A 57,671-nucleotide genomic window follows, 5' to 3' on the forward strand; every position below is an offset into this window, starting at 1 on the left:
GAATATTTTACCGATGCAGGTCAAGCCAATGAATTAGGTTTACTCGCAGCGGGGTTAGGCTTAGAACATTATTTAGATCTTCGTGCCGATGAAGCCGATGCCAAAGCAGGCATTACAGGTGGTACGCCACGTACCATTGAAGGTCCACTCTATGTTGCAGGTGCACCTGAATCGACAGGTTTTGCCCGCATGGATGATGGTTCTGAAACTGACAAAATTCCAACTTTGTTTATTGAAGGTACAGTAACTGATACTGATGGCAACATTATTGAAGGTGCCAAAGTTGAAGTTTGGCATGCCAACAGCTTAGGCAACTACTCATTCTTCGATAAATCACAATCTGACTTTAACTTACGTCGTAGTATTTTAACGGATGCTGATGGCAAATATGTGGCACAGACCACCATGCCTGTAGGCTACGGTTGCCCACCTGATGGCACGACTCAAGCGGTGTTAAATAAGCTAGGTCGTCATGGTAACCGCCCTTCACACGTACATTACTTTGTCTCTGCTCCTGGTTATCGCAAGCTCACTACTCAGTTCAACATTGAAGGTGATCAATACCTTTGGGATGACTTTGCCTTTGCAACCCGTGATGGTTTAGTTGCCACTGCTGTAGATGTGACCGATGAAGCTGAAATTGCTCGTCGCGGTTTAAATCAACCGTTCAAGCACATCACATTCAATATTGAGTTAGTAAAAGAACAGCAAGGCGCTCCTTCAACTGAAGTAGATCGTCGTCGCGCTAGCGCTTAACCCATATTTTAGGAACCGAAATGACATCTAAATCAACTGTCATTTCGGAGTGTTCCCCACATTTGGAACCTCGGAGAACGGACATGCCTCGTATTCCTGTAATTAACACCAGTCACCTCGATCGTATTGATGAATTGCTTGTTGACGATTTTGAAACTGGCGAATTTAAACTGCATCGCTCAGTATTTACTGATCAAGCCTTATTTGACCTTGAAATGAAATACATTTTTGAAGGCAACTGGGTGTACTTGGCACATGAAAGCCAAATTCCAAATAATAATGACTTCTACACCACGTATATGGGGCGCCAGCCAATCATTATTGCGCGTAACCGTAATGGTGAATTGAATGCCATGATCAATGCCTGTTCACATCGTGGTGCACAACTTTGCCGCCATAAACGTGGCAACAAGGCAACTTACACCTGCCCATTCCACGGTTGGACTTTTAATAACTCAGGTAAACTCCTGAAAGTAAAAGATCCAAGTGAAGCTGGTTATTCAGATTGCTTTAATCAAGAAGGTTCACATGACCTGAAAAAAGTAGCACGTTTTGAAAACTACAAAGGCTTCTTGTTTGGTAGCTTGAATCCTGATGTTCCTTCACTGGAAGAATTTTTAGGTGAAACCACCAAAATCATTGACATGATTGTCGACCAGTCTGAGCAAGGTCTGGAAGTTTTACGTGGTTCATCAACCTACACTTACGAAGGCAACTGGAAACTGACGGCTGAAAATGGTGCCGATGGTTATCACGTGTCTGCCGTACATTGGAACTATGCAGCCACAACCCAACAGCGTAAAGAGAAAGAAGCCGGTGACAACATCCGTGCCATGAGCGCAGGTTCATGGGGTAAACAAGGCGGTGGCTCTTACGGTTTTGACAATGGTCACATGTTGCTCTGGACACAATGGGCAAACCCAGAAGATCGTCCGAACTACCCTAAAGCAGAGGAATATACCGAGAAATTCGGTGCGCCAATGTCGAAATGGATGATTGAGCGCTCGCGTAATCTTTGCTTATATCCAAATGTATATTTGATGGATCAGTTTGGTTCTCAAATTCGTGTCTTACGCCCACTGGCAGTCAACAAAACTGAAGTGACCATTTACTGTATCGCCCCGAAAGGTGAAGCACCAGAAGCACGTACTCGCCGTATTCGTCAATATGAAGATTTCTTTAATGCTTCAGGCATGGCAACACCCGATGATCTTGAAGAATTCCGTGCTTGCCAAGCAGGTTATGCAGGGATTGAACTGGAATGGAATGACATGTGCCGTGGTTCGAAACACTGGATTCAAGGCCCAGATGATGCTGCCAATGAAATTGGGTTAAAACCAAAACTCAGCGGCATTAAAACCGAAGATGAAGGCTTGTACCTCGCTCAACATCAATATTGGCTAGAAACGATGAAACATGCCATTGCCTCAGAAAAAGCACTCGTGAATGAACAAGGAGAGATCGCATGAATGCCACTGCCACTTTAGAACGCAGCTCTCTCGAACAGATTGCACAGTTTCTTTATCAAGAAGCACGTTTTCTAGATGATGAACAATGGGATGACTGGTTAAATTGTTATGCTCCATCTGCTTCTTTCTGGATGCCTGCTTGGGATGATGATGACCGTTTAACTGAAGATCCTCAGTCTGAAATTTCGCTGATTTATTACCCAGACCGTCAAGGTCTTGAAGACCGTGTGTTCCGTATTAAAACTGAACGCTCTTCTGCAACCATGCCCGATACCCGCACCAGCCACAACATTAGCAATATTGAAGTGATCGCACGTGACGGTGACAAAGTAACAGTGCGTTTTAACTGGAACACCTTAAGTTTCCGTTACAAAACCAACTATAGCTATTTCGGCATGTCACGTTATGAAATCGATTTTTCAGGCGCGCAACCACAGATTTTAAGCAAATACGTGGTACTAAAAAATGACTATATCAATCAAGTCATTGATATTTACCACCTCTGATTTAAGCGTCATCCCTTCAGTCAAATGGAATGTTGACTGAAGGTCAAGTTTCAAAGTTTTTAGTAGGATTCTAGCCATGTCAAACCACAATATTGCACTTCAATTTGAAGATGGTGTTACCCGTTTTATTAGCGTCGCTCAGGGCGAAACTTTGTCTGATGCGGCTTACCGTCAAAAAATTAATATTCCTTTAGATTGTCGCGATGGTGCCTGTGGAACATGCCGAGCTTTCTGTGAATCGGGAAGTTATGACATGCCTGAAGAAACCTACATTGAAGATGCACTCACCCCTGAAGAAGCTGAGCAAGGCTATATTCTAGCTTGCCAATGCCGCCCAACATCCGATGCTGTATTCCAAATTCAAGCATCATCTGAAGTATGTAAAACCGAGATTCACCAATACCAAGGCACTTTAGTTGCTGTGGAAAACTTATCAGACTCAACCATCACTTTTGATATTCAACTTGATGAAGGTCAACCTGATATTCACTTCCTTGCTGGTCAATATGTCAATGTTGGCATTCCAGATACCACAGAAACACGTTCATATTCATTTAGTTCTAAACCAGGCAACCGTTTAACAGGTTTTGTGGTGCGCAACGTACCTAATGGAAAAATGAGTAGCTTTTTAAGTAATAGCGCCAAAGCAGGCGATAAAATGACCTTTACAGGTCCATTTGGCAGTTTCTACTTACGTAATGTAGTTCGCCCTGTCGTCATGCTTGCTGGCGGAACGGGAATTGCGCCATTTATGTCCATGCTTCAAGTGTTAGAAGAAAAAGGCTCAGAGCACCCTGTACGTTTAGTGTTTGGTGTAACCAATGATTTTGATTTAGTTGCTTTAGAACAACTTGATGCACTTCAAGCCAAACTTCCATGGTTTGAATATCGTACCGTGGTTGCAAGCCCAGACTCAGCACATGAGCGCAAAGGCTATGTGACTGGACACATTGAAAATGAATGGCTCAATGGCGGTGATGTCGATGTCTACCTATGTGGCCCTGTTCCTATGGTCGATGCTGTTCGCAGTTGGTTAGATAGTGAAGGTGTAAAACCTGCAAACTTCCTATTTGAAAAATTCTCCGCAAACTAATACATCACCCAATATTTAAGTTATAGAAAAGATGGTACGCGAAAATGTCATTTGCAATTGTTCGAGGCCAGACTACTTGGTAAAAATGCTTTTTTGGCGAGGAGGATATCAAGTCATAGGTTTCGACGAGTTCTACAAATGACAATGGTTCTGCTTACTTTTCCCAAAAGAAAAGTAAATCTAACCAAAGGTTAATCCAGTAACGGATGTCCAGCTATTAGGATGTAGGCGTGCCAAATTGTATAAATTTAAAAATTCATCTTTATATTGGATGATAAGTGAGTTCAAAAAATGGCGTCAAATCAAAGATTCTTAAACAAAGTCGTGATTGTGACTGGTGCCGCTCAAGGCATTGGTCGTGGGGTTGCACTCCAAGTGGCTGAAGAAGGTGCACAAGTTGTCTTAGCTGATTTATCTGACTATGTAGATGAAACATTAGCAGAGATTGAAGCACATCAAGGTGATGCTATAACAGTCAAAGCCAATCTTGAAACTTTCGCAGGCGCACAAGCCATTGTAGCAAAAGCACTTGAAATCTATGGCCGTGTTGATGTACTCATCAATAATGTCGGTGGTGCAATTTGGATGAAACCCTTTGAAGAATTTTCTGAAGAAGAAATCATTAAAGAAGTCAATCGTTCATTATTTCCAACGCTATGGTGTTGTCGCGCTGTTTTACCTGAAATGATTAAAAATCAGAAAGGTACGATTGTAAATGTATCCTCTATAGCAACTCGCGGAATTAACCGCGTGCCCTATTCAGCATCCAAAGGCGGTGTCAATGCCCTCACCGCATCACTGGCATTTGAACATGCCAAAGATGGCATCCGAGTAAATGCAATTGCTACAGGTGGAACAGAAGCACCGCCACGTAAAGTACCACGCAATGCAAACCCTCTTTCCGAAAATGAAAAAGCGTGGATGCAACAAGTGGTCGATCAGACCATTGATCGTAGTTTTATGAACCGTTATGGCACGATTCAGGAACAAGTAAATGCAATTGTATTCCTTGCTTCAGATGATTCGTCATATATGACAGGTACAGTTGTTCCCGTCGGCGGTGGTGATCAAGGCTAATTGATCACTAAACAACTTTATATACAGGATCGTGTCTGCATGGAGGCAAATAAATGGCTACCCTGTTTAAAACCTTGAAAGAAGATTGGTCTATTTCAGCCACTGTCGCAGGATTTTTGGCAGTGCTGATTTCCTATTCAGGCCCACTTATTATCTTCTTTCAGGCTGCGCAACAAGCTCAGGTTTCCCCAACCATGATGATTTCATGGATTTGGGGTATTTCGATTGGGGCAGCTGTGGCAGGGATCTTCCTTTCCATTAAATTTAAAGTCCCTGTGATTACGGCATGGTCTGCACCGGGTACGGCTTTATTGGTCACCCTGTTCCCGAATATTAGCCTGAATGAAGCAGTTGCTGCCTACATCACCTCGGCTGTGGTAATTTTCCTTATTGGTATAAGTGGTTATTTCGATAAATTGTTGAAATGGATTCCTCAATCCGTTGCCGCAGGCATGATGGCAGGAATCTTATTTCAGTTTGGTTTAGGGTTATTTAGCGCAACTAATAGCATGCCAATTATTGTATTTAGCATGTTGTTTGTATTTTTAGTCGCAAAACGAATTTCCCCACGTTATAGCATGCTTTGGGTACTTCTTTCTGGTGTTTCATTGAGCTTTGGGCTTGGTGAAATGAATGCGGTGAGTTTAGATTTCCAACTTGCTATTCCTCAGTTGATCACTCCAGAATGGACTTGGCATTCCACCTTAAACCTTGCCCTGCCTTTGATTTTAGTCAGTCTGACGGGACAGTTTTTACCGGGCATGGCCATCATGAAACTCAGTGGTTATGACATACCTGCCAAGCCAATTATCACGACCACCAGTATTGCGTCATTGGCTGTCGCTTGTGTAGGTGGCATTACCATCGTTTTGGCATCGATTACCGCTGCGCTTTGTATGGGTAAAGATGCGCATGAGTTAAAGGAAAAACGCTACATCGCAGGGGTTGCCAACGGCATTTTTTATATTTTAGGTGGGCTGTTTGCAGGCAGTATCGTTCTGCTCTTCAGCTTACTGCCAAAAGAGCTTGTTGCAGCACTGGCTGGATTGGCCTTATTGGGCGCCATTTCAACCAATATCGCTGTTGCTATGAGGAATGAGCCTCAACGGGATTCCGCACTCATTACCTTTTTAGCTACGGCTTCAGGAATGCATTTTTTAGGCCTAAGTTCCGTTTTTTGGGGCATTGTGATTGGTTTATTCGCACATGTCATTTTAACCAAACGCCCTACTGAACCTACCACTATTTCATCCACTCAATCGAGTAAAAGTTAGTCCGACCTATATAGGGTCTAGGAAATATTATGATAGATAAAAGTGCAGCGACCTTAACGGAAGCGCTCTCCCAGATACAAGACGGCTCAACCATCATGATTGGTGGTTTTGGTACAGCAGGACAACCTGCTGAACTCATTGACGGGCTGATCAAACTTGGACGTAAAGACCTTACCATCGTCAGCAACAACGCAGGCAATGGCGACTATGGTCTGGCGAAACTGCTGAAAGCCGGTGCCGTCAAAAAAGTCATCTGCTCATTCCCGCGTCAGTCCGACTCTTGGGTCTTCGATGAACTCTATCGTGCAGGCAAAATCGAATTGGAATTAGTACCACAAGGTAACCTCGCTTGCCGTATTCAAGCCGCAGGCATGGGACTCGGTGCAGTCTTCACCCCTACAGGCTTTGGTACCTTATTGGCTGAAGGTAAAGAAACCCGTCACATCGATGGTAAAGATTATGTACTCGAATACCCGATCAAAGCTGACTTCGCTTTGATTAAAGCCCAACAAGGCGACCGTTGGGGCAATCTGGTCTACCGTAAGTCAGCACGTAACTTTGGTCCAATCATGGCCATGGCAGCCAATGTGACCATTGCCCAAGTGTCTGAAGTGGTGGAACTCGGTGCTTTAGACCCTGAACACATCATCACCCCAGGCATCTTCGTTCAACATGTGGTGCAGGTTCAGCCTGAACCTGTGGCTGTGTAATCGGGAGAACATCATGAGCTATCAAAAACTCAACCGCAACCAGATTGCCGAACGTGTGGCCCAAGATATTCCGGATGGGGCTTATGTCAATTTAGGTATTGGCTTACCCACCAAGATTGCCAGCTACTTACCGAATGACAAAGAGATCTTCCTGCATTCTGAAAATGGCTTATTGGCTTTTGGTCCACCACCAGCCGCAGGTGAAGAAGATCCTGAGCTGATCAATGCAGGTAAAGAATATGTAACCATGTTACAAGGCGGCGCCTTTTTCCATCATGGGGATTCTTTTGCCATGATGCGTGGTGGGCATTTGGATATTGCGGTTCTCGGGGCGTTTCAAGTCGCAGCCAATGGTGACTTAGCCAACTGGCATACTGGCGCACCCGATGCAATTCCATCGGTAGGTGGAGCGATGGATTTGGCCGTCGGCGCTAAAAAAGTGTTTATCACCACCGATCATGTCACCAAGAACGGTGAACCAAAAATTGTGGCTGAGTTGACTTACCCCGCCACAGGACAAAAGTGTGTTGACCGTATTTATACCGACCTGTGTGTGATTGATGTCACTGCGGAAGGCTTAAAAGTGATTGAGAAAGTCGACGGTCTAAGCTTTGCAGAATTGCAAGCGATGACGGGTGCTCCGTTGGTGGATGCGACACATTAACTGATTAGTTTGAAAATTTAATTGTTTTAATAAGGTCATTGCCTCGAATACTGGTTTAAGCAAACACGTTCCGTGTAGGCGATACCCTTACTTTTCAGAGATGAAAAGTAACAAAAATCTTTGTTGGGCTGATGGTATATCCATATACCACAGTCCAACGGGCGGCATCCATGCCGCCATCGAGAAATACTGAATGGGACGCTTTGAATACGGTTCTTGCTTATTAAGATTTGGATTTTCACCGTAATTCATTATCGTGACAGGCGACATGGATGTCGCTAAGTTGAACAGGAAGGCAAGGAAGCCGCCTCTGTTCAACAAAGGTTTTTGGTCACTTTTTTAAAAAAGTGACAAGAACGAGCTACTGGCATTTAACTGAACACGGTAAGACTCCGTCGTGACTAGATACAGTTTATCTATCAGCAGAGTCCCGTTTCAAAGGACAAGATTAAACATGAAAGACGCTTATATCATCGATGCCATCCGTACCCCATTCGGCCGTTATGCTGGGGGTTTAGCCCCAGTCCGTGCCGATGACTTGGGTGCTGTGCCGATTCAAGCCTTAATGCAACGTAATCCAAGCGTGGACTGGAAACAAGTCGATGATGTGATTTACGGCTGTGCCAACCAAGCGGGTGAAGACAACCGTAATGTCGGGCGTATGTCTGCATTGTTGGCAGGTTTACCGGTTGAAGTTCCAGCCACCACCATCAACCGTCTATGTGGTTCATCGTTGGATGCGATTGCTATGGCAGCCCGTGCCATTAAAGCGGGTGAAGCGAACCTGATCATTGCAGGCGGTGTGGAAAGCATGTCACGTGCTCCGTTTGTGATGGGCAAATCGGAAACGGCTTATAGTCGTAGTCAGAAGATTGAAGACACCACCATGGGATGGCGTTTTATCAATCCGAAGCTAAAAGCCATGTATGGTGTAGAGACCATGCCACAGACTGCAGAGAATGTGGCACAACAATTTAAGATTGATCGTGCAGATCAAGACCAGTTTGCCTTGACGAGTCAACAGCGCACAGCAACCGCGCAAGCTCAAGGCTTTTTTAAACATGAGATCATCCCAGTGAGCATTCCTCAGCGTAAGGGTGATCCGATTGTGGTGGATACCGATGAACATCCTCGTGCATCGACCACACTCGAAGGTTTGGCGAAACTGAAGCCAGTCGTCACAGCAGAAGGCACCGTCACAGCGGGAAACGCGTCAGGCATCAATGACGGTGCGGCTGCTGTACTGATTGCTTCGGAACAAGCCGTTGAACAGTATCAACTAAAACCACGTGCCAAGATTATTGCATCTACGGCAGTGGGGGTTGAACCGCGCATTATGGGCTTTGCCCCAGCACCAGCGATTAAGAAGCTGCTGAAACAAGCTAATCTCACAATCGAGCAGATGGATGTGATTGAGTTGAATGAAGCCTTTGCGGCACAGGCACTGGCGGTTACTCGTGATTTAGGTCTGGCAGACGATACGACTCAAGTGAATCCCAATGGTGGGGCGATTGCGATTGGTCATCCGTTGGGTGCATCAGGTGCGCGTTTAGTCACCACGGCTTTAAACCAATTGGAACAAACGGGTGGAAGCTATGCGCTATGTTCGATGTGTATTGGTGTCGGTCAAGGTATTGCAATGATTATTCAGCGCGTTTAACAAATCATAACTATTTAAGATATTTCCCCTCCTTTTTTTAAAGGGAGGTCGGGAGGGATTTTATGCCAACATTTATTTCAAATGATGCAACCATCAATTACGCAACTTTTGGTGATGCCGCCAATCCTGCTTTGGTATTTTCCAATTCTTTGGGTACCAATTATGGCATGTGGCAGCAGCAGTTTAATGCTTTAAAAGAGCAGTTCTTTGTGGTGTGTTATGATTCGCGTGGTCATGGTACTTCATCTACCCCGCAAGGTCCTTATAGCTTGCAACAGTTGGGTGAAGATGTAATTCATTTACTGGATCATTTACAAATTTCAAAAGCTGCATTTTGTGGGATTTCGATGGGGGGCTTAACCGGTCAATGGTTGGCCATTTATTATCCTGAGCGTTTTAGCCATGTGGTGGTGTGTAATACGGCAGCTAAAATTGGTCAGGAGCAAGCTTGGCTGGATCGGGCGGCTTTGGTCAGATCTCAAGGTTTACAATCTATCGCGGACAGCGCAGCTTCGCGATGGTTTACAGTTCCCTTTATCCAAAGCAACGCGGCAACGGTTGCAACGCTTTCAAACGACTTAGGTGCTGGCAGCCCTGAAGGTTATGCGAGTTGTTGTGAAGCTTTGGCTAAAGCGGATGTTCGGGAACAATTAAAGACGATTACGGTGCCTGTGTTGATTGTTGCAGGACGGCAAGATCCTGTGACAACGGTGGCGGATGCTGAGTTTATGCAGAGTCAGATTCCAAACAGTCAGTTGGTCGAAATTGATGCATCTCATATTTCGAATGTGGAACAGCCAACGGCGTTTAATGAAGCTTTAAAACAGTTTCTTGTATAAGAATACCGTCCTCAAAGGCCTCACATTGTTGAGGCTTTTCTTTGTCTAAAATGTTTGTTTAAATACCGTCCACTAACTTCATAACCCCTAGAATTTATAAAAATGAAAAAATATTTTTTCAACTGTATTCTTATGCTTTCAAGTATGTCTGCTTTTGCAAATTCACAATTCGAAACCTACACCATTATTTATGGGGGTGGCGTAGATGATCTCGGACTTGGTTTAAAAGATCAGCAAGGAAAAGAATATCACGCCTATTGTAGCCAGCAATGTGGTGATTGGTTTGAGTTTGATCAAGACTCACTGGGTGAGAAACTCAAAAACCAATTCAAAGGTCGCCAAGCTGTAGTTGATTTGTCTTATGAAATTAATGCTGGACGCATTGTCGGGCCTGGTGATGAGGATGAACTTTATTTTATAAAGAGCATCAAACTCATCGATTCAAATCAAAGAAAGCCTTGGTTAAACTTTTTTGATCTCAAACAAAATTAAATGCCCTTCTAGGTAATATTTTTAATAATTCATCTGCTTAGGCTATTTTACCATCAATTACACCCATTCCTTTTAACAGCTGTAATTCATGTTCCGCTTTAAATTGAGACAAGACAGACATGGTATGTTCTCCCAATTGTGGCGGTGCATGATGATATTCAACAGGTGTCTCAGACAATTTTATAGGCGAACCAATCATCTGGAACTCTGGATTAAGTGGATGTTGTATATTCACCACCATTTCACGATGTTGAATTTGGGGTTCTTGCAGAGCTTCGGCAACAGAATTAATAAGCCCAACAGGGACTTTAAATGCATGAATTGCACTCACCCACGACTCTGCATTTTGCTGTACAAAATGAGCAGATAATAATTCAATAAGTACTTCACGGTGGCGTACTCGATCCTGATTTCGATTAAAACGCCCATCTTCCAATAGCGAGGTATAACCAATCGCAATACAGAAATCTTTAAACTGCTTATCGTTACCACAAGCGACAATAAATTCTTTATCTTTCGCGCTAAAAGTTTGATATGGAACAATATTCGGATGACTATTTCCCATACGCTTTGGAGATACACCCGTAGTGAGATAATTCATACCTTGATTGGCTAAACCTGCCACCTGAACATCCAGTAATGACAAATCAATATGTTGCCCTCGTCCAATCTGATGACGAGCCAATAGTGCAGCCTGAATGGCAATCGTGGCATATAGTCCTGTTTGAATATCGACCACAGCGACACCTACTTTCTGTGCACTACACCCTGAATCTTCCTCTTCACCCGTAATACTCATCAGTCCAGACATACCCTGAATGATAAAGTCATAGCCTGGTTCAGCCGCACGTGGTCCTGTTTGTCCAAAACCTGTGATCGAGCAATAAACCAGATTCGGATTAATATCACTTAGAGTTTCATAATCCAGACCATATTTCTGTAATGAACCCGCTTTATAGTTTTCGATCACGACATCTGCCGTTTTGATCATTTCATGCAGAATAGCCTGTCCCTCTGAGCGTGTAATATCAATCGCGACTGAATATTTATTTCTATTGGCCGACTGGTAATAACCTGACTCACAAGTCTGTTCGCCGTGAGCATCAAGCATCCACGGCGGCCCCCACATGCGAGTATCATCACCACATTGTGGACGCTCAATTTTAATGACTTCGGCACCGAGATCTGCCAAAATTTGCCCACACCATGGGCCCGCCAATACTCGGCTCAGATCCAAAACCCGAATTCCCTTTAACGCACCCATTATTTGCTCCTCAATCTTGCATTTTCGTTTTACTTTTGATTTTCAAAGATGCATTTGCCCTCAAGATGCTCTTTCGAGCACCCTGATTTTGATCAAAATGATTTTTTTAAATTAGAATGCAGCAATACCCGTCTGCGCACGACCAAGAATTAGTGCATGTACGTCATGGGTGCCTTCATAGGTGTTCACCACTTCTAAATTGACCAAATGTCGTGCGACACCAAACTCATCACTAATCCCATTTCCCCCCATCATGTCACGGGCTAAACGGGCAATATCTAAAGCTTTACCACAGTTGTTACGTTTGATTAGAGAGGTTCCTTCAACCGATGCAATGCCTTCATCTTTCATACGTCCAAAACGCAAAGCAACTTGTAACCCTAAAGCAATTTCAGTTTGCATATCAGCAAGTTTTTTCTGAATAAGTTGGTTTGCTGCTAAAGGGCGACCAAACTGTTTACGATCCATTGTATATTGATGCGCAGTATGCCAACAAAATTCTGCTGCACCCATCGCGCCCCAAGCAATACCATAGCGTGCACTATTTAGGCAGGTAAATGGACCTTTCAAACCACGAATTTCAGGAAACGCATTTTCTTCTGGAACAAAAACGTTATCCATCACAATTTCACCTGTGATTGATGCGCGTAAACCCACTTTGCCATGAATCGCAGGTGCCGAAAGCCCTTCCCAGCCTTTTTCCAAAATAAAGCCACGAATGTCACCCACATGTCCTTCTTCAGATACTTCTTTTGCCCACACCACAAATACATCTGCAATTGGGCTATTGGTAATCCACATTTTCGCACCAGATAAGCGATAACCACCTGCTACTTTTTTAGCACGTGTAATCATGCTTCCTGGGTCTGAACCGTGGTCTGGCTCAGTTAAACCGAAGCAACCAATGTACTCACCTGATGCGAGTTTTGGTAAATATTGTTGTTTTTGCTGCTCTGTACCAAATTCGTGAATTGGCACCATCACCAAAGAACTTTGTACACTCGCCATAGAACGGTAGCCTGAATCTACACGTTCAATTTCACGTGCAATTAAGCCATAACTCACATAATTTAAACCTGCACCGCCATATTGTTCAGAAATCGTTGGCCCCAATAAGCCCAGTTCTCCCATTTCACGAAAAATACCCGCATCAGTTCGTTCATAACGGAACTGCTCCAATACACGTGGCATTAATTGTTCCTGACAATAGGCATATGCCGTATCACGAATCATGCGCTCTTCTTCTGTGAGTTGCTGCTCAATTAAAAATGGATCTTTCCAATCAAATTGCACACGTGCCGCTTTTGTATTCACCATTTGGTTCATTACGCATCCTCTGCTAGGTCTTGTTATCTATAATGATGCTATGCCTGCACACAAAATAATTCAAACGATTAATTCGCATGCAGATATGCTTTAAACGCATATCTTGTTTATTTTTATCACATTAAAAAAACAATAAGTTGGTAAAAATGACATTTCTAAAGTATGTTCTTATGATTCAATCCAGATGCTTTATGCACTTTTGAAATATCCTAATGACTGAATGACAAGGCTAATGAGAAGAAAAATTCCCTCTATGCAGAGCTTACTCTGCTTTGAATCGGCTGCTAAACATGCCAGTTACACGCATGCAGCTTTAGAACTATCCATGACCCAAAGTGCAGTATCGCGTCAAATTCAGCAATTGGAAGAATTTTTAGATATTCAATTATTTACCCGAACACGACATGGTATGGAACTGACCATTGCGGGTACACAATATTATGCGGCGATAAAACCCTATTTACTCGGTTTAGAAAAATCCACACAAGAAGTCATGGCACATAAAGGTTTAGGAGGGACACTAAAACTCGGTGTTGTGCCGACCTTTGCTACTCGTTGGTTATTACCGAAACTCCATGTTTTTAATATGCGTTATCCTGAAATTACCATTCATTTGGAAACCAGTACGAAACCTTTTCTATTTAATGAGCATATGTTCGATGCAGCCATTTATGCAGGTACAGAGCAACAGATTGAACACTGGCCAAGCATCCAAGCCCATTTTTTAATGCATGAAGATGTTATCGCTGTTTGCTCACCTTCACTTATTTTGAAACATTTCCCAAACGCCGAAAAACTCACCCCATATAGCTATCATTTAAACCCAGAGCAAATTACGCAACTTCCTTTATTACAGCAAACCACACGACCTACTATTTGGCAGGAATGGTTTCAAGCCCATCAAATCGACCACCCTAAAGCCGACGAAGGACAACGACATGAGCTGTTTTCCATGCTCGCTGTAGCGGCATCACATTCGATGGGCGTTGCTTTAATTCCGCAAATGCTGATTGAACAAGAACTAAAAAATCAAACCTTGGTGATTGCTAGTAGCAGTCCATTACCGAGTAATCGTGCATATTATTTGGTGCATTCTAGTCAAGCGCCATCAACTATTTTGAGCAAGTTTGTCGACTGGATTCAACATGAAGTAAAGACAATTTCAAACTTCACTTCAGTTGATACTCAAGCCCAAGAATAAGTAAACAATGAGGAAATCATGCAAAACTTAGTGATATTTTCAGGTGCAGGTATGAGTGCCGAAAGTGGCATTCAAACCTTTCGTGATCACGACGGACTCTGGGAAAATTACAACATTGAAGAGGTTGCCACACCTGAAGCTTGGGCCAGAAATCCACAATTGGTTCAAGATTTTTATAACCAACGACGTAAACATATTTTACACGCTCAGCCGAATCGTGCTCATCAACTGATTGCCCAATTACAACAGTACTATCATCTCAATGTCATTACACAAAATATTGATGATCTGCATGAACGTGCAGGTAATGACAATGTATTACATTTACATGGCAATATCCGCTTCGCCAAGAGTTCTGGACCTCATGCCGAATATGCTACTGAGTTTTACCCTATAGAAGGCTGGGAACTGAACTTAGAAACAGATCGTTGCCCTTTAGGCTACGCATTGCGACCGCATGTGGTCTGGTTTGGTGAGGCTGTACCTGCTTATGACGAAGCACAAAAAATTGTACAACACGCAGATATTTTTATTGTGATCGGTTCAAGTTTAGAGGTATATCCTGTTGCAGGATTAATCCATGAAATTCCACAACACTGTAAAGCATATTATATTGACCCTAAAGCGCATCAACAAACCATGCCTCCGCAGTATCAGCTTATTGCACAAACCGCAACCGAAGGCATGCAACAATTATTCAAGCTATTGATCACTTAAACCTAACACTCAGATTAAACTATTCTCCATTATCTAATCCGAGTTCAAGTTTTTATACACCAGATTCTAAGCACCATATTGCTTTTTAAGGTAGTTGACGATTTTTGCCGATTCAAACATCTTTACTTGTGTATTTGGGTCAACTAAATATGGCACTTGAATATCACGTCCCATCAACAGCATTACCTTTTCACGTTTACCCTCTTTAATTGGGATATACTTTCCTGGCTTTAAACGTAATACAGCAGGTCCCATATCTTGCCAGCGCTCTTTTGCCACATTATGAAATATAAATGGCAGCTCTAATTCCGTTAACACACCTCGAACGACACGGGTAAATGGGCTCGCCTCAAATCCCCATAATTCAAGCAACTGCTGCGGTGCTTCACGGTTGACAATACGTTGATCCACCCAAACACCACGCGCGCCATTGATAATAGTTCCAGCAAGTGCCATAACAGGAATTTTGGGATAATGCGCAAATTTTTTCGGTGTTTTCCCTGTTCGCCCATAATGTTCAAATAGATGATGAATAATGTCTTGGGACTCATACATCTGCGTTGAAGTATTTTCATCGATGAAGAAAGGAAATTGTTTTTTTCCACCTAATTGCTTTACGATTTTACGATATTTTGTTCCACCTTTTGGACATGGATAAACTTCATAATCCAAATTTAACAAAGTTAAAACTTCACGCACGCGGCGACAAAATGGAGAACCTTCAAATTCATAGAGTTTCAATGATTTCTCTGGTTGCTTTGGAAATGCTGTACCAGAGACTCCTCGACCACCTTCCACAAATGATGAAGCCAAAGCTTGAACAACTTTTATTTGATGATTCACCATATTTTGTCCTTATTTTTAATGGTCTTATAGTTCGACCAATGGTTCTTTAGCCACCACAATGCCATTATTATCGGCATAAATGTAATCGCCAGATTGAATACTTACCCCACCAAAATAGAGTGGAATATCCGTTTCGCCTATGCCTTTACGATTACTTTTTTGTGGAATTGCAGCCAATGCATGTACACCTAAATCCAATTCTGCAATGGCATCCACATCACGGACACATCCATAAATAATCACGCCATTCCAATGATTTTTAACTGCTGACTCAGCAATCAGATCTCCCATCAAGGCGCAGCGCATTGAAGCTCCCCCATCTACAACGAGCACCTTACCAGCACCTTCAGTTGCTAAAAGCTCTTTGACTCGCGAATTATCTTCAAAACATTTGACCGTCACCACCTGACCACCAAAGGTTTTGCGCGCCCCATAGCTTTTAAAAAATTTCTCTGTACACGACAAATTTCATAGGGCCCTTGTCCTATCAGGCTTTTTCTTTCTTAAAATTGCTAGCACTTTCTTAAATTCTTCTTTTTTTCCAAAACCAATCAAACGTAGAATAGCCATCTGAACATAGTCCAAACCGTAGCGAAATAAACTTACTGAAAGTCGTCCATGCTTCTTTAGTTTTATCGCTTTTTTTCGATCATGTTGCCATTCACCTGTTAAATAGCACCAACAGAAACCGATCGCTAGCACTGCTATCAATTTCTTGACTCGTCTAGGGTCTGTTAAACGAGTATTTTCAAGATTGAATCCACGTCCTTTGAGACAACTAAATAAGGTTTCGATTTCCCAGCGTAATGCATAATCACCAATAGCAGAAGCATTAAACATAGGAGAAACAACAAGTAAAAGTTCTCCATCTTCTAATCGTAGCGCACTAATATACAGTTTCACTCGACCAACCCAAATACGTCGTTTACGACATTCTGTTTGACCAACTTGAAGATGACGAAATAAATCACTAATTTTATGATTCTTGGCTAAGTGATTGGTCACAATAAAGTTTTTTTAACACGTATACAGAAGTTAATGTCATTTTCAATTAACCATGTAAACCATTTCTCACCGATAAATTCTCTGTCTGCGAACACATTCACAATACGATCTTTACCAAAAATGGAGATAAAGCGTTGAATCAAAGCAATACGCTCTTTTGTATCTGAATTTCCACGTTTATTGAGCAATGTCCAAACAATAGGTATCGCTATTCCACGATAGACGATGGCTAACATCAAGATATTGATATCTCGTTTTCCCCATTTCCAGTTGGTTCTATCCAAAGTTAATTGGACTTTATCGAATGAAAATATATTGAAAATTAACTGAGAAATTTGACGATAATCGAAATACTGATCTGCAAAGAAGCGTTGTATACGTCGATAAAATGATTGTGGTAAGCACGTGATGGGTAAGGCTTTAGATGCAGAAGAAAGATTACATGTCTGTTTTACAATTAATGCCAGCATAATCAGTGTAAAACATTTTACACGTGACTTGTTCCACTTTAGATATTTGTTTAAGATGAGATGTAACTCATTGAAATGTGTCATCATATTCGTCGTCAGAAAACAAGTATTATGCCATTATTTCAATGAGTTGTCTTTTTTTGTCGTGTACAAAGAAAAAATTTACCATCCATCGATGGGGTAACCACCTGAAGTTCTTTTTCAGGGTTATCATCTAATAAATCACAAGTTACAAAAGGAACTGTTGTCACATCATTCTCCATTTATTTGGCTTTTTGTATGCGTAAATTATCATAAATTTCAAACTTTTCAGTTTGATATTGAGCTGCCACGACCATAGTATGAGCCACTTGTTCCGCAGTCACTGGCTTATATTTAAAAGAATCTGGAACCAAATGCGACATCTTTTGATATAAGCGCTGAGTAGCGCCTTCTAGCAACCGTTGTTCTGATCGCTCACCCAACAATAAAGAAGGTTGTAGTATTGAAGTCTTCGCTAAACCCAATTCACGAATATGCTGTTCTAGCTCACCTTTAACGCGATTATAAAAAATTGGTGACTTCGGATTGGCACCAAGTGCACTCACCAACAAGTAATGTACTTCTAATCCATCAAATAAATCTGCAAAATGTGCATTTATTTCATAATCAATATTATAAAACTGCGCTTTTGAGCCTGCTTTTTTTAAAGTTGATCCTAAACAACTAAATGCATGAGTATGACCATGCACATCCTCATCATTCAGTAACAAGAAATCTTCCAGTACAAATTGATGGACTTTTTCCAACTGACTTAACTCAACATCGTAATGTCGTACCACTGCCGTAATTTGTTCACAACTGCTTAATTCATTTAATTGTTTTATTAAGGCCCGACCTACAAGACCTGTTGCACCAATCACAATTGCATTTTGAATCGAATTTATCATTTTTTGACCGTTCTCCATGTTTTATGAGTAATCTAACGTTTTCTTTAACATTTTTCTGCATCTAAAATGTTGTCAAAGCATGTCAAGACTTGACTTCGTAGTCGTGTTTAATCAAAATATGGCACTTGTTTACGGGCTGGTGATAGTTCTGCTGATGTTGGTTTTCAGTATGAATTTCAGCCCGCCCAGACCAATCTAATTCAAGGAGTGCACGAGTGGCAAACTCTGCTCAAGCAAAAAAACGTGCTCGTCAAAACGTTAAAGCACGTAAACACAACGCAAGCTTGCGTTCTATGGTTCGTACCTACATCAAACGCACAGTAGCTGCTATCGCTGCTGGTGACCATGCAGTTGCTACAGAAGCTTACAAAAAAGCTGTTCCTGTAATTGACCGTATGGCTGATAAAGGTATCATCCATAAAAACAAAGCAGCTCGTCATAAGAGCCGCTTAAATGCACAAGTTAAAGCGTTAGCTAACTAATTTGTTGTATTAAAAAAAGCCCATCTGGGCTTTTTTTTACATCTATAGCTTTATAATTCAACCTATAAATTCTAACAAGATATCAAATACACTCCCCCACATCAGTGAAGGAGCGCAAACTTTAATTTACCAGCACAGCTAAGTTTTTAGGCTTTAAATACGATAAAATTAAATTATTATTCGGAGTTAACATACTCCACTTTTGATTCGCGCCATTTGTACAAGAATAACGGATTAAATCAGCACGATTATCAACCAAATATCCACGATTCAAATCAAAACACTGATTGCCTTGACGAATAGACTGAGTATCTGCTGCCATGATCCAGACTTGGCTGCTTAATTGCGTTGAGCACGTAGTAAGTGTAATTTTTCCACCACTTCCATTACTGGTTAAACATTGATCCACAGCCCATTTACTATGAATACGCCCCAAAGCATCTAAAATCCATTTCTCCGAGTCATCCCCCGTACACCCCGTTGGACCACTAATATAAGGATTATATTGCCCCGAAGTTGTTTTCTCCACTTTCAAGCAATTGGTTCTATTCAGTAAAGTACTTTGTTGATTCAGTAAAGAGTCCGTTTCTAAACCTAACTGCTGAATAAATAAAGCCAAAGCAGATTTAGCTGCTCCATTATTTGCAGCTAAATCCTGTGCATACACATTCATCCAACGGTTTAAACGGTAGATTTTTTGCTGTTGGTCTGAATATTGTGCAAGTACTTGCTGAGCAGTGGCAGATAACCCTTCTTGGTTGGTTCGATAAGAATCGTACAGTAATTTAGTTTGGGCTGATAAAGCTACGATTGGTTTGCCATTTTGAGCCAGTAATTCTTGCTCTAAATTTGGTAATTCAATTTTACGTAAAGCATCATAGCCATTTTCACGACCAATTTTCACCACAGGCTTCATCGCTTCAGCATAGGTCGGAATATCAATACTAGAAAGCAATTTTTCAGCCTGATTGGCTTTTTTACAATACAAATCGACGTGCTGGGGCTGATCAGAAATCGCCAGATTCACGTGTAATTTATTTGCAGGACTATTCGTCGAATCCATGCGATTCGGCGCCAATGCAACAGTCTTATTACCACTTACCGAACGAATATTGAGCCAACATGCTGCTTGAGTTACTGCCGTATTTGCTTCAGGCAAATCAAATACATTACCCCAGTTACTTCGTGCCGCTGGATACAATAAACCCACCTGATTTTCAGGGTCATATCCACCTAAAATTGTATATACAGGAACACCGAATAAACGAGGTTTCAGATAATTACCATCTGTTCGGTTATACCAAACTTTTGATGAGCTAGGAACACGGGGTTGCACAACTTCCATTTTACGGGTTGTTGCATTCCACTTTGTATAGCCTGTTGGTGAGCTCGGATCCCACATCTCTCGATTAAAATGAGGCTGAATTTTAATAGAAGTACTGTAGCCTGTATAATGCGTAAACTGCGAAATTGAACTTGCAGTGTACCCACCCGCCATCGCATCCCAACTATATGGATAAAGCTTTAAGAAATTAGGAACACCATTACTACCATCACCTAAAGTGGTCGATTTCCAATTAAGATTACCGCGCATTTTATTGCGGAAAGAAATATACCCCCATCCACTGTCTGCATGGTGTGCAGACCAGAAGTAATTGGTTGGCTGATCTTTTGTCTCAACAGCGCCGGGATAATGTCCCAAACCATAATGATGTCCGATTTCATGGCTAAACTCATTACCAATCGAATCAATTAGCGTCAACATACCATTACCGCCACTCAAACCGTGGTTTTGAATACCATTGGTATATTGACCACGTGCATGATGCACAATCACACTTTCAGTGAGTTGAGGTTGTTCCTGACTTGCCATTGAAGCACTCGTCACGCCCCAGTTAGCCAAATTAATACCAACACTAAAAGTCGATTTCGCAACATTTTCGCGCATATCACCAGAATATACACCCCCCTCTACCGCGCTACTAATGTCATAAATGGTTCCATTCGCGACCATGACTCGATTTAGCTTCATGTCATCATATTTTGCGACAATCATTTCTGAGGCAGGATTGGTTTGAAAATAATCCGTGCCCGCCTTTTCAGGTTCAAGCAACATATAATGCCCTGTAGAAACAGGTGGATCTGTAAGCAGACCTAAACGGATATTATTCAATACCAATACACCGGGTGCAGCAAAGTCAATTTGAGTTTCCAGCAACTCTCCCACACGACCTGACCCATCAACAAATTTGAGTTTCAGGCCAGGTTTTACTTCATTCCAATTTAACTTAGCTGACCAAGCTCGCTTACTGTAAAGTACCTGTGGTCGTTGATCTTGATTACTCTGATCTGAAAGTGGTATTTGTGATGGATCATCCAGCTTAACTTTTCGTACAAATAAACCATCCTGATATATTTCAAGCTCTAAGCTCTGTATATCACCCATTGCACCAGTAGGGGTAAGCAACAATAATGCCTCACGTTCAGAGGTAAGTCGGGGCATTTTTTTAGCTTCATTACCACTCGGATCAACTACATGCGCTTGCGCAAATTGAACCATACCCTGAAATGAACCTGTCAAATCAGAACGAATTACTCGCGTTGCAAAAGTTGCGTCATAATCATAAAAGCCCAACGTTTCCTCATCCAATACATCTTTTGTTGGCTCCGGATATACAGGCTCACTCGGTGCAGTATCAACAGATGAATCTGGATTTTTAGAGCCTCCTCCAGTGGAGTCTCCTCCTCCACCGCCACATGCTGACAATAATATACAGGCAATACACACACTCAGAACATGCGAATGGTAATTCATCACATTTTTCACAAAAATCCCCAATTGTTATAAATTCTAAAAACCAAATGTAAATTAAATCATTTAAAAACATGATTTTATTTTAAATAATATATTATACTTTTATAAAATACAAAAAATGAGAGTAATGAAAGACATATCTGATCTAGCAGATATTTTAAAATTTAGGTTAATTTGGTTCTTTTAATGATGCTGATTGAACTGTCGAATATTCAACTCATGTAATTCACCACGCCAAATCCATTTTAGTTTTGAATCTAAAAATTCATCTCCCTCAAACCAAACAAATAAGCCTTCCATCATTTGTGGCCAGTCTTCTTGAGTAATAACATTTCGACCTGAAATTACAGCAATAATTGCTGCAATGATGGTATCGTGGCTCACAGCTAGGCTAAGCCCATTATGATGTTGGGGATGCGTGTTATAAATTAATTCAAGTACATCAACCACACCTCGTATCGGGTGTTTCATTCCCGGTAAAGCATTATTTACAAAGCTGTTGATAAAACCTAAAGCACCCTGTTCCCGAAAATAAGGACCCGCCTGTTTAATATCAAGTACAAAACTTCCTGGTTCAACCAAAAGTCCTTGCTGCACTATTTCAATATGATGTGTATTATTTTGTAGGCTGATAGAATCTGCCCCTTGAATCATTAAAGCAGCCGTATCCACACAACGTTGAATAGGACTCGATATACAATGTTGAATAATTCGACCTGTTTGAGCAATTAAATGTCCGCCCCATGCTAGCGCCAAATCACGCCCTTGCGGTGTTAGCTGCAAATCATAACCAGCCAAGCCTTGCCCGCTCACCATTTCGCGAATGGAATGCCGTGTAAATAATGTGACTGGAGTATGTGTATCTGGCAATAAATCGATTGCTTTTAGCATACTATGTGGGAGTCGTTCTAATGCCATAAGACCATCATTCTTCCGTCGAGCTTACACTATAACATTTTAATTTTTTTGCTCAATGCTTACTCTGCATTGCCGAAAGTGCTTGTAATGCGAGTTCTTTCATCTCTGCATTCCGATAAGCAATAAAACCACCATTCAATAGAGTCTCTCGTTGGTTATAGACAAATGGTCGCCCTTTAAAATCAACCAATCCACCACCAATTCGCTCAATTAAACATTGTCCCGCACTAGTATCCCATTCGCTGGTTGGATGAAAGCGTGGGTAAATATCCACCTTATGTTCCAATATCATACAAAACTTATAGGCACTACCTGCTTTAAATACATCATAGGCAGCCAGATCTTTCAGTACATCTAAATATGCCGTGTATTCAGACTTATGCTGTGTACTTTGACTTAAACCTATATGCACAGGTGTAGTTATTGCCTGTTCCAATTCATATACAGACCACCGCTGACTGTTGAGATTTAACTTCAATGGCATCCCTTGCCTAGGACAAAAGTACATCACCTGCTCAGCAGGAATTGCCAATACTGCAAAAACCGTATGCACACCTTCAACCAGACTTAAATTGATCGTGAACTCAGGACGTTTATGCAAAAACTCTTTAGTACCATCTAAGGGATCGAGCAACCAAAACTGATGCCATTGCTGGCGTTGATCATACTCACCTTCTTCTGATAGCAAAGGGATATCTGAATATTGCTGTGCCAAAGCTTCTGTAATATATTGATTCACTCTGAAATCTGCCTGAGTGACAGGTGAATCATCATGCTTTTGGGTGATATCAAACTGCTCACCAGCACAATAGCGTTGATATTCTTCTCGCAAAATTTCGCACGCTTGTGTCACAATGGGCACAAGCTGCAAGATCATTGCGTCTTGCGGTGCTGTTGTTGTGTTAAACATAGATCACCTTATATATGTCGAACTTTTCTCAAAAACCTCCAGTCATTTTTGACATGGATGGAACCTTACTCGATCTTGCTTATGATGACCTGATTTGGAATCAGCTTGTGCCCATTCAGTATGCTGAAGTGCATCAATGTTCGATCGAACAAAGTAAAGAAGTCCTATTCCAATTCTATCAAGAACATAGCCACACTTTAAACTGGTATTCTTCACATTTTTGGTCGACTAAAGTCGGCTTTGATGTGCTTGCATTACAAAAAAAGCAGCAACATAAAGTAAGCCGCCGTGAAGGCTGTATTGAATTATTAGAATATCTAAAGGCCAATCATTATCCATGTTGGTTAGCCACTAATGCAGACTGTGCCAGTCTAGAGTTTAAACTTAAGCAAACAGGTATTGAGCAATATTTCGATGTGATTGTGAGCAGTGAAACTCTAGGGCACGCCAAAGAATTTACTGCATTCTGGGAAAAGTTACACCAATTGCATCCTTTTGATGCGCAGCAAACTTATTTTATTGATGACACTGAAAAAGTTTTATTGGGTGCACAAAAATTTGGACTACAGCATTTGATTACGATCCAACAGCCCTCATCTACAGGGTTAGTACGTGAGAATTCCAATTTCCCAATGATTGATAGACTCACAGACCTAATCCCTTTACTTGAACAAGCTGAGGAACAAAAGCAATATGCCTAAAGCAGAGCAAAATCTTCCTGTCGAAACTGTACGTATCGACAAATGGCTATGGGCTGCACGTTTTTTTAAAACTCGAAGCATTGCTAAGTCTGCAATTGAAGGCGGCAAAGTCCATTTCGATGGAGAACGCGTCAAAGTTTCTAAAGAAGTCCGTGTAGGCATGGAACTTACCATCCAACAAGGTTTCGAGAAAAAAACTGTGATTATTAAAGCTATTTCTAATATGCGTGGCCCTGCTCCTATTGCTCAGCAATTATATGAAGAAACTGAAGTCAGTTTAGCAAAAAGAGAATTGCTTGCATCGCAAAGAAAATTGCATAATCTTGCTCGACCTGATCATCGACCTTCGAAAAAAGATCGTCGACAAATCAGTAGATTTAAACAAGAAAATGATCAGCAATTTGACCAGCATTGGTCATATAATGATGATTAAATTAGTCGCGTCATGTTGTGTCGCACAAGATACAACAGGCATAGAATAACAGAAATAATTCTGTCACTATACTGAAGTGGAAAACGCTTGTAATGTAAGACATCCACTTTAGGTTAAAAGTAAAGTGACAAAGTTTTGAGGTTGTAAGATGGATGAGAATAAAAGTAAGGCACTCAATGCTGCCCTAAGCCAAATTGAAAAACAGTTTGGTAAAAATACAGTTATGCGCCTTGGTGATAATACAGTGCAAGCTGTTGAAGCCGTTTCAACAGGATCATTGACACTCGATATCGCACTAGGTATTGGTGGCTTACCAAAGGGTCGTATTGTTGAAATTTACGGTCCAGAATCTTCAGGTAAAACCACCATGACATTGCAAGCAATTGCACAATGTCAAAAAGCAGGTGGTACATGTGCTTTTATCGATGCTGAACATGCACTTGATCCACAATATGCTCGCAAGCTTGGTGTTGATATTGACAACCTCTTAGTTTCTCAACCAGACCATGGTGAGCAAGCACTCGAAATTGCAGACATGCTAGTACGTTCTGGTGCAATTGACTTAATCGTAGTCGACTCTGTTGCAGCACTTACACCACGCGCTGAAATCGAAGGTGAAATGGGCGATTCACACATGGGGCTACAAGCGCGCTTAATGAGCCAAGCCTTACGTAAAATTACAGGTAATGCCAAACGTTCGAACTGTATGGTGATCTTCATTAACCAAATTCGTATGAAAATTGGTGTGATGTTTGGTAGTCCTGAAACGACAACTGGTGGTAACGCATTAAAATTCTATGCTTCTGTTCGCCTTGACATTCGCCGTGTTGGCCAAGTTAAAGAAGGTGACGAAATTATAGGTTCAGAAACCAAAGTTAAAGTAGTTAAAAATAAAATGGCGCCCCCATTTAAAGAAGCTCTTTTCCAGATTCTTTATGGTAAGGGCGTTAACCAACTAGGTGAATTGGTTGATCTTGCTGTTCAACAAGACATCATTCAAAAAGCAGGTGCTTGGTATTCTTATCAAGGGAACAAAATTGGTCAAGGTAAAAACAATGTCATTCGTCACCTTGAAGAAAATCCACAATTGGCGCAAGAAGTGGAACGCATTATCCGTGACCAATTATTAACAACGGGTGGTGTTGTAGAAGACAAAGAAGAAGAGGATGAATCTGACCTCTTGCTCGATGCTTAAAGCATCTGCCTCTTAGAAATATACCTGTTACACTTAAACGCCCTTCGGGGCGTTTTTCAATCTAGATTATAGAATTATGAGCCAATCTAAATTTCCCAAATTACTTGACTATCAGAGCCTAAAACAAGAGTTTGGAACTTCTGAGCCTGAGCAGTCATCACTACCCGATACAACGGATTACAGTGATGCCAGCATAGAAGCAGTATCTTCCCAAAATATAGGGCTGACAGGCTCACGCTTACGTTCTTACGCCTTTGCTGTACTCACTCGTAAAGAGTTTTCCAAAGCCGAACTGATTGAAAAGCTTGCAGCCTACGCAGCAAGTCGTGAGGAAGTCATAAATCTTGTAAATGAATTGTCCGAGCAGAACTATCAAAGTGATCAGCGCGTAGCAGACATTGTGCTATCAAGCCAAAAAAGAAAAGGCAAAGGGCCGCAACGTATTAAATTAGCGTTGAAAAATAAGAAAATTAATAGTGAACTGATTCAAGAAGAACTAAAGGCAATCGACTGGGTTGAACAAGCTTATCAACTCAAAATCAAAAAATTTGGCAATACTGTCGAAAAAGATCCAAAACTCAAAGCAAAACAGATACGTTTTCTACAATATAGAGGATTTGATATGGACGTGATTATGAAAGCAATTAACAAAAAAGAAGATGAAGAATAATTATAATAAAATGCTATAAAATTAAATGGTGGCAACCCTACCAGCAAAGCTTCGGCACATCACAATTCTACTACCGTTGCTACCTTCCGGTCCTGGCGGGGTTCGCAGAGTGCAATTGCGAAGTAACCGGCAGGGCTACCATTGCAAGAACAGAGTATAGAGATTTTTACTCAAGTTGCAAGCCTTTAATCTAAATTAATATAGCTAAGCTATTCATTTGATTATTTAAAATACAAAAATACTAATTTATGACATTTTTCTTCGACATGCAGGATAAGTTTACCTTAAACATACGACAAGATTGTAAACACTTATTGCTTTTCTCTACTTGAACATTTTAAATGTGTTCAAGATGAAATGAATAAAGCCACACAAACTCAAGGCTTTAAGCAAGTAATACAAAATGGATATGTTTTTATGATGCAATATAAGCATGCAATTTATGCACTTACCTTACTCAGCACCAGTTCTATTTTTGCCAACGTCCCAATTGAAACTCGCGGTTTAAGTCAAAACGATTCTGGTTCTAACTATGGCTCAACTTCAACCAATACCCCTGTTGCAGAGGCCAGTGTACCAACCAACATCAATTGGCAACTGATGCAGAAAAATCAGCAACTTGAAAATGATATTAGAAGTCTGCGTGGGCGTATTGAAGAACAAGAAAATACGATTGAGCAACTTAAAAATGATCTAAACAACCGCTATACCGACCTAGATCAACGTTTAGAATTATTACAGCAAAAGGTTGATCCTGACAGTGCCACCCAAACGGAGGATAATCAACAAGATACTTCTCCCAGCACCACCACATCAACCACTGCTCCAGCAGTAAATAATGTAAGTAATCCCGCACCCGTAGCAACTAACTCAACTAAAGCTACAAACATAGATACAACAACTACAGCAAACACTCAACAACAAACCCCAGATTTGGAAAAAGCCGCTTACACAGTCGCACTAGATGCATATAAACAAGGTGGTGCGAAAAAAGCGATTGCTCCAATGCAAAACTTTATCAAAAACCATCCCAATAGCATTTATATTAGTAATGCATATTTTTGGTTAGCAGAATTCAACTTAGCCATAGAACCTACTAACTATACCGAAGCCAAGCGAAATTATAATATTGTAGTCAACCAGTACCCTCAATCTTCCAAAGCTTCACGAGCACTTTATCAACTGTATAGCATAGCCAAAGATGTTGACCGTAATACAGCTTTGGCAACTCAATACAAAGCAAAGCTCTTAAAACAATATCCAAAAAGCGAAGAAGCAGGCTATTTCAAAAAGTAAAAAAAAGACACCTTAAGGTGTCTTTTTTTTACAATCAATTAACGCACAATACCGCGTTCAGACTGTTCCAGAGAATCAATTAACAATTGAGCTTCAGCCACCGTAGGTAAAATCTCCTGACGGATACGCTCAATAGCTTCAACTGTCGTTAAACCTTCTTTATAAATAAGTTTAAACGCTGTACGCAAGCCTTGAATAACCTCTTTAGACCAACCTTTGCGGCGCATGCCTTCCACATTCATTGCAAAAGCATGTGCAGGATTACCAGAAGCCATTACATAAGCAGGCACGTCTTTCAGAATTAAAGATGCACCGCCGATCATGCTAAATGAAGCAAGTTTACAGAACTGATGGATACCTGAGTTTCCACCAACAATAACGTAATCACCAATATGAACGTGACCCGCTACCCCTACATTATTAGCAAAAATATTATGATCACCTACCATGCAATCGTGTGCAATATGGGTATTTACCATCAATAAGTTATGACTACCAATTTTGGTCAAGCTTTGGTCTTGCACAGTACCACGATGTAAACTGCAATGTTCACGAATTGAGTTGTGATCACCAATTTCCAACCAGGTTTCTTCACCTTGATATTTTAGGTCTTGACATACTTCGCCAATACTCGCGAACTGGAAAATTTCATTGTTTTTACCAATACGCGTGTAACCTCCAACTACAACATGTGAGTGAAGTTTTGTACCAGCTCCAATTGTGACCTGTGGACCAATAATACAATAGGGCCCAATTTGTACATCTGGAGCAATTACTGCTGATGAGTCAATAATAGCGGTTGGATGAATGAATTCGTTATTGCTCATGCCTGCTCTATACTTTCTGATGATAAACCATAATTTCCGCGGTTGTCGCAACTACGCCGTCAACAGTGGCAATACAATTATATTTGTAAATACCACGTTTTTGCATAATCAGCTCAGATTTTAATACAAGTTGGTCACCCGCAACCACTTGTTTTTTAAATCTTACCTTCTCTGCACCTGCAAAAAGGAACAAAGAACCTTCACTTGGTTTCTCATTGTTCATAATAAAGCCCAAAATACCTGAAACTTGAGCCAAGGCTTCAACAATTAATACACCAGGCATAATTGGGTAATTCGGGAAATGTCCTTGCAAGAACTCTTCATTAATTGAAACGTTTTTATAACCCACAATCCCATTATCAGTTACATCAACAATGCGATCAACCAATAAGAATGGATAACGGTGTGGTAAATATTCACGAATTTGCTGAATATGCATTGGCAATTCTGGTTTCGTAAATGATAGTAAAGTCGACTCAGTCATCATATTTCTATTTACGCAATTTAAAAGTTGATTCAAGGGACTCAATTTGAGTCTGCATATGATCAAGTCGTTTGACTAATTGGGTCAATGGCACATCTGCTAATTGTCGAAGCCTTACAACTGTACGCTTCCATTGCGGTGTTTCAAATAATCCCGTACCACCAGAATAACTTCCCGCTTCGTAAATATTATTTGTGACCATTGACATTCCTGTAATTGTCACATTATCAGCAATTGAAATGTGTCCAACTACCCCACAACCACCTGCAAGGATACAGTTTTTGCCAATTGTTGTACTACCTGCAATTCCACTCTTTGCGGCAATTGCAGTATTTTCACCAATTTTAACGTTATGTGCGATTTGCACAAGGTTATCAATCTTAACACCATGTTCCAAAATGGTATCATCCAAAGCACCGCGATCGACACTACAATTTGAACCAATTCGAACATCATTTCCAATTTGAACGGAACCTAATTGAGCAATACGATGCCATTTACCTTGATAAGGTGCAAAACCAAAACCCTCTCCACCAATCACTGTATTGGCATGGATACGCACACGATCACCAATTTTACATGCGCCTGTTAATGTCACATGCGAATCAATAAATCCATCTTTACCAATTTCCACATCATCATCAATGCGTACATGCGGTTGAATTACAGTGTTATCACCAACCACGCAATGTGCACCAATCACAACGTAATGACCAATATAAGCCGAATCTGAAATAATTGCTGAAGGATGAATCTGTGCAGTACTTTCTATACCAACATCATAATGCTTTTTCTCAAACACATGAGTGAGAATTGCAAAAGCAAGATATGGATTGGGAACAAGAATAAAGTTTTGATGGCTATGCAATTTTTCTTGTAAAGCCTGAGTGACAATAAGAGCACCCGCTTTTGATGCAAGCGCCTTATCTAAATACTTTTCATCTGTCACAAAGGAAATATTTTGTGCAGATGCTGCATCGAGGCTCGCCAAACCTTGAATAACAAGATTGGATTGACCTATACACTCGCCTTGAACAAGACGAGCAAGGTCTTCTAAACTTTTTTTGTTAAGATTCATTGATTACTTAATTGCATTAACCTTTTGAATCATTTTATCAGTTAAATCGTACTTAGCGTCATAGGCAAGTGCAGAGTTTTTGTTCAACACTACATCTAAACCACCTTCTTTACGCAGTTGCTCAGCAACTTGCTTAATACGAGAATCCAATGTCTTGTTCATTACTTGCAAAGACGCTTGAACTTTACCTTGCAGACCTTGTTGAATACCATTTAGCTCGTTTAGCTTAGTTTGGTATTCCGCACTCATTTTCTGCATTTCAGCCTCAGAAAGCTTACTTGTCTGAGCCTTTTGTTTCATTGCCTCAAGCTCTTTACCTAACTGCTCTAAACGAGTGGTTTGCGGCTTAATTGACTGTTGAAGCGTTGCATTCTGTGCTTTGAGATAAGTACTATTTTCTACTACCTGCTCTAGGTCTACCACGCCATAGCCTGAAGCATGGACCATTGAACTGAGTGAAATGCTAGTAAAAGCCAATGCCTTGATTATTTTACGCATTTATTAAGCCTTATTGTATATTGTCTTTGGTTTAAGAAAGATCGTACTTAGAAAGTACGACCGATTTCAAATTGAAGCTCTTTAGTTTCATCGCCTTGTTTGTCATTTAGCGGGAAGGCATAACTTAACGACAATGGACCAATCATGGTAATCCAGGTAAAGCCTACACCCACGCTATAACGCATATTACCTAAGTCAAAACCATATTCATCTTTACATGTTTTCTTTGCAGCTTCTGTACTAAACACATCACATTGAGTATCAAAGACTTGTGCACCTTCAGCAAACAATACTGGGCGGACTTGGCGTGTCCAATCACCTTTAAATGGTAAAGGTAAAGCCAACTCAGTACCAAATTGAACTAGAGCATTACCACCCACTTCTTCTGGTGATGGGTCTTTTTGCTTCGTTTCACTATAGTAAACACCATCATACTTTGGCCCTAGAGTACTGTTGTCATAACCACGTACCGATCCATAGCCACCTGCATAAAAGTTTTTATAGAAAGGTAAGTCATTACCGTAACCCAACTTACCATAACCACGCAGAACAAAGTCCTTACCTAACGGCAAAAATGCCTGTGCATCGTAAGTAATTTTTTGGTACTCAACATCACTACCCGGTAATGCAATTTCAGCATTGACGCGGTGAGACTGACCCGTTGTAGGGAACACTGGACGGTTCAGTGTATTGTATGACCAACCGAGTGTTAGGTTGTATGTAAGGAAATCACCTGTAAATTCAGATTCATATGGATCAGAGGTTTTACCATCAGGACAAACATAAGTGTTTGTATCTGGATCTAATACCTGATCAACAGTACAGTAAGTTGCTGTATTTTTGACTTTACCACCATGTGCTTTTAAATAGTCACGCACATAAGTCGACACATAAGGACCTGTCGTTACATCAGTTTGATCAATATTTAAACCCGCACTAACGCTTTGGTTTTCATCAATTGGATAACCAAAATTGATACCCCCACCAAAACTATCCGTCACATAGTTGTTAACGTTATAGTCACTATTTAATTTGGTTTTACGGTAGTACATGTTGTAGCCACGACGCACACCATCAATGGTGAAGTATGGGTCGGTTACACTGAGATTGTAGTAGTCTTGAGTTTCTGAACGAGACAAATCGATTGCAACACTATTACCCGTCCCCATAAAGTTGGTTTGGCTTAATCCAGCTTGGAATGTAACACCACCACTTTGTGAATAACCCACTGCCAAGGTACTTGTACCTGAATGTTGTTCTTCAACACTCACATTCAAATCGACCTGATCAGGCATACTTGGAATACGCGTCGGTTTAATATCAACCGTTTTAAAATAGCCAGTACGCTCTAAACGCACTTTAGACAAATCAATTTTTTCGTTACTTGCTAAAGCACCTTCCATTTGACGCATTTCACGACGTAATACCTCATCAGAAGTTTTGGTATTACCTGTGAAATTAATACGACGTACAGTCACTTGCTGACCTGGATTGATATAGTAATTTAGATCGACTTGTCGTGTTTCATTATTAATTTGCGGAACAACATTCACTTCCGCATAGTAATAACCTGCATTACCGTATTTACGTAACAACAATTGCTTTACAGCATTTACTTTTTCTTGTGAATAAGTCGAGCCATCCTTATAAATCTGCATCGCCTTCAATTCTTCAGGCTTATATAATGCATCTCCTAAAAATTTAGATTCACCAAACTTAAATTGCTGACCTTCATTGACAGAAACCTCAATAAAAATTCGCTTTTTGTCTTCACTTAAGTTCAAGCTAGAATTAGTAATATCAAAGTTGATATAACCTGCATTTAAATATAAAGCACGTAACGCCTCTAAGCTTGCAGCCATTTTTTCACGTGCATAACGGTCATTACGTGAAACAATTGAACTCCAACTGCTTTCTTTTACAGCAAAAGCTTGTTGAATATCACTATCGCTGAAAACGGTGTTTCCAATAACATTAATATCGACAACTTTAGCAGCCTTACCCTCATTAAACTCGAGTAATAAATCTACACGGTTATTGGGTTTTGCTGTAGTTGTCACTTTTACATCAGCATCATAACGACCTTGCTGAACATATTGTTGCTCTAATTCAGACTCAACTGTTTGAAGTGTTGATTTTTTTAACACTTCACCTTCAGCCAAACCCATTTTTTTCAAGCCTTCTTCCAAAGCTTCTTTGGGAATAAGTTTATTGCCTTTCAGCTCAACTTTAGATATAAGCGGACGCTCAATCACTTTAAATACAAGCGTATCGCCTTCTTTCGATGCCTTAATGTCATCAAACATGCCTGAAGCATACAATGCACGAATTGAATTCGAAATAGCCTGATCATCAACACGATCACCACTATGTACTGGCAACATGGTATACACATTGGCAGGAGTTAAACGAACGAGTCCATCAATTTTTATATCACGGACAATAAATTCATCCGCTGCATATACTTGTTGTACTGCTGCCATAGCACTAACCAGTGCCAAAGGCATAAATAAATGTGTGTGCTGCATGCCAGTCTTTTCCGATGTTAATTTCAAAGCGACGTTGTTATAAACGCATAAAGTCATTAAATAATGCAAGGAGCATCATGCTACCCAGCAGTACCATACCAATTTTTAAACCAACCAATTGTATTTGTTCAGAAACAGGTTTACCACGAATCAATTCCACAAAGTAGTACACTAAATGCCCACCATCCAACATAGGAATCGGCAATAAGTTTAATATTCCTAAACTAACACTCATCAATGCCATAAAAGAAATAAACGTTTGCCATCCCATTTCAGCACTTTGTCCAGCGACTTTTGCAATCGTAATTGGACCCGATAAGTTTTCCAAACCAATTAAACCACGAACCATCTTAACGATAGAGTTCAAAATCATGGTACTGATTTGCCCTGTCTTATCAAGCGCTTTTCCAAATGCTTCTACAGGGCCATATTGAATCGTTTGCTTATATTCCTCAGGAATGACCACTTGACCAGGATTGTTTTGCACACCAAGCACACCAGACACGTTACCCATGTTGTCTCGCTTACCTTGAGGCATCACTTCTAAATGCACCAACTGATTTTGTCTTAATACATCAATTTTGAGTAGTTTTTCAGGTGAGGCTTGAACTACCTCAACAACATCAAACCAATCTTTCATTTTTACGCCATCAATTGCAACTATCTGATCACCCGCTTTCATTCCCTGTCGAATCGCTGCACCATCTTCACTTAACTTCATGACGGTTGCAGGAATATACGGGCGATATGGAATAAAGCCCAAACTATCCAATGGCGATTGATTTTGATCTTTTAAGAAATTCTGAATAGGAAGCTCAAAAGACTTTGCTTGACCATTTCGATCTGCTTCAATCTGAATGACCCCCGATTCGCCAGCACGATCAACCAAAGCAAAATTCAATTGCTCCCAAGTTGAGGTTTTAGCGCCATCAACAGCTGTAATCTTGTCACCGACCTGCATTTGGGCAGTTGCGGCAGGTGAATTCACCAAGACCTTACCCACACGTGTATTTAATTGTTCTTGTGCAGGTAAAAATAGCACCCAAAATAATAACACTGCAAAAATAAGATTGATCAGCGGTCCTGCGGCTACAATCGCAATACGCTTCCATGGATGTTGACGGTTAAATGCATAAGGTAAATCAGCTTCCGCCACATTACCTTCACGCTCATCCAACATTTTGACATAGCCACCTAAAGGCAAAGCAGACAATTGATATTGAATACCTGACTTCTTAGATGTCCATTTCAACACAGTTGGCCCAAAGCCAATCGAATAAACCAAAACTTTAACGCCGAGTTTACGTGCTACAAAATAATGTCCGAACTCATGAATCGCGATAAGAGGCCCGAGCAATAAAATTGCTGCAACAATAATAAACAAGGCATTCATTTTAGCTTCCTTTACTGCTTACAAACTGCTGAGCAATAGATCTGGCAGTTGAGTCCACTTGTAAGATTAAATCTATTGAATCCGCAGAACCATTTTCAACTTGATTCAACGTATGTTCAACCACCACAGGAATATCGGTAAAACCAATCTGTTTTTGCAAGAAAGATGCCACCGCTATTTCATTTGCTGCATTTAAAACTGTAGGAGCCAAGCCACCCGCTTGGATAGATTGGCGAGCCAAGGTTAAAGCAGGAAAGCGCGTTGTATCTGGCTCTTGAAAATCAAGCTGATGGTTTACGAATAAATCCAAAGCTGGAACATGGGTATTAATACGCTTAGGCCAAGCTAAAGCATGAGCAATTGGAGTACACATATCCGGATTCCCCATTTGCGCCAAAGTTGAACCATCAACATATTGCACCATGGAGTGAATAATACTCTGTGGATGAACAACAATTGTTACAAAATGTTCTGAAATTGCAAAAAGATGACACGCTTCGATTAATTCAAGCCCCTTATTCATCAAAGTCGCAGAATCAACAGAAATCTTCTGCCCCATAGACCAGTTAGGGTGCTTACAGGCCTGTTCAGGTGTAACACTTTTCAACTCTTCTAGAGAATGATGAAGAAATGGCCCACCAGATGCTGTTAATAAAACACGCGAAACACCCAGTTTAGGCTGACCATTACGTTCTACATTCAAATATTGTTCAGGTAGACATTGGAAAATTGCATTGTGCTCAGAGTCTACGGGCAATAATAAGGCTTGATGCTCCCGAGCAGCCTGCATCATCAAATCACCAGACATGACCAAGGCTTCTTTATTGGCAAGCAGTACTCGCTTACCCGCTTTAACCGCGGCCAAAGTTGGCAATAGGCCCGCCGCTCCGACAATTGCAGCCATCACCACATCGACATCGGGATGACGAGCAACTGCTTCTAAGCCCGCTTCATCAAATAAAATTTCGATATCATTAATATTTTCTTGCGCAAAGCTTTGTCGTAACTCTCGCTCTTTGGCAGATGGAATAACCACAATTTTGGGGCGATACTGTTTGCAAATCTGCACCAATTCTTGAATTCGACTGTATGCCGTTATTGCAAAAACAGAATAATCTTCAGGATGCTGTTGCAGTATTTTTAAGGTACTTTGCCCAATAGAACCCGTTACACCTAAGATACAAACTGCTTGTGACATTTACAAATCTACGCCAATTAGTTTTAACACATACATCCCCGCAGCAAATATTGGCGCTGCAGAAAGCAAAGAATCAATACGGTCTAATACACCGCCATGCCCAGGTAAGATTCGACCAGAATCCTTAATTCCCGCTCGGCGTTTAATCATGGACTCAAACAAGTCTCCCAAGACTGAACTAAACACAGTGACTATAGAGAGAATCAGGAACAAAATATGTTGCGCTAACGTTAAGTCTAGATATAAAACTTCAACAACAATTACAATCAACATTGAGGTTAAAATGCCACCATACAACCCTTCAACGGATTTATTTGGACTTACATCTGGCGCAAGTTTTTTCTTACCCAATTTACGCCCAACAAAGTATGCACCACTGTCTGCTCCCCAAACCAACAAGAACAGATACATTAACCACCATGGAGAACTCACCCATAGCGCGAAAATTGCTGTTACGGCAGCAGAAACTAAAATAAATCCTGAAAAATAGAGACTGTTATTATACCAACCATCGTATTCTGGATAATTTTTTACCCAATAAACACTGACTAACCAAGATAAAATGGATGCACACCATAATAAAAGTGCAATATCTTTAAAATACAAAGCCAAAGTTGCCAATGCAGCAGTAACAATACCGTAGCACCATGCAAAAGGCTTAATAATATGATTTGTTTTTCTCGGCATGAGCTTAAACCACTCATAACCAGCAACCCCAGCGGCAACAATCATCAGCATCAACATTGGATACTGAGATTGAGTAGCAAACATACAACTAAGTACAACTGCCACCAATACCAAGGCGGTAATAATCCGCTCTAACATTTATTAATTCTCAAATTTATCTTGTTGAATTTGCTCAGATGTTTTACCAAAACGACGTTCACGCCCTGCAAAAACCTCAAGTGCATGATCAAACTCTTGCACACCAAATTCAGGCCACAAAGTTTCAGTAAAATATAATTCTGCATACGCGGCTTGCCAAAGCAAGAAATTCGACAGTCGATAATCACCGCCTGTACGAATCAGTAAATCAACAGCTGGTAAATCCGACAAACTAATATACTGCCCCATAAGCTCGGCATTAATTTGATTCACTTCCAGCTTACCAGCTTTGACTTCCTGAGCAATTTGTTGCGCAGCTTGTGCCATATCCCACATGCCACCATAACTTACCGCAATGGTTAAAGTCATTTGAGTGAACTTAGCAGTCCTTTGCTCAGCATGCAACATTAACTCACGTAAATGCGGAGACAAACGAGAACGGTCACCGATAAATCTTAAAGCGATTTCAAATTTTTCCATGCGCGGGATTTGCTCATGAATTGTTTCTTCCAACAAATTCATCAGCAAATCCACCTCATACTGAGGTCTGTTCCAATTTTCGCTTGAAAATGCAAAAACGGTTAATGCTTGAATCTTTCTTTTTCGACAATGCTCAACAATTGGATCAAGGACATTTTTACCTTTACGGTGTCCCGCACCCTTTTGCATCTGCATTTTTTTGGCAAAACGATTGTTGCCATCCATAATGATGGCAACATGTTTTGGAAGATGTGTAGTGTCTTCAGATGTGGTCATTAATTTTAGACCTTCATCAATTCAGCTTCTTTTGCAGCCAAACGCTTTTCAACTTCAGCAACGAACTTATCAGTGATTTTTTGGATATCTTCACCCGCACGGCGCTCATCATCTTCAGAAATTTCTTTTTCTTTCAACAATGCTTTGATATCACCCAACACATCACGACGAATGTTACGAATTGCTACTTTTGCATTTTCAGCTTCATTACGTGCAACTTTCTGCATGTCACGACGTGTTTCTTCTGTCAATGCTGCCATTGGCACACGAATCGCATCTGCTGTAATAGGATTCAAACCTAAATCTGATTCGCGAATTGCTTTATCAATTGCCGCAACCATTGAACGTTCAAAAGGTTGAACTAAAAGTGTACGAGAATCCTCAACACCAACGTTGGCAACCTGATTTAAAGGCACATCAGAGCCATAGTAAGGAACCATTACACCGTTCAGAATGGATGGATGCGCTCGTCCAGTACGAACCTTTGCAAAACCATGTTCCAACGAGTCAAGTGACTTGTTCATACGGTCTTCTGCGTCTTTTTTAAGATCGTTAATCATATGATCTTCCTTACTTAATTCTAAAAGATGTCATTACTAAAATAGCGTGTAGTATAAAGAGCTTTCAGGCTCACGTACATTAGTTCGTAACGTGAGTCCCTTCTTTTTCACCCATAACCACTGAAAGCAACGCACCAGACTTGTTCATATCAAATACTTGAAGCGGTACATGATGGTCACGACACAAACAGATTGCAGTTAAATCCATGACACCCAACTTTTCATCCAACACTTGATCGAATGTTAAATTGTCGTATTTCACTGCATCATCAAATTTGCTTGGGTCTTTATTATAAACACCATCAACTTTAGTGGCTTTTAAGATGAGGCTAGCTTCAATTTCAATACCACGCAAACATGCTGCAGTATCTGTTGTAAAGAATGGGTTACCAGTACCTGCAACGAATACACATACCTCACCTTGAGTCAGGTGACGAATTGCATCACGGCTAGAATATGATTCCACCACAGTACCAATTGGCAATGCTGACATTAAACGTGTTTTAATGTTACGGCGTACCAATGCATCGCGCATAGCCAAACCATTCATAACAGTTGCCAACATACCCATTTGGTCACCCGTTACTCGGCCAACCAAACCATCTTTCTGTAGTTGACTACCACGGTATAAGTTACCACCACCAACAACAATACCCACCTGCACACCAAGGCCAACCAAATGTGCAATAGATAAAGACATTTGGTCTAATACTTGCGCATCAATACCCATGTCCTTGTTGCCCGCAAGCGCCTCACCTGAAAGCTTTAGCAAGATGCGTGAATAGCGTGGATTCTTTGAATCTGACATTCCAAACTCCAAATTAACTTAATTTCTATTTTTCTATATATGGATTTACTTAAGCCGATTTCACTCGAATCAACTTCGCAAACAAATCGTATTCATCTGCATCAGTAATTTCTACTTCAAGCAAATCGCCTGCTTTAATCAGATTCTTGTCGATATCTTCAACAAAGACATTCCCATCAATTTCAGGTGCATCCGCATATGAACGAGCTACTGCAACAGGAAATTCTTCTTCAAGATCATCAACCAAGACCATCATGACCTGACCAATACGCTTTTGTAGCTTAGCTGCTGAAATTTCCTGCTGAACTTCCATAAAACGTTCATAACGCTCTTGCTTAATTTCTTCAGGTACGTGATCTGGCAAATCGTTAGCCGTAGCACCTTCGACTGGTGAATAAGTAAAGCAACCCACACGGTCTAACTTCGCTTCTTTCAACCAATCCAGCAACATTTGGAAATCTTCTTCAGTTTCGCCTGGGAAACCGACCACAAATGTTGAACGAATCACCAATTCAGGACATTTTTCACGCCACAATTTCAGGCGCTCTAATGTGTTTTCACTATGGGCTGGTCGCTTCATCAATTTTAAGATGCGCGGACTGGCATGCTGAAAAGGAATATCTAAGTACGGTAAGATTTTACCCTGAGCCATTAAATCAATAACAGCATCTACATGCGGATATGGGTAAACATAGTGCAAACGAACCCAGATCCCTAATTGACCTAAGGCTTCACACATGTCATAAAATTTGGTTTTAACTGGCTGACCATTCCAGAAATCCAGTTTATATTTGGTATCTACACCATAAGCAGAGGTGTCTTGAGAAATCACCAATACTTCTTTTACGCCTGCACGTTTTAATGCAGCCGCTTCGTCAAGTACAGAACCAACTGGGCGTGATACCAAATCACCGCGCATACTTGGAATGATACAGAAGGTACAACGATGGTTACATCCTTCCGATATTTTTAAATAAGCATAATGTTTCGGGGTTAAACGAATGCCTTGCTCTGGCACTAAATCAATAAATGGATTGTGCTTTGGCGGTGCTGGTACATATTCATGTACTGCTTCCATGACATCCTGATAAGCTGCCGCGCCTGTGACTTTTAAGACATTTGGGTGCATTTCACGAATTTTATCTTCGTCTTTGCCTAAACAGCCTGTCACAATAACTTTACCATTGGCACTCATTGCTTCGCCAATCGCATCCAATGATTCTTGTACTGCAGATTCAATAAAACCACAGGTATTAACAACAACCAAATCGGCACCATCATAATCTGATGCCACATCATAACCTTCAGTCTTTAACTGAGTTAAAATTCGTTCAGAATCTACCAATGCCTTAGGACAACCTAAAGAAACAAAACCGACTTTGGGGGACTTCATGAATCTGCGCTCCACTAGAATGCGCGTATTGTAAGACTTTTCGATTGATAAAAATAGGTGGGAAGCCGACTCTTTATGTAATGCACCAAAATTAATCCACTGTTTGTCTTATATATTTACATTTGCACCATTTTGATACATTTTAAAAGTTAATTACTTAATATCTTCGGCCTACAATTTTAATAAAGTCCAATTTCGGCGCATTTTTTTAATAAAGGCTCAACTTTGACACCCTGAATTTAAAGTTGGCGTGCATTTTGCTTAATCTGCATCAATTGCGTTCCAATATTGGACTATTAATTGCTTTTTGAAGATGCCATTGCGCCATTTTAACACAGGATACCTTCGCTAATGGATCAACCACATACTATCGACTATCGCGTTTTGGTGGACAATTTGACCACCGCGATTTTGCTTGTCGACAGTAAACTTAATATTTTTTACTTAAACTCATCATGTGAATCTTTGTTTGATATGAGTTTATTACGAGCAAATGGGCAACCTGTCCTAAATTTGCTCCATATGCCAAATGATGAATTTAATACAGAAGAAGCATTATTTAACACTTTAGCAACTGGTCAGCCTTATACTCGTCGTGAAGCTACAATTAACGTCAACTTTAAAGACATTCATGTAGATTATACCGTTTCACAACTCAATGCAGGTAAACCCTACCACCCTTTACTGCTCATTGAACTTAATCCGATTGATCGGATGCTGAAAATCTCCAAAGAAGAAAATCTGATTCAACAACATCAAGTAGCTCGTCAATTAATTCGTGGGGTAGCCCATGAAATTAAAAACCCTTTAGGTGGGATTCGCGGTGCTACACAGCTTTTAGCTCGCAGTTTAAATAATCCAGAATACTCAGAGTTCACTGACATTATCATCAGTGAAGTTGATCGTTTGCGCAATCTTGCCGACACCATGTTGGGTTCTCGCCAATTACCAAGCTATGAACCAGTCAATGTACATGAGCCTTTAGAACGCGTTCGATCTCTGATTGCCAACCAGACCAAGAAAAAAATCAAGATCACACGTGATTACGATTTATCCTTACCTGAAGTTAAAGCAGATCGTGATCAATTGATTCAAGTCATGCTAAACATTAGCGTGAACGCAGTACAAGCCATGATGGAAAACAAAGATTTCTTTACCGAACATCAACCAGAACTGGTCTTAAGAACTCGAATTCAACGTCTTGTCACCATTAATGGTGTACTGAATCGCTCTGCGGTTCGTGTTGATATTGAAGATAATGGACCAGGCGTTCCTGAGGAAATTTTGGAATCTGTGTTCTACCCACTTGTGACCGGTCGTGCCAAAGGTACTGGTCTCGGCCTAAGCATTGCACAAAACATTATGCACCAACATAACGGAATGATTGAATGCCAATCTATTCCTGGAAAAACAGTATTTAGCTTATATTTACCTTGGGAGTCTAACCATGTCGCGAAATAAAATATGGGTAATTGATGATGATCGCGCCATGCGATGGGTACTTGAAAAAACATTCAAAGAAGAAGGTTTTGATGTTACTAGCTTTGAAGAAGCACAATCTGCTTTAGATCAACTGGCGACTGATGCACCTGATGTAATTCTTACCGACATTCGCATGCCGGGAATTGATGGTCTGACTTTTTTAGCTAAAGTTAAGAACAATTACCCAGACCTACCCGTCATTATTATGACCGCGCACTCCGATCTTGAATCGGCAGTGTCTAGTTATCAGACTGGTGCTTTTGAATATTTACCAAAACCTTTTGATATTGACGAAGCATTAGCACTGGTCAATCGAGCAATCTTGCATATCACCAAGTTACAACAACAAGAATCTGCAAAAATAGCATCACCTATTCAATCTACAGAAATTATTGGCGAATCTCCTGCCATGCAGGAAGTCTTCCGTGCGATTGGTCGTTTATCACAATCACACATCACTGTATTGATTAATGGTGAATCTGGCACAGGTAAAGAATTAGTTGCACATGCGCTACATCGCCACTCACCGCGTAGTAGTAAGCCATTTATTGCCTTAAATATGGCTGCAATTCCAAAAGATTTAATCGAAACTGAACTTTTTGGCCATGAAAAAGGCGCGTTTACTGGCGCCAATACGCAACGTCAAGGTCGTTTTGAACAAGCCAATGGCGGTACATTGTTCCTCGATGAAATTGGGGACATGCCTTTTGAAACTCAAACTCGTCTATTACGCGTCTTGGCGGATGGTGAGTTCTATCGCGTTGGCGGCCATATCCCTGTTAAGGTCGATGTCCGTATTGTGGCCGCAACCCACCAAGACCTTGAAAAATTAGTCAATGAAGGCCGCTTCCGTGAAGACTTGTATCACCGTCTTAACGTGATCCGCATTCATATTCCTAAACTGGCGCATCGTAGCGAAGATATTCCTATGCTGGCACAGCATTTCCTTGCACGTGCAGGCAAAGAACTTGGCGTTAGTCCAAAAATTCTACGTCCTGAGACACAGGAATATATGCAGCAACTTCCTTGGCCAGGTAATGTACGCCAATTGGAAAATACCTGCCGCTGGCTTACGGTCATGATTACAGGTCGTGAAGTTTATCCAGAAGATCTTCCATCTGAGCTAAAACAAATTCCAATTGAGAAAGCATCAGAACATGCGGCAACTCTACATTTTGACCGTATCTCATTACACCACTGGGATGAGTTACTCGGTCAATGGGCTATTCAGAAACTCAAAAATGGCGAAATGAAGATTCTTGACATTGCTACACCGATGTTTGAACGCACACTCATCAATGCTGCACTACAGCAAACGCGTGGTCGCAAACGCCATGCTGCTGAGCTTTTAGGTTGGGGACGAAATACTCTGACGCGTAAACTGAAAGAACTTGGTATGGATACAGCCGATGATGACATTGAAGAAGAAATTGAAGGCTAATCCTTAAATAAAAACAGCTCCATTAGGAGCTGTTTTTATTTTATCACTATGTTGCAAAACCAGTATAACGATACATATTCTCTACCCCCAATTCTGAACGCACCAAAATGGCATCATTAAACTCAACATTGAGGATTTCTTGAAATACATTTGCCGCTTCATCATCATGAATTTGATCTACAGAACGTGACATTTTTTCTTCAAAACGATCCGAGACAAATTCAAAGCCCAAATCCATTGCAATAAATAATGTATGTTCACATGGCTGGATATATTGTTCTTCCGTCCAATCTACAACAGCATGTTGGCATATAGGGCAACGAATATTCTCTTCTGCTGAATGTATTTCAATAATTTGCTGGTACATCTTTTATCAACTGTAATCTATTCTGTGCAGTCTAATAGATTCAACAGCAAAATTACATGAAAAGACACAGGATTTAAAATTGACAATATGCAACATTCACACTAAATTTTAGAAATTGTTGCATAAATGGAATTATAAATGTTATCCGACCTTGATGATTTTTATTGCTTTGCTTTAGTTGTAGAACATGGGGGCTTTAGTGCAGCAGAACGGGCGACCGACATCCCCAAGTCCAAACTGAGCCGTCGTGTCTATAATTTAGAAGAACGTCTTGGTGTACGCCTTATTCAACGCAGCTCACGTCATTTTGCAGTAACTGAAATTGGCATGAATGTCTATCGCCATGCCCAAGTCATGATGAATGCCGCACAAGCTGCTCATGATTTAGTCGATCATTTAAGCGTTGAACCACGTGGTGTCATTAAAGTCAGCTTACCTGTTTCGATTGCCCAAAACGAAATGACCAAAATTCTTCCTGGTTTTTTAAAAAAATACCCTGAGATTAAAGTTCAACTTTTGGTGAGTAATCGTCGTGTGGATGTGATTAATGAAGGGATCGACTTAGCTCTACGTGTCCGATCAAATCTTGATGATGATCCAAGCCTAATTTTAAGAAAATTTGAATTAATCGAACAACATCTCTTTGCCAGTCAAGCCTATTTAAATGAATTTGGTGAACTGAAACAACCTGAAGATTTGGCTCATCACCATATACTAAGTATGGTTGATGAACATCTTGATCAACAGATTATTGTTCATGACAATCAAAATCATCAGAAAAAAATTAAGGTAAATCCTGTTGTCATGGGTTCTGATTTAATGATGCTGGCACAGCTAGCTCGGCAGAACTGCGGTATTGCCTTATTGCCAGACTCGATTGCTCAGGACTATATCAAAACAGGTGAATTGGTCCGCGTCTTACCTGACTGGAAAGCACCTCATGGTATTTTCCATGCCGTCTACCCATCTCGCAGAGGACAACTTCCTGCGGTTCGGGTTTTTATTGATTACCTAGTTGAACATTTAGCACATAAACATAAGTAAGGATAAAAAAAAGCTTATCCGAGGAGGATAAGCTTGAAATAAGAAACTACAGCGAGAATCTTGGGATGCATTTTATATACAGCCCCTTATTCAATCAAAGACAAAAAAACGATTAATATTTTTACTTAATAATCACACAAAGCTGAAAAGATCTAGCTCAATGTAAGTTTTGATCGAAATTAGCTATTAATAAAGATGAATAAATGAGCAACTTAGACTTAAGTCTAAATTCGATTTAATTTGATTGACACTTAATTTCTGGATAATCCCCTGTCCCTTCTGGCCAAGGTGTCAATAATTCAAACCCTGTATCTGTGACTACTACCATATGTTCCCATTGGGCGGACAGCGACTTATCAGTCGTCACAACAGTCCAACCATCTTGAAGCTCTTTTACGCTACCACGACCAATATTTATCATTGGTTCAATAGTAAATACCATGCCTGTTTTAAGCTTCAAGCCTAGGCCTGGTTTCCCATAATGTAAGACGCTTGGCTGCTCATGATAAACTTTGCCAATACCATGACCACAATAATCTTTAACAACGCTAAAACCTTCCCGCTGTGCAACAGACTGAATCGCAAAGCCAATATCACCTAATGTTACATCAGGTTTAACTGCTTGAATTCCTGCTAGCATGGCTTCATAAGTCGTATCGACCAATTTTTTTGCTTCTGGCTTGATACTGCCCACGTAATACATACGACTGGTGTCACCAAAGTAACCATCTTTGATAATCGCAACGTCAATATTAATAATATCCCCATCTTGTAGAATACGAGTAGCCGAAGGAATACCATGACAAACCACTTCATTTGGTGAAATACACGTGGTTTTGGTATAACCGTAATAACCAATATTTGCAGGAATCACATTTAAGGTATTTACAATGTAGTCGTGACAAATATCATCCAGATATTCAGTACTGACCCCAGGCTTAACATGCTCGCCAATCATTGCCAAAACTTGTGCCGCTAAACGCCCTGACACGCGCAGTTTTTCAATATCTTGCTCAGTTTTAATCACGACTGAAGAAGCTAGCATATTCTCACCCTCTTAAATGATGCAGGCATTATAATCCTTTTCATTTAAAAATGTTGCGAGTAATCTAAGCAACCACAACAACTGCAACGATCTTAAAATAACCGCAGAAAAATAACAGACAATGTTTCTACCCGCTAAATTTTTTATAAATTTCTAAATAGACTCTTTAATAATTTTTTCTCTGTACACGACAAATTTCATAGGGCCCTTGTCCTATCAGGCTTTTTCTTTCTTAAAATTGCTAGCACTTTCTTAAATTCTTCTTTTTTTCCAAAACCAATCAAACGTAGAATAGCCATCTGAACATAGTCCAAACCGTAGCGAAATAAACTTACTGAAAGTCGTCCATGCTTCTTTAGTTTTATCGCTTTTTTTCGATCATGTTGCCATTCACCTGTTAAATAGCACCAACAGAAACCGATCGCTAGCACTGCTATCAATTTCTTGACTCGTCTAGGGTCTGTTAAACGAGTATTTTCAAGATTGAATCCACGTCCTTTGAGACAACTAAATAAGGTTTCGATTTCCCAGCGTAATGCATAATCACCAATAGCAGAAGCATTAAACATAGGAGAAACAACAAGTAAAAGTTCTCCATCTTCTAATCGTAGCGCACTAATATACAGTTTCACTCGACCAACCCAAATACGTCGTTTACGACATTCTGTTTGACCAACTTGAAGATGACGAAATAAATCACTAATTTTATGATTCTTGGCTAAGTGATTGGTCACAATAAAGTTTTTTTAACACGTATACAGAAGTTAATGTCATTTTCAATTAACCATGTAAACCATTTCTCACCGATAAATTCTCTGTCTGCGAACACATTCACAATACGATCTTTACCAAAAATGGAGATAAAGCGTTGAATCAAAGCAATACGCTCTTTTGTATCTGAATTTCCACGTTTATTGAGCAATGTCCAAACAATAGGTATCGCTATTCCACGATAGACGATGGCTAACATCAAGATATTGATATCTCGTTTTCCCCATTTCCAGTTGGTTCTATCCAAAGTTAATTGGACTTTATCGAATGAAAATATATTGAAAATTAACTGAGAAATTTGACGATAATCGAAATACTGATCTGCAAAGAAGCGTTGTATACGTCGATAAAATGATTGTGGTAAGCACGTGATGGGTAAGGCTTTAGATGCAGAAGAAAGATTACATGTCTGTTTTACAATTAATGCCAGCATAATCAGTGTAAAACATTTTACACGTGACTTGTTCCACTTTAGATATTTGTTTAAGATGAGATGTAACTCATTGAAATGTGTCATCATATTCGTCGTCAGAAAACAAGTATTATGCCATTATTTCAATGAGTTGTCTTTTTTTGTCGTGTACAAAGTAATTTTTTATCAATTTTCAGCCATATAATTCAACCATTAGTTAAACTACAGAAATATTGTATAAAAAAAATTCATATTACATATAAAAAATTTTCCCAAGTCCTTATTTTTCTACTAGAATCGCCTGTTTTTAGTCAATGCATCTCTCAACATGACGAATCTTCGTACTAGAGATATTATTGCCTTGGGTTTCATGACCTTTGCTCTGTTCATTGGGGCAGGCAATATTATCTTTCCTCCTATTGTTGCCCAACAAGCGGGTGAACATGTTTGGTTAGCCGCTGCCGGATTTTTAGTTACTGCAGTGGGTTTACCTGTTATTACCATCATTGCACTTTCACGTGTTGAAGGTTCAATTCAACTACTTAGCTCACCTCTAGGTAAAGTTGCCAGTTTAATCTTAACTGTTGTCTGTTATTTGGCTGTAGGTCCACTCTTTGCTACACCACGCACAGCAACAGTTTCTTATGAAATTGGTTTTTCTTCATATTTTGGTACTTCGCCAAATAGTTTGCTAATTTACAGCATTATCTATTTTGCAATTGTGACGCTGGTTTCACTTTATCCAAACAAATTATTGGATACTGTAGGTCACTTCCTTGCACCGATCAAAATCGTTTCATTAGCCGTACTTGGTATCGCAGCATTCTTAATTCCAGCGGGTTACATCCCTCCTGCTATCAACAATTATGCAAGCAGCCCTGTATCTGAAGGTTTTGTCAATGGCTATCTCACTATGGATACGCTAGGTGCCTTAGTATTTGGTATCGTCATTATTCATGCGATTCACTCACGTGGTGTGACTGACAAAAAGTTAGTGACAAAATACGCGGTTATCGCAGGTATTATTTCTGGTATTGGCTTAACGCTGGTTTATCTCAGTTTGTTTAAACTTGGACTTGGAAGTCATGAAGTCGCACCAAATGCAGCAAATGGCGCTGTTATTTTGCATGCATATGTGCAACATGCTTTTGGCGATTTAGGTTCCATCTTCCTTACAGGGATGATTTTCCTTGCATGTATGGTTACTGCAATTGGCCTAACCTGTGCATGTGCTGAATACTTTTCAGAACTGACTCAAATTCCTTATAAGATTTTTGTATTTGTTTTGGTTGGTTTTTCGCTTCTGATCTCTAATTTAGGTTTAACCAAACTCATTGCGGTATCTGTGCCTGTGCTATGTGCAATTTATCCCCCTGCAATTGTAGTGATCATGCTCAGTTTCTTTGCAAAATTCTGGAAAAATCCTCCAGCAGTAATTGCACCAGTAACGGCAATTGCTTTTGTCTTTGGAATTTTAGAAGGTCTAAAAGCAGCTGAACTCAATTCGTTTTTACCAGAGTTTGTTCAACACTTACCCCTAAATGAACAAAATCTTGCATGGTTAATCCCATCTTTGCTGGTCTTGGTTATTGCTCTAATCTGCGACAAATTTAGAAAATAAGTTTTCAATTTGTAATTAAAATCCAATTTTACCCAAATTAGATTTTATATGTGACCAATAAACGTCGGTTTTACCCAAATCAACTTTTATTGTTTACTTTTCGCAGTCATGCAATACCATGCCCTGCATGCCTAAATATCCCTTCGAGTTAATCTCTTTTGCCAAATTGAACTTTTTGGTCTAATTTTTGCTTTATACGACTTAAGCACTATTAAGCTTTTTCAAATATAGAAGTAGGCTAAGTGTTAAGGTTATGAATATCATATTGATAACATATTTGATTAAAACAATATGTACAGGTAATTATTACTCAACAAAATATGAACTATTCATAAATTAAACAATCCACCATCCAAATTGCAATACTAGTAAAAATTTTATGAAAAAATAACGGTATTAGCTATTGAAATACCCTTTAATTCACAGTACAACATTAGTAACCAATCCGACCGAAACGCTAGGTTTAGGTCAAATTCATTAGGAGGGATGGAGATGTTATCATTACATTTCAACAAGCAAGTCTTCATTAACGCTCTAAAGGCAAACAAGAATATGGTCACGTACTTAAGTACGACCGTGGCCCTTATGCTTACTTTGCTTTTTCATGGACTGATTCAAGGTCACCTGAAAGCTGAATATTTCGCGTACGCTCTGTTCGTCTCTGCAGCATTCTATAGTTGGGCTGTAATTGATCAAAAAGTCCGTGCCCAGAAAAAATCTAAGAATTTTGATTGAACAGATGGATGATTATTCATCCATCTTTAAAAAATATATAAATAATTAAAATAAATTAAGCCCAGTACCTATTATCAACATTCCCGTCGCAAACAGCTCACCTACCACCAGTAAAACCATTGCCAAAGTCATCATCGTTCTTGGTAAAACCTTATTACCCAATTGATGTGGTACTTTAAATTGATTGGTTGTGTCTTTTAAATAACCATGCAATGCATAACTCAATATTGATGCACTAAAGAAAACCAAATTGATCATTACAAAAATCAGATTCCACGTTTCAGACCAAATTGAAAATTCAGCAAGCACAGCTAAAATCAAAGTTGCAGATGCATATAACAAACTACTTCTATGCGCGATATCCACATAATAATGTGCTCTTGCTTGAATCGAACGTCTAATCTGCCAATACTTCCAAACCCCTGTTAACATACCCAACCACAAATACACACCACTAAAAAGAATTGCCAATTTCATAGCAATTGAAAAATGATCAAACACCACTCCTCCTTATCCTTCTTAAATATGAATTTTCTGACTTCAAAGTCATACTTTTAGCAAGTTTCTTTTTAGAACTTAGATAAAGTATGTTTAAAACAGCAACGACAAGACGCTCATGAATACTCAACCACTATCTATTCAAATACAATGTGCCGATGGCTATAAATTAAGTGCCAAACTCTATCAAAATCAAATAAATTCCGACAAACCTTTCCCTATTCTCATTTGCCCAGCAACTGGCATTGTGAAAGAGTTCTACCACTCTTATGCTGAATGGTTAAATAAGCTTGGGCATACAGTCATGTGCTTTGACTTTAGAGGAATTGGCGCTTCATTATACGGCCCACTGCACCAATCTGAAGCAGACATTGTCGATTGGGGGCAATTAGATATTACAGCAGCGATTGATTGTCTACTAGAACAAACACAAGCCGAAAAAATTATTCTACTTGGCCATAGCGCTGGTGGTCAGCTTCTAGGTATTTCACCAAATTATAATAAAGTCGCAAAAATTATTGCTGTTGCAGGATCAACAGGTCATGTTCGCGGCTTAAAAGGTAAAACCAAGTTCCTTGCACCGATTATGTTCCATGTCATTTTCCCAATTTCGAGTAAATTCAAAGGATATGGTGCTACTAAAATGATTGGAATGGGCGAAAATTTACCTAAAAATGTCGCAAAACAATGGGCTCAGTTTTGTGGGACACAAGGCTATGTAATGCATGCTGTCAAGAAACAACTGCTCCCTGATTATCACAGCAAAATTACCTGCCCAATTACTGCAATTTGGGCATCAGACGATGAAATTGCAACTCAGGCGAATGTTCAAGCCCTTCTCAATCTTTATCCGAATGCTGAAACAAATATGATTGAACTTAAGCCAAAACAATTTCAACACAAAAGCATTGGTCATATGCAAATGTTCCGTAAATCACATCGCAATATTTGGGATTTAATCGAACAACAACTTTACATCTAGTTTTTCCCATCAAGTTGTATTTCATCTCCAATCCAGCTTGATGGCTTTTTATTTCAAAAAAACGCCCGATTATTCGGGCGTTTTCATCATTACATAACTTAATGGCGATAAATGATTGTCACGAATTTTATGCGATTTTCATCTAATTCAGTAACTTCAAAATGGACACCTTGATAATCAAGCTGAGTTCCAACTCGAACTTCGCCTTGCGTCTTATCCAGAATCAGACCAGCCACACTCATGTAGCCTGCATCATCTTCGACTAAATCAAAAACACCAAGTTCAAGCTCAAGCTGATATAAATCCAACATGCCCGAAGCCTTCCATGTTTGATCATTAATTTTGACCAAGTCCAACTGTTCATCAGCATCAGGGAATTCACCTGCAATTGCTTCAAAAACATCCAGTGGAGATATTAACCCTTTAACATTAGCAAATTCATCAGTGACCAGAACCAATGAACCTTTCGATGTCCTTAAGGTATTAATGGCATCAATCACTTTCATCTTTTCAAAGATAAAAATTGGACGTTGACGTTTAATCAATGATTTTAACGCCTCTTCACCATCATCCAGCACATCAAGCAGTTCTTTCGCACGCACTACACTGATAACTTTATCCAAGCTACCACGACAGACTGGAAATAAACTGTGCGGTACTGCAAGTACCTGCTCTCGAATTTTTTCAGGAGTATCATTTAAATCGACCCATGAAATCTGATTTCGAGGTGTCATAATAGAAGCAACAGAACGTTCTGCCAGAGTTAAGACCCCGCCAATCATGTAACGCTCTTCATCTGCAAAGGCTTCCTGAGCTTCAATTTGCTCAGCATCCATATGAGAAGGTTCTACTTTTCCACCCATTAATTTCAAGATGGAATCAGCAGTACGATGACGCAATGGAATCTTAGATTCATGTTTCGCCACATTGCGTTTTGAATATTGATTGAAGGCCTCAATTAAAATAGCCACACCAATACCCGAATAAATATAACCTTTCGGAATATGGAAACCAAATCCTTCCGCAATTAAGCTAATACCAATCAACAATAGGAAACTTAAACACAGAATGACGACTGTAGGGTGACGGTTTACAAAGCTAGTGAGTGGTTTAGAGGCAAACAACATTACAATAACTGCAATTGTTACTGCCGCCATCATCACGTAGATATTATCTACCATACCAATGGCTGTAATGACAGAATCCAGAGAAAAGACCGCGTCAAGCACAATAATTTGAGCAACGACTGCCCAGAAACTTGCATACACCACTGAAGATATTGATTTAATTTCGGGTTTACCTTCCATTTTCTCGTGTAACTCGGTCACGGCTTTATAGACCAAGAACAGACCACCGAAGAGCAAGATTAAATCACGCCCCGAGAAAGATAAATCAGCAATTTGAATGAGCGGTTTGGTTAAAGTAACCAACCAAGAGATAACGGATAACAACCCCAATCGCATAATCAATGCGAGTGAAAGACCAATAATACGCGCTTTATCACGCTGTTCTGGTGGAAGTTTATCTGCCAAAATGGCAATAAAGACTAGGTTATCAATACCTAAAACAATTTCTAAGACAATTAGGGTAAGTAAGCCAACCCAAATTCCTGGATCTAATAAGAATTCCATTATTGACGCACCTCGATTAACTCAAGGCAAAATTTTAATAAGCTAGACCTGCACGGCGACGGATCCATGTAAAACCTCTTTTTAACAATAGATAGTTTTATTATGCATACTCTTCTTACATTGTAATTATTTTTTTTAATTTTTTTACAAAATCAACTTACTAGATATTATTGTCAAGAAAGATTAAAATATTATCATCAGATACAATTCAAATACATTGACAGAGTTGATTGTAACAAAAAAAGAAAACTGAGTAGTCACAAATAGTCTCATACTGCTTGTGTAAGGATTTCTAATGAATTAAATTATTCTTTTTATTGATTATTTAGTATTTAAATATTAATTTTTCTTAAATTAATGCTTCAAATAACAGAAATGTTTTGTAAACAAAGCCAGTTTTCAAAAGAAGTTTTTATACTAAAATGAAAAAATTAAATGGAATATCTATCAAATTATTTATTACTCAATATGTATGGTAAATGAATTACCTACTTAACTCAGATTTATTTACAGGATTGGTTGCTATGACAGAAGGAACAGGATTGACCTTTTATCTCCCCTTAATGCGCATTCTTAATTTGCATCAAAACGATGCTCATTTAGCACTAGAGCAGTCATTTAAATTTCCTCGGGTATAGACTCGCCATCAAGTCACTGCAAATACACAAATCGAATTTTGAACATTTCATCACAATTATATTGCTTAACGTGTCATATTTCACATAATATTAAGCAATATAAAAATAAATATTTGGAATCCCATATGACTAAAAAGTATGCGAAGTTTTTACCTACCGCTGACGACTTTACTCTAGAGAATTTTCCTTTTTTTTGGATCACTCAGGTTTATTCGCAACATGTGCAAAAGGTCGATCAAGTCCTAAAAAAATACGGATTAGATAATTCTCGTCGTCGCATTTTACTTGCTTTAAAATCTAAACCAAATGCTAGCGTATCCGATCTTTCCGATATGGTCGTATCGAAAATGTCTACAACGACAAAGATTGTTTATCGTCTTAAAGACGAAGGGCTCGTTAACACCTATTCATGTGAAGATGATGCTCGTATAACACGTGTTGTTCTTACCGAAAAGGGCAATGAAATGACACATAAAATCAATGATTTGACTAGTGCTGTACTCGAACAATCCTTTGAAGGTTTAACACCCTTACAGATTGAAAAAATGATGGACAGCTTAAAACATATTTTTAACAATCTTAACCGTTAATTTATAAACCATAAAAAAGGGTTTCCAAATGAAACCCTTTTTTTATATTTAGAAAAGATCAAACATGTTCAACTGAGCTGTTATTTTCTCTATTTTTGCTTTAGGCACATGTGAACATTCAAACTCCTCAACTGGGAATCCCTGCATAAATTGAGTCATTTGATGTGGCTGTTTTAAGCTTAGCCAATGATCAAGATACTCATGTGGAATGATGACAACTGATCGTTTTACATCACCAGGTTCATGAAACTCTTTCATCATAGGGTGGTCTATTGCATTCATCGTCAGCATTGCTGCAGAACGAATGAATTCGTTATTGATTTTACAAATTTCATAAATTGCAGCAATAAAGAAGGCTTTACCATCTTTACGCCTCACACCCCATCGTTGCGGTTTATTTTCAATATATTTACTTTCATAAAACTCAGTGACTGGAATAACACCAAACTTACATTTATAAACCGCATCTTGAAAGCTTGGCTTTTCAAAAATAGTCTCATGTCTAGCATTATAAGTACGCTTAGAGGCACTGGCATCTTCAGCCCATTTCGGCACTAAACCAAATAACACTTCTCGCCATTCCAATCCATGTTCAGATTTAAACAATAACGGAGTTTTATAACTAGGATAAACCTCTTCCAGATATTCAAATGGAATTTGTGGCAAGCCCAATTGCTGTAGTTGCGACAAGGTTAGAGGTTTAAAATTGGCACACATTTATTGAATCCGATAGATGCTTTCTTTCATATCACAATGAACTAGAATTCTCATTTCAGTCACAAAATAACTATTAGAATCTGCAACTTCAATATTATAGACATAATCATAGCGGGCTTCATCACCGTCATACGGAATAAATCATTCTATTGAATCTCAATTCTTATACTTATCTAAATACAACCTTATTCTTTTTGTTGTTAAATCTTTTCTCTTATAAAAACAAAGACCTTTCAAAATTGAAAGGTCTTTGTCAAATTCACGCAACTAATCGAAATTAATCACCTGTATAACCTTTAAGTTTCAAACGTGCAGCATGTAACAATGGCTCAGTGTAACCTGAAGGCTGAACACCACCCTTGAAGATTAAATCAGAAGCAGCTTGGAAAGCGATATTATTATCAAAGTCTGTTGCCATTGGCGTATACAACGGATCATCAGCATTTTGACCATCTACAATTTTAGCCATGCGCTTCAACACTTCTTCAACTTGCTCGCGTGTAACGATACCGTGACGCAACCAGTTTGCAACGTGTTGTGAAGAAATACGCAATGTTGCACGGTCTTCCATTAAACCAACGTTATTGATATCTGGAACTTTAGAACAACCTACACCCAAGTCGACCCAACGAACTACATAACCCAAGATACCTTGACAGTTATTTTCAAGTTCATTGTTAATTTCTTCAGCTGACCAGTTAGTCTCTGGAGCAAACGGAGGCGTTAACAAATCATCTAGAGAAAGCATTTCTTCTGCTTTCAATTGATCTTGGCGTGCTTTTACATTCACTTGATGGTAATGCATTGCATGGAGTGCCGCACCTGTTGGAGATGGCACCCAAGCACATGATGCACCTGCATTTGGATGTGCAGCTTTAGTTGCCAACATATCTTTCATGCTGTCTGGTTTAGGCCACATACCTTTACCAATTTGCGCTTTACCTTGTAAGCCACACTCTAAACCAATTGCTACGTTACGATTTTCGTAAGCTGCAATCCATTTTTGTGTTTTTACTGCTTCTTTACGAACAACTGTTGCTGCTTCCATAGAAGTATGGATTTCATCACCTGTACGGTCCATAAAGCCAGTGTTAATAAAGATCGTACGGTCTTTTGCAGCCGCAATACAGTTTTTCAAGTTAACTGATGTACGACGCTCTTCATCCATAATACCGATTTTTAAAGACTTCGCTGGTAAGCCAATTGCTTGTTCTGCACGTTCAAACAATTCAACTGCAAATGCAACTTCTTCTGGACCATGCATTTTTGGTTTAACGATATACATTGAGCCTTTACGAGAGTTTTTGTTCTCATTTTGACCACGAATATCAGCAACACTGAGTAATGGCGTTACTAAGGCATCCATAATGCCTTCAAAGATTTCCTCACCATCAACCAAAATTGCAGGGTTCGTCATTAAATGCCCGACGTTACGTAGAAGCATTAACGAGCGACCATGTAAAGTTGTCGTACCACCAATCAAGTTTTTAATTGTTCGGTCTTTATTTAATGTACGAGTAATGGTCTTGCCATTTTTCTCGATTGATTCTTGTAAATCACCTTTCATTAGGCCTAACCAGTTACGGTAGCCTTCTACTTTCTCTTCAGCATCAACTGCTGCAACAGAGTCTTCTAAATCCTGAATGGTTGTAATTGCTGCTTCAAGAACTAAATCTTTCACACCTGCCGCATCAGTTTTACCTACTGGGCTTGTTGCATCAACTTCAATAATGACATGTAAACCATTGTTCAATAGAACAACTTCAGAAGGGTTTGCTTCTTCACCATTAAAGCCAACGAATTGTGCTTCATGTGCTAAACCAGTTGTAGAACCATCTTTAAGTGTTACAACTAATTTGTTATTTTCCACTGCATAACGTGTTACGTCAGCATGTGAACCTTGTGCAAGCGGGAAAGTTTCATTTAAGAAATTTTTAGCAAATGCAATAACTTTATCGCCACGAACAGGGTTATAACCTTTACCTTTTTCAGCGCCACCTTCTTCAGAGATCACATCAAAACCGTAAAGTGCATCGTAGAGTGAACCCCAACGTGCGTTTGCCGCATTTAAGCAATAACGCGCATTACGCACAGGCACAACCAATTGTGGTCCTGCCAATAATGCAATTTCTTCATCAACATTTTCTGTGCTGATCTGGAAATCTTCTACTTCTGGTACCAAGTAGCCAATTTCTTTAAGGAAAGCTTTGTAAGCTTCTAATTCAAATGTGTTGTTGCGGTGCCATTCATCAATTTTAGCCTGAAGATCTTCACGCTTTGCCAAAAGCGCTTTATTTTTTGGGCTAAGATCAACAACGACTTGCTCAAAGTTTTTCCAGTATGTTTCGCTGTCCAAACCAGAACCTGGTAAAGCTTCATTCTCGATAAAATCGTAAAGTTCTTTAGCAATCGCTAACTTACCCTTTTGAATACGTACAGTCATTGTCTTTCCTGATATTGCTACTTTTTATAACAAGAGATTCCAGTATACCTATTTATACTTTTCTGAATACGAATATCACATTCCTAAATAGTAAGCATTTTCTGTGCAATAAATATTGACATTATCAAATAAAATCCTATTTAGTTTGTATTATCACGCTCATGAATACTCTTTTTACAGTGTATTAAGTTTTTGAAATGTCGAAATTAGACTTAAGTTCAGCGTTAATTCAAACCTGCCTCATTTCTTGAATTTTTACTTGTTTTAAGGTATTCACATTTCCCTATACAAGAAAAAATGTTGATTTAACATACAATACTTTCACCCATAAAAAAACGCCAATTCATGGCGTTTTTTGCTTATTCGTTAAAATCTTTGGCAGATTTCTCAATGAGTCGGTGTTCTGAATGCAAATAATCATCGGATTGCATTTCAAGTAAGCGTGAACGTGTCCGCTCAATTTCGAATGCTAGTTTTTCACCCTGATAAATATCAATAATCGTATCCTCCGAAGTCAGCAATAATTTGACTCCACGGTCATAGAATTCATCCACTAAATAGATGAAACGACGCGTTCCCTCAGAAAGATAATCGGTCAAATGTGGAACATTACTCACCAATACCGTGTTATAGATATTCGCAATTTCAATAAAATCGGCTGGACTGCGAGGTTTCAAGCACAGTTCAGAAAACTCACACCACAATACATCCTCGGTATGGCCAATTGTTTCCACCAAGCGATTATTAATTACAATCGGCTCTTGCGACTGAAGTTGTGTTTGCGTCAATGCTGTAAAACGCTGAGCTATCCAAACTTTATGATCATGTGTTAAAGGATGCTTAAACAATTGTGCCTGCTTAAGTACACGCAAACGATAATCCACACCCGCATCTACGTTTAAGATGACACAGTTTTTCTTCACCATCTCAATGGTTGGGATAAAACGATCACGATGGATTCCATTTTTATACAAACCATCTGGAGCAATATTTGATGTCGCAACCAAAGTTACACCACGGCTAAACAACTTCTGGAATAGCTCACTCAGAATCATTGCATCCGTGACATTGGTAACAAAGAATTCATCAAAACAGATAATCACGGCATCTTTATAAATCTGATCCGCAACCGCATCTAGGGGATTACGCTGACCAGACAATTTATTTAGCTCACGATGCACATGCTGC

General features: G+C 39.8%; 55 protein-coding genes, 1 other RNA gene and 2 pseudogenes (2 of these 58 only partly in view). 26 read left to right on the top strand and 32 right to left on the bottom strand.

Annotated features, from left to right (window positions below):
- The 11 genes from catA to C3F34_RS17360 form a co-directional block, all read left to right on the top strand.
- A protein-coding gene (gene catA / locus C3F34_RS17310; protein WP_016167753.1) for a catechol 1,2-dioxygenase crosses the window boundary here: on the top strand, nucleotides 1-756 show its 3' portion. Its footprint begins 165 nt before the window's first position; only the last 756 of its 921 coding nucleotides appear in the window; its start codon lies beyond the left edge, outside the window; the stop codon is at nucleotides 754-756.
- Nucleotides 757-839: 83 nt separating this feature from the next.
- A complete protein-coding gene (benA, locus tag C3F34_RS17315) occupies nucleotides 840-2,225 on the top strand; it encodes a benzoate 1,2-dioxygenase large subunit (RefSeq protein ID WP_016167752.1) in 1,386 nt (461 codons plus the stop codon).
- Complete coding sequence (gene benB, locus C3F34_RS17320; RefSeq protein WP_104442198.1) at nucleotides 2,222-2,731, top strand: benzoate 1,2-dioxygenase small subunit; 510 nt, start codon at nucleotides 2,222-2,224, stop codon at nucleotides 2,729-2,731. Before benA ends, benB begins: the two co-directional genes overlap by 4 nt.
- Nucleotides 2,732-2,807: 76 nt before the next feature.
- On the top strand, nucleotides 2,808-3,824 hold the full coding sequence (gene benC, locus C3F34_RS17325) for a benzoate 1,2-dioxygenase electron transfer component BenC (protein ID WP_016167750.1): 1,017 nt from the start codon (nucleotides 2,808-2,810) through the stop codon (nucleotides 3,822-3,824).
- Between the two features lie 291 nt (nucleotides 3,825-4,115).
- The gene (gene benD / locus C3F34_RS17330) at nucleotides 4,116-4,901 is read left to right on the top strand and encodes a benzoate diol dehydrogenase BenD (RefSeq protein WP_016167749.1); all 786 of its coding nucleotides are present in this window, start codon (nucleotides 4,116-4,118) and stop codon (nucleotides 4,899-4,901) included.
- Nucleotides 4,902-4,954: 53 nt separating this feature from the next.
- A complete protein-coding gene (gene benE, locus C3F34_RS17335) occupies nucleotides 4,955-6,175 on the top strand; it encodes a benzoate/H(+) symporter BenE (RefSeq protein WP_104442199.1) in 1,221 nt (406 codons plus the stop codon).
- A 29-nt stretch (nucleotides 6,176-6,204) separates the two neighbouring features.
- On the top strand, nucleotides 6,205-6,885 hold the full coding sequence (locus tag C3F34_RS17340; protein WP_104442200.1) for a 3-oxoacid CoA-transferase subunit A: 681 nt from the start codon (nucleotides 6,205-6,207) through the stop codon (nucleotides 6,883-6,885).
- 13 nt (nucleotides 6,886-6,898) lie between these two features.
- A complete protein-coding gene (locus tag C3F34_RS17345; RefSeq protein ID WP_016167746.1) occupies nucleotides 6,899-7,549 on the top strand; it encodes a 3-oxoacid CoA-transferase subunit B in 651 nt (216 codons plus the stop codon).
- A gap of 454 nt (nucleotides 7,550-8,003) precedes the next feature.
- Entirely contained in the window at nucleotides 8,004-9,209 is a 1,206-nt protein-coding gene (pcaF, locus tag C3F34_RS17350) for a 3-oxoadipyl-CoA thiolase (RefSeq protein ID WP_104442201.1), read from the top strand.
- Nucleotides 9,210-9,271: 62 nt separating this feature from the next.
- Nucleotides 9,272-10,048 (top strand): 3-oxoadipate enol-lactonase, encoded by a 777-nt coding sequence (gene pcaD / locus C3F34_RS17355; protein WP_104442202.1) that lies wholly within the window; start codon nucleotides 9,272-9,274, stop codon nucleotides 10,046-10,048.
- 102 nt (nucleotides 10,049-10,150) lie between these two features.
- On the top strand, nucleotides 10,151-10,540 hold the full coding sequence (locus C3F34_RS17360) for a hypothetical protein (protein WP_042069079.1): 390 nt from the start codon (nucleotides 10,151-10,153) through the stop codon (nucleotides 10,538-10,540).
- Between the two features lie 37 nt (nucleotides 10,541-10,577).
- Here C3F34_RS17360 and C3F34_RS17365 read toward each other — a convergent pair whose 3' ends face one another.
- Both C3F34_RS17365 and C3F34_RS17370 read right to left on the bottom strand, forming a co-directional pair.
- Nucleotides 10,578-11,804, bottom strand: coding sequence for a CaiB/BaiF CoA transferase family protein (locus tag C3F34_RS17365; protein ID WP_104442203.1), 1,227 nt, complete (start codon nucleotides 11,802-11,804; stop codon nucleotides 10,578-10,580).
- Between the two features lie 111 nt (nucleotides 11,805-11,915).
- A complete protein-coding gene (locus C3F34_RS17370) occupies nucleotides 11,916-13,130 on the bottom strand; it encodes an acyl-CoA dehydrogenase (RefSeq protein WP_016167741.1) in 1,215 nt (404 codons plus the stop codon).
- A 232-nt stretch (nucleotides 13,131-13,362) separates the two neighbouring features.
- Between C3F34_RS17370 and C3F34_RS17375 the strand changes: the two genes are divergently transcribed.
- On the top strand, nucleotides 13,363-14,331 hold the full coding sequence (locus C3F34_RS17375) for a LysR substrate-binding domain-containing protein (protein ID WP_044740001.1): 969 nt from the start codon (nucleotides 13,363-13,365) through the stop codon (nucleotides 14,329-14,331).
- A gap of 18 nt (nucleotides 14,332-14,349) precedes the next feature.
- A complete protein-coding gene (locus C3F34_RS17380) occupies nucleotides 14,350-15,048 on the top strand; it encodes an SIR2 family NAD-dependent protein deacylase (protein ID WP_044740002.1) in 699 nt (232 codons plus the stop codon).
- Between the two features lie 66 nt (nucleotides 15,049-15,114).
- Here C3F34_RS17380 and C3F34_RS17385 read toward each other — a convergent pair whose 3' ends face one another.
- The 5 genes and pseudogenes from C3F34_RS17385 to C3F34_RS17405 form a co-directional block, all read right to left on the bottom strand.
- Nucleotides 15,115-15,894 (bottom strand): glutathione S-transferase N-terminal domain-containing protein, encoded by a 780-nt coding sequence (locus C3F34_RS17385; protein ID WP_044740003.1) that lies wholly within the window; start codon nucleotides 15,892-15,894, stop codon nucleotides 15,115-15,117.
- Between the two features lie 24 nt (nucleotides 15,895-15,918).
- Nucleotides 15,919-16,344, bottom strand: a pseudogene (gene rraA, locus C3F34_RS17390) (ribonuclease E activity regulator RraA); the annotation flags it as partial.
- Nucleotides 16,345-16,362: 18 nt separating this feature from the next.
- Nucleotides 16,363-17,453, bottom strand: a protein-coding gene (locus tag C3F34_RS17395) for an IS4 family transposase (protein ID WP_104442269.1) whose coding sequence is annotated in 2 segments (ribosomal slippage) — nucleotides 16,363-16,913 and nucleotides 16,913-17,453 — 1,092 coding nt in all. Because the reading frame shifts where the segments join, the coding sequence is not laid out codon by codon here.
- A gap of 47 nt (nucleotides 17,454-17,500) precedes the next feature.
- Nucleotides 17,501-17,620: pseudogene (locus C3F34_RS17400) on the bottom strand (putative 4-hydroxy-4-methyl-2-oxoglutarate aldolase); the annotation flags it as partial.
- Between the two features lie 12 nt (nucleotides 17,621-17,632).
- Complete coding sequence (locus C3F34_RS17405; RefSeq protein ID WP_044740005.1) at nucleotides 17,633-18,298, bottom strand: nucleoside-diphosphate sugar epimerase; 666 nt, start codon at nucleotides 18,296-18,298, stop codon at nucleotides 17,633-17,635.
- A gap of 215 nt (nucleotides 18,299-18,513) precedes the next feature.
- Between C3F34_RS17405 and rpsT the strand changes: the two genes are divergently transcribed.
- Entirely contained in the window at nucleotides 18,514-18,780 is a 267-nt protein-coding gene (rpsT, locus tag C3F34_RS17410) for a 30S ribosomal protein S20 (RefSeq protein WP_016167735.1), read from the top strand.
- 121 nt (nucleotides 18,781-18,901) lie between these two features.
- Here the strand turns inward: rpsT and C3F34_RS17415 are convergent, their stop codons facing one another.
- The 3 genes from C3F34_RS17415 to C3F34_RS17425 all read right to left on the bottom strand — a co-directional run bounded on the left by C3F34_RS17415 (nucleotide 18,902) and on the right by C3F34_RS17425 (nucleotide 23,423).
- Complete coding sequence (locus C3F34_RS17415) at nucleotides 18,902-21,595, bottom strand: M66 family metalloprotease (protein WP_171285017.1); 2,694 nt, start codon at nucleotides 21,593-21,595, stop codon at nucleotides 18,902-18,904.
- Nucleotides 21,596-21,778: 183 nt separating this feature from the next.
- Nucleotides 21,779-22,513: a phosphoglycerate mutase family protein gene (locus C3F34_RS17420; RefSeq protein WP_104442205.1), complete on the bottom strand. Its 735-nt coding sequence runs from the start codon at nucleotides 22,511-22,513 to the stop codon at nucleotides 21,779-21,781.
- Between the two features lie 52 nt (nucleotides 22,514-22,565).
- Nucleotides 22,566-23,423, bottom strand: a complete 858-nt coding sequence (locus C3F34_RS17425) for a 3'(2'),5'-bisphosphate nucleotidase CysQ family protein (RefSeq protein WP_044740006.1) — start codon at nucleotides 23,421-23,423, stop codon at nucleotides 22,566-22,568.
- Nucleotides 23,424-23,437: 14 nt separating this feature from the next.
- Here C3F34_RS17425 and C3F34_RS17430 point away from each other — a divergent pair, with 14 nt between their 5' ends.
- The 4 genes from C3F34_RS17430 (at nucleotide 23,438) to C3F34_RS17445 (ending at nucleotide 26,422) form a co-directional block, all read left to right on the top strand.
- Nucleotides 23,438-24,124, top strand: a complete 687-nt coding sequence (locus tag C3F34_RS17430) for an HAD-IA family hydrolase (protein WP_044740007.1) — start codon at nucleotides 23,438-23,440, stop codon at nucleotides 24,122-24,124.
- Nucleotides 24,117-24,557, top strand: coding sequence for an RNA-binding S4 domain-containing protein (locus C3F34_RS17435; RefSeq protein ID WP_016167730.1), 441 nt, complete (start codon nucleotides 24,117-24,119; stop codon nucleotides 24,555-24,557). Before C3F34_RS17430 ends, C3F34_RS17435 begins: the two co-directional genes overlap by 8 nt.
- Nucleotides 24,558-24,705: 148 nt before the next feature.
- Complete coding sequence (recA, locus tag C3F34_RS17440) at nucleotides 24,706-25,752, top strand: recombinase RecA (RefSeq protein ID WP_016167729.1); 1,047 nt, start codon at nucleotides 24,706-24,708, stop codon at nucleotides 25,750-25,752.
- Between the two features lie 76 nt (nucleotides 25,753-25,828).
- A complete protein-coding gene (locus C3F34_RS17445) occupies nucleotides 25,829-26,422 on the top strand; it encodes a regulatory protein RecX (protein ID WP_044740009.1) in 594 nt (197 codons plus the stop codon).
- A 35-nt stretch (nucleotides 26,423-26,457) separates the two neighbouring features.
- Here the strand turns inward: C3F34_RS17445 and ffs are convergent.
- Nucleotides 26,458-26,554: signal recognition particle sRNA small type (gene ffs, locus C3F34_RS17450), an RNA gene on the bottom strand.
- Between the two features lie 285 nt (nucleotides 26,555-26,839).
- Between ffs and C3F34_RS17455 the strand changes: the two genes are divergently transcribed.
- On the top strand, nucleotides 26,840-27,718 hold the full coding sequence (locus C3F34_RS17455; protein ID WP_044740051.1) for a YbgF trimerization domain-containing protein: 879 nt from the start codon (nucleotides 26,840-26,842) through the stop codon (nucleotides 27,716-27,718).
- Nucleotides 27,719-27,756: 38 nt separating this feature from the next.
- On the opposite strand, the gene lpxA is transcribed toward C3F34_RS17455, so the two are convergent.
- From lpxA to rimO, 12 genes are all read right to left on the bottom strand, one after another.
- Entirely contained in the window at nucleotides 27,757-28,545 is a 789-nt protein-coding gene (lpxA, locus tag C3F34_RS17460) for an acyl-ACP--UDP-N-acetylglucosamine O-acyltransferase (RefSeq protein WP_016167726.1), read from the bottom strand.
- Nucleotides 28,546-28,552: 7 nt separating this feature from the next.
- A complete protein-coding gene (gene fabZ / locus C3F34_RS17465; RefSeq protein ID WP_104442206.1) occupies nucleotides 28,553-29,029 on the bottom strand; it encodes a 3-hydroxyacyl-ACP dehydratase FabZ in 477 nt (158 codons plus the stop codon).
- A 7-nt stretch (nucleotides 29,030-29,036) separates the two neighbouring features.
- On the bottom strand, nucleotides 29,037-30,107 hold the full coding sequence (gene lpxD / locus C3F34_RS17470; protein WP_044740010.1) for a UDP-3-O-(3-hydroxymyristoyl)glucosamine N-acyltransferase: 1,071 nt from the start codon (nucleotides 30,105-30,107) through the stop codon (nucleotides 29,037-29,039).
- Between the two features lie 3 nt (nucleotides 30,108-30,110).
- Nucleotides 30,111-30,605 carry an OmpH family outer membrane protein gene (locus C3F34_RS17475; RefSeq protein ID WP_104442207.1) on the bottom strand — a complete coding sequence of 165 codons (495 nt, stop codon included), beginning with the start codon at nucleotides 30,603-30,605 and terminating at the stop codon, nucleotides 30,111-30,113.
- Between the two features lie 47 nt (nucleotides 30,606-30,652).
- The gene (bamA, locus tag C3F34_RS17480; RefSeq protein ID WP_044740052.1) at nucleotides 30,653-33,133 is read right to left on the bottom strand and encodes an outer membrane protein assembly factor BamA; all 2,481 of its coding nucleotides are present in this window, start codon (nucleotides 33,131-33,133) and stop codon (nucleotides 30,653-30,655) included.
- Nucleotides 33,134-33,170: 37 nt separating this feature from the next.
- Nucleotides 33,171-34,526: an RIP metalloprotease RseP gene (gene rseP / locus C3F34_RS17485; RefSeq protein ID WP_104442208.1), complete on the bottom strand. Its 1,356-nt coding sequence runs from the start codon at nucleotides 34,524-34,526 to the stop codon at nucleotides 33,171-33,173.
- Nucleotide 34,527: 1 nt separating this feature from the next.
- On the bottom strand, nucleotides 34,528-35,724 hold the full coding sequence (ispC, locus tag C3F34_RS17490) for a 1-deoxy-D-xylulose-5-phosphate reductoisomerase (RefSeq protein WP_104442209.1): 1,197 nt from the start codon (nucleotides 35,722-35,724) through the stop codon (nucleotides 34,528-34,530).
- On the bottom strand, nucleotides 35,725-36,549 hold the full coding sequence (locus tag C3F34_RS17495) for a phosphatidate cytidylyltransferase (protein ID WP_016167719.1): 825 nt from the start codon (nucleotides 36,547-36,549) through the stop codon (nucleotides 35,725-35,727). It abuts the gene before it with no gap.
- 3 nt (nucleotides 36,550-36,552) lie between these two features.
- Entirely contained in the window at nucleotides 36,553-37,305 is a 753-nt protein-coding gene (gene uppS, locus C3F34_RS17500; protein WP_044740014.1) for a polyprenyl diphosphate synthase, read from the bottom strand.
- A 5-nt stretch (nucleotides 37,306-37,310) separates the two neighbouring features.
- Nucleotides 37,311-37,865 (bottom strand): ribosome recycling factor, encoded by a 555-nt coding sequence (frr, locus tag C3F34_RS17505; protein ID WP_016167717.1) that lies wholly within the window; start codon nucleotides 37,863-37,865, stop codon nucleotides 37,311-37,313.
- A gap of 79 nt (nucleotides 37,866-37,944) precedes the next feature.
- Entirely contained in the window at nucleotides 37,945-38,673 is a 729-nt protein-coding gene (gene pyrH, locus C3F34_RS17510) for a UMP kinase (RefSeq protein WP_016167716.1), read from the bottom strand.
- Between the two features lie 49 nt (nucleotides 38,674-38,722).
- A complete protein-coding gene (gene rimO, locus C3F34_RS17515; RefSeq protein ID WP_044740015.1) occupies nucleotides 38,723-40,066 on the bottom strand; it encodes a 30S ribosomal protein S12 methylthiotransferase RimO in 1,344 nt (447 codons plus the stop codon).
- Between the two features lie 351 nt (nucleotides 40,067-40,417).
- Here rimO and glnL point away from each other — a divergent pair, with 351 nt between their 5' ends.
- Nucleotides 40,418-41,527: a nitrogen regulation protein NR(II) gene (gene glnL / locus C3F34_RS17520; protein ID WP_016167714.1), complete on the top strand. Its 1,110-nt coding sequence runs from the start codon at nucleotides 40,418-40,420 to the stop codon at nucleotides 41,525-41,527.
- Nucleotides 41,514-42,989: a nitrogen regulation protein NR(I) gene (gene glnG, locus C3F34_RS17525; RefSeq protein ID WP_104442210.1), complete on the top strand. Its 1,476-nt coding sequence runs from the start codon at nucleotides 41,514-41,516 to the stop codon at nucleotides 42,987-42,989. Before glnL ends, glnG begins: the two co-directional genes overlap by 14 nt.
- 46 nt (nucleotides 42,990-43,035) lie before the next feature.
- Here the strand turns inward: glnG and C3F34_RS17530 are convergent, their stop codons facing one another.
- Complete coding sequence (locus tag C3F34_RS17530) at nucleotides 43,036-43,356, bottom strand: hypothetical protein (RefSeq protein ID WP_044740016.1); 321 nt, start codon at nucleotides 43,354-43,356, stop codon at nucleotides 43,036-43,038.
- A 138-nt stretch (nucleotides 43,357-43,494) separates the two neighbouring features.
- On the opposite strand from C3F34_RS17530, the gene C3F34_RS17535 reads away from it, so the two are divergent.
- Nucleotides 43,495-44,400 carry a LysR family transcriptional regulator gene (locus C3F34_RS17535; protein WP_016167711.1) on the top strand — a complete coding sequence of 302 codons (906 nt, stop codon included), beginning with the start codon at nucleotides 43,495-43,497 and terminating at the stop codon, nucleotides 44,398-44,400.
- A 235-nt stretch (nucleotides 44,401-44,635) separates the two neighbouring features.
- Here the strand turns inward: C3F34_RS17535 and map are convergent, their stop codons facing one another.
- Together map and C3F34_RS17545 are read right to left on the bottom strand one after the other, a co-directional pair.
- Nucleotides 44,636-45,445 (bottom strand): type I methionyl aminopeptidase, encoded by an 810-nt coding sequence (gene map / locus C3F34_RS17540; RefSeq protein ID WP_104442211.1) that lies wholly within the window; start codon nucleotides 45,443-45,445, stop codon nucleotides 44,636-44,638.
- A gap of 197 nt (nucleotides 45,446-45,642) precedes the next feature.
- Nucleotides 45,643-46,733 (bottom strand): IS4 family transposase gene (locus C3F34_RS17545; protein ID WP_104442269.1). Its coding sequence is split into 2 segments (ribosomal slippage): nucleotides 45,643-46,193 and nucleotides 46,193-46,733, totalling 1,092 coding nucleotides; the frame shifts between segments, so codons are not numbered across the junction.
- 223 nt (nucleotides 46,734-46,956) lie between these two features.
- Between C3F34_RS17545 and brnQ the strand changes: the two genes are divergently transcribed.
- Nucleotides 46,957-48,249: a branched-chain amino acid transport system II carrier protein gene (brnQ, locus tag C3F34_RS17550; RefSeq protein WP_016167709.1), complete on the top strand. Its 1,293-nt coding sequence runs from the start codon at nucleotides 46,957-46,959 to the stop codon at nucleotides 48,247-48,249.
- Between the two features lie 492 nt (nucleotides 48,250-48,741).
- Nucleotides 48,742-48,984 carry a hypothetical protein gene (locus C3F34_RS17555; RefSeq protein ID WP_016167708.1) on the top strand — a complete coding sequence of 81 codons (243 nt, stop codon included), beginning with the start codon at nucleotides 48,742-48,744 and terminating at the stop codon, nucleotides 48,982-48,984.
- A 45-nt stretch (nucleotides 48,985-49,029) separates the two neighbouring features.
- Here C3F34_RS17555 and C3F34_RS17560 read toward each other — a convergent pair whose 3' ends face one another.
- On the bottom strand, nucleotides 49,030-49,488 hold the full coding sequence (locus tag C3F34_RS17560; RefSeq protein ID WP_416333073.1) for a hypothetical protein: 459 nt from the start codon (nucleotides 49,486-49,488) through the stop codon (nucleotides 49,030-49,032).
- Between the two features lie 112 nt (nucleotides 49,489-49,600).
- Here C3F34_RS17560 and C3F34_RS17565 point away from each other — a divergent pair, with 112 nt between their 5' ends.
- Nucleotides 49,601-50,464 (top strand): alpha/beta fold hydrolase, encoded by an 864-nt coding sequence (locus tag C3F34_RS17565; protein ID WP_044740019.1) that lies wholly within the window; start codon nucleotides 49,601-49,603, stop codon nucleotides 50,462-50,464.
- A gap of 98 nt (nucleotides 50,465-50,562) precedes the next feature.
- Here the strand turns inward: C3F34_RS17565 and C3F34_RS17570 are convergent, their stop codons facing one another.
- The gene (locus C3F34_RS17570; RefSeq protein WP_044740020.1) at nucleotides 50,563-52,095 is read right to left on the bottom strand and encodes a TerC family protein; all 1,533 of its coding nucleotides are present in this window, start codon (nucleotides 52,093-52,095) and stop codon (nucleotides 50,563-50,565) included.
- Between the two features lie 763 nt (nucleotides 52,096-52,858).
- On the opposite strand from C3F34_RS17570, the gene C3F34_RS17575 reads away from it, so the two are divergent.
- A complete protein-coding gene (locus C3F34_RS17575; RefSeq protein ID WP_016167703.1) occupies nucleotides 52,859-53,323 on the top strand; it encodes a MarR family winged helix-turn-helix transcriptional regulator in 465 nt (154 codons plus the stop codon).
- A gap of 48 nt (nucleotides 53,324-53,371) precedes the next feature.
- Here C3F34_RS17575 and C3F34_RS17580 read toward each other — a convergent pair whose 3' ends face one another.
- The 4 genes from C3F34_RS17580 to zapE all read right to left on the bottom strand — a co-directional run.
- Nucleotides 53,372-54,040: an SOS response-associated peptidase gene (locus tag C3F34_RS17580; protein ID WP_104442212.1), complete on the bottom strand. Its 669-nt coding sequence runs from the start codon at nucleotides 54,038-54,040 to the stop codon at nucleotides 53,372-53,374.
- On the bottom strand, nucleotides 54,041-54,178 hold the full coding sequence (locus C3F34_RS20840) for a hypothetical protein (RefSeq protein ID WP_104442381.1): 138 nt from the start codon (nucleotides 54,176-54,178) through the stop codon (nucleotides 54,041-54,043).
- A gap of 139 nt (nucleotides 54,179-54,317) precedes the next feature.
- Nucleotides 54,318-56,483, bottom strand: coding sequence for a malate synthase G (locus C3F34_RS17590; protein ID WP_104442213.1), 2,166 nt, complete (start codon nucleotides 56,481-56,483; stop codon nucleotides 54,318-54,320).
- A 359-nt stretch (nucleotides 56,484-56,842) separates the two neighbouring features.
- A protein-coding gene (gene zapE, locus C3F34_RS17595) for a cell division protein ZapE (RefSeq protein ID WP_016167700.1) crosses the window boundary here: on the bottom strand, nucleotides 56,843-57,671 show its 3' portion. The gene runs 320 nt beyond the window's last position; only the last 829 of its 1,149 coding nucleotides appear in the window; its start codon lies beyond the right edge, outside the window — the gene reads right to left on this strand; the stop codon is at nucleotides 56,843-56,845.

The sequence above is a fragment of the Acinetobacter sp. ACNIH2 genome, assembly GCF_002934965.1.
Lineage (GTDB): Bacteria > Pseudomonadota > Gammaproteobacteria > Pseudomonadales > Moraxellaceae > Acinetobacter > Acinetobacter tandoii.

What these genes read in the sequence shown, in the direction of transcription:
- C3F34_RS17535 (WP_016167711.1), top strand. Translation starts at nt 43,495, where the DNA reads ATGTTATCCGACCTTGATGATTTTTATTGCTTTGCTTTAGTTGTAGAA.
- C3F34_RS17590 (WP_104442213.1), bottom strand. Translation starts at nt 56,483, where the DNA reads ATGACTGTACGTATTCAAAAGGGTAAGTTAGCGATTGCTAAAGAACTT.
- C3F34_RS17340 (WP_104442200.1), top strand. Translation starts at nt 6,205, where the DNA reads ATGATAGATAAAAGTGCAGCGACCTTAACGGAAGCGCTCTCCCAGATA.
- rimO (WP_044740015.1), bottom strand. Translation starts at nt 40,066, where the DNA reads ATGAAGTCCCCCAAAGTCGGTTTTGTTTCTTTAGGTTGTCCTAAGGCA.
- C3F34_RS17475 (WP_104442207.1), bottom strand. Translation starts at nt 30,605, where the DNA reads ATGCGTAAAATAATCAAGGCATTGGCTTTTACTAGCATTTCACTCAGT.
- C3F34_RS17495 (WP_016167719.1), bottom strand. Translation starts at nt 36,549, where the DNA reads ATGTTAGAGCGGATTATTACCGCCTTGGTATTGGTGGCAGTTGTACTT.
- C3F34_RS17565 (WP_044740019.1), top strand. Translation starts at nt 49,601, where the DNA reads ATGAATACTCAACCACTATCTATTCAAATACAATGTGCCGATGGCTAT.
- C3F34_RS17580 (WP_104442212.1), bottom strand. Translation starts at nt 54,040, where the DNA reads ATGTGTGCCAATTTTAAACCTCTAACCTTGTCGCAACTACAGCAATTG.
- benE (WP_104442199.1), top strand. Translation starts at nt 4,955, where the DNA reads ATGGCTACCCTGTTTAAAACCTTGAAAGAAGATTGGTCTATTTCAGCC.
- C3F34_RS17420 (WP_104442205.1), bottom strand. Translation starts at nt 22,513, where the DNA reads ATGGCATTAGAACGACTCCCACATAGTATGCTAAAAGCAATCGATTTA.
- benD (WP_016167749.1), top strand. Translation starts at nt 4,116, where the DNA reads ATGGCGTCAAATCAAAGATTCTTAAACAAAGTCGTGATTGTGACTGGT.
- benA (WP_016167752.1), top strand. Translation starts at nt 840, where the DNA reads ATGCCTCGTATTCCTGTAATTAACACCAGTCACCTCGATCGTATTGAT.
- C3F34_RS17360 (WP_042069079.1), top strand. Translation starts at nt 10,151, where the DNA reads ATGAAAAAATATTTTTTCAACTGTATTCTTATGCTTTCAAGTATGTCT.
- fabZ (WP_104442206.1), bottom strand. Translation starts at nt 29,029, where the DNA reads ATGACTGAGTCGACTTTACTATCATTTACGAAACCAGAATTGCCAATG.
- benC (WP_016167750.1), top strand. Translation starts at nt 2,808, where the DNA reads ATGTCAAACCACAATATTGCACTTCAATTTGAAGATGGTGTTACCCGT.
- C3F34_RS17380 (WP_044740002.1), top strand. Translation starts at nt 14,350, where the DNA reads ATGCAAAACTTAGTGATATTTTCAGGTGCAGGTATGAGTGCCGAAAGT.
- C3F34_RS17385 (WP_044740003.1), bottom strand. Translation starts at nt 15,894, where the DNA reads ATGGTGAATCATCAAATAAAAGTTGTTCAAGCTTTGGCTTCATCATTT.
- glnG (WP_104442210.1), top strand. Translation starts at nt 41,514, where the DNA reads ATGTCGCGAAATAAAATATGGGTAATTGATGATGATCGCGCCATGCGA.
- brnQ (WP_016167709.1), top strand. Translation starts at nt 46,957, where the DNA reads ATGACGAATCTTCGTACTAGAGATATTATTGCCTTGGGTTTCATGACC.
- pcaF (WP_104442201.1), top strand. Translation starts at nt 8,004, where the DNA reads ATGAAAGACGCTTATATCATCGATGCCATCCGTACCCCATTCGGCCGT.
- C3F34_RS17345 (WP_016167746.1), top strand. Translation starts at nt 6,899, where the DNA reads ATGAGCTATCAAAAACTCAACCGCAACCAGATTGCCGAACGTGTGGCC.
- glnL (WP_016167714.1), top strand. Translation starts at nt 40,418, where the DNA reads ATGGATCAACCACATACTATCGACTATCGCGTTTTGGTGGACAATTTG.
- C3F34_RS17375 (WP_044740001.1), top strand. Translation starts at nt 13,363, where the DNA reads ATGAGAAGAAAAATTCCCTCTATGCAGAGCTTACTCTGCTTTGAATCG.
- lpxA (WP_016167726.1), bottom strand. Translation starts at nt 28,545, where the DNA reads ATGAGCAATAACGAATTCATTCATCCAACCGCTATTATTGACTCATCA.
- C3F34_RS17530 (WP_044740016.1), bottom strand. Translation starts at nt 43,356, where the DNA reads ATGTACCAGCAAATTATTGAAATACATTCAGCAGAAGAGAATATTCGT.
- C3F34_RS17370 (WP_016167741.1), bottom strand. Translation starts at nt 13,130, where the DNA reads ATGAACCAAATGGTGAATACAAAAGCGGCACGTGTGCAATTTGATTGG.
- bamA (WP_044740052.1), bottom strand. Translation starts at nt 33,133, where the DNA reads ATGCAGCACACACATTTATTTATGCCTTTGGCACTGGTTAGTGCTATG.
- C3F34_RS17430 (WP_044740007.1), top strand. Translation starts at nt 23,438, where the DNA reads ATGTCGAACTTTTCTCAAAAACCTCCAGTCATTTTTGACATGGATGGA.
- C3F34_RS17365 (WP_104442203.1), bottom strand. Translation starts at nt 11,804, where the DNA reads ATGGGTGCGTTAAAGGGAATTCGGGTTTTGGATCTGAGCCGAGTATTG.
- C3F34_RS17555 (WP_016167708.1), top strand. Translation starts at nt 48,742, where the DNA reads ATGTTATCATTACATTTCAACAAGCAAGTCTTCATTAACGCTCTAAAG.
- frr (WP_016167717.1), bottom strand. Translation starts at nt 37,865, where the DNA reads ATGATTAACGATCTTAAAAAAGACGCAGAAGACCGTATGAACAAGTCA.
- lpxD (WP_044740010.1), bottom strand. Translation starts at nt 30,107, where the DNA reads ATGAATCTTAACAAAAAAAGTTTAGAAGACCTTGCTCGTCTTGTTCAA.
- C3F34_RS17575 (WP_016167703.1), top strand. Translation starts at nt 52,859, where the DNA reads ATGACTAAAAAGTATGCGAAGTTTTTACCTACCGCTGACGACTTTACT.
- pcaD (WP_104442202.1), top strand. Translation starts at nt 9,272, where the DNA reads ATGCCAACATTTATTTCAAATGATGCAACCATCAATTACGCAACTTTT.
- recA (WP_016167729.1), top strand. Translation starts at nt 24,706, where the DNA reads ATGGATGAGAATAAAAGTAAGGCACTCAATGCTGCCCTAAGCCAAATT.
- uppS (WP_044740014.1), bottom strand. Translation starts at nt 37,305, where the DNA reads ATGACCACATCTGAAGACACTACACATCTTCCAAAACATGTTGCCATC.
- C3F34_RS17415 (WP_171285017.1), bottom strand. Translation starts at nt 21,595, where the DNA reads ATGAATTACCATTCGCATGTTCTGAGTGTGTGTATTGCCTGTATATTA.
- C3F34_RS17425 (WP_044740006.1), bottom strand. Translation starts at nt 23,423, where the DNA reads ATGTTTAACACAACAACAGCACCGCAAGACGCAATGATCTTGCAGCTT.
- map (WP_104442211.1), bottom strand. Translation starts at nt 45,445, where the DNA reads ATGCTAGCTTCTTCAGTCGTGATTAAAACTGAGCAAGATATTGAAAAA.
- C3F34_RS17435 (WP_016167730.1), top strand. Translation starts at nt 24,117, where the DNA reads ATGCCTAAAGCAGAGCAAAATCTTCCTGTCGAAACTGTACGTATCGAC.
- benB (WP_104442198.1), top strand. Translation starts at nt 2,222, where the DNA reads ATGAATGCCACTGCCACTTTAGAACGCAGCTCTCTCGAACAGATTGCA.
- C3F34_RS17405 (WP_044740005.1), bottom strand. Translation starts at nt 18,298, where the DNA reads ATGATAAATTCGATTCAAAATGCAATTGTGATTGGTGCAACAGGTCTT.
- C3F34_RS17570 (WP_044740020.1), bottom strand. Translation starts at nt 52,095, where the DNA reads ATGGAATTCTTATTAGATCCAGGAATTTGGGTTGGCTTACTTACCCTA.
- C3F34_RS17455 (WP_044740051.1), top strand. Translation starts at nt 26,840, where the DNA reads ATGATGCAATATAAGCATGCAATTTATGCACTTACCTTACTCAGCACC.
- ispC (WP_104442209.1), bottom strand. Translation starts at nt 35,724, where the DNA reads ATGTCACAAGCAGTTTGTATCTTAGGTGTAACGGGTTCTATTGGGCAA.
- rseP (WP_104442208.1), bottom strand. Translation starts at nt 34,526, where the DNA reads ATGAATGCCTTGTTTATTATTGTTGCAGCAATTTTATTGCTCGGGCCT.
- C3F34_RS17445 (WP_044740009.1), top strand. Translation starts at nt 25,829, where the DNA reads ATGAGCCAATCTAAATTTCCCAAATTACTTGACTATCAGAGCCTAAAA.
- pyrH (WP_016167716.1), bottom strand. Translation starts at nt 38,673, where the DNA reads ATGTCAGATTCAAAGAATCCACGCTATTCACGCATCTTGCTAAAGCTT.